The organism is Leifsonia sp. PS1209, from assembly GCF_012317045.1.
Classification (GTDB): Bacteria; Actinomycetota; Actinomycetes; order Actinomycetales; family Microbacteriaceae; genus Leifsonia.
In genome coordinates this window covers 965,780-1,022,663 of the sequence record NZ_CP051154.1, presented here as the reverse complement: position 1 = coordinate 1,022,663, position 56,884 = coordinate 965,780, and the positions used below count along the sequence as shown (strand labels likewise).

At 68.8% G+C, this 56,884-nt stretch carries 55 protein-coding genes and 1 riboswitch (2 of these 56 cut by a window edge); of the genes, 24 read left to right on the top strand and 31 right to left on the bottom strand.

Translation table 11 applies throughout. The annotated features are described in order from the left end of the window. Positions 1–494: the 5' portion of an NAD(P)H-quinone dehydrogenase gene (locus HF024_RS04945; protein WP_168688846.1), read on the bottom strand. It extends 943 nt beyond the left edge of the window; only the first 494 of its 1,437 coding nucleotides appear in the window; it begins with the start codon at positions 492–494; the stop codon falls past the left edge of the window. Positions 495–579: 85 nt separating this feature from the next. Here HF024_RS04945 and HF024_RS04940 point away from each other — a divergent pair, with 85 nt between their 5' ends. Next, the gene (locus HF024_RS04940; protein WP_168688845.1) at positions 580–1,413 is read left to right on the top strand and encodes a purine-nucleoside phosphorylase; all 834 of its coding nucleotides are present in this window, start codon (positions 580–582) and stop codon (positions 1,411–1,413) included. 5 nt (positions 1,414–1,418) lie between these two features. Next, a complete protein-coding gene (locus HF024_RS04935) occupies positions 1,419–3,119 on the top strand; it encodes a phospho-sugar mutase (RefSeq protein ID WP_168690775.1) in 1,701 nt (566 codons plus the stop codon). Here the strand turns inward: HF024_RS04935 and HF024_RS04930 are convergent. Beyond that, positions 3,024–4,325: an MFS transporter gene (locus HF024_RS04930; RefSeq protein ID WP_168688844.1), complete on the bottom strand. Its 1,302-nt coding sequence runs from the start codon at positions 4,323–4,325 to the stop codon at positions 3,024–3,026. The genes HF024_RS04935 and HF024_RS04930 overlap by 96 nt on opposite strands. Before the next feature lie 59 nt (positions 4,326–4,384). On the opposite strand from HF024_RS04930, the gene HF024_RS04925 reads away from it, so the two are divergent. Further along, entirely contained in the window at positions 4,385–4,696 is a 312-nt protein-coding gene (locus HF024_RS04925; RefSeq protein WP_085369167.1) for a helix-turn-helix transcriptional regulator, read from the top strand. A 21-nt stretch (positions 4,697–4,717) separates the two neighbouring features. On the opposite strand, the gene HF024_RS04920 is transcribed toward HF024_RS04925, so the two are convergent. From HF024_RS04920 to HF024_RS04870, 11 genes are all read right to left on the bottom strand, one after another. Continuing rightward, complete coding sequence (locus HF024_RS04920; protein ID WP_085369168.1) at positions 4,718–4,990, bottom strand: PTS sugar transporter subunit IIB; 273 nt, start codon at positions 4,988–4,990, stop codon at positions 4,718–4,720. Then, entirely contained in the window at positions 4,990–5,448 is a 459-nt protein-coding gene (locus HF024_RS04915) for a PTS sugar transporter subunit IIA (RefSeq protein ID WP_085369169.1), read from the bottom strand. Before HF024_RS04915 ends, HF024_RS04920 begins: the two co-directional genes overlap by 1 nt. A 24-nt stretch (positions 5,449–5,472) precedes the next feature. Then, positions 5,473–6,594 carry an adenosine deaminase gene (locus HF024_RS04910; RefSeq protein ID WP_168688843.1) on the bottom strand — a complete coding sequence of 374 codons (1,122 nt, stop codon included), beginning with the start codon at positions 6,592–6,594 and terminating at the stop codon, positions 5,473–5,475. 33 nt (positions 6,595–6,627) lie between these two features. Further along, on the bottom strand, positions 6,628–7,938 hold the full coding sequence (locus HF024_RS04905) for a thymidine phosphorylase (RefSeq protein WP_168688842.1): 1,311 nt from the start codon (positions 7,936–7,938) through the stop codon (positions 6,628–6,630). A 10-nt stretch (positions 7,939–7,948) separates the two neighbouring features. Continuing rightward, positions 7,949–8,371 (bottom strand): cytidine deaminase, encoded by a 423-nt coding sequence (locus HF024_RS04900; protein WP_168688841.1) that lies wholly within the window; start codon positions 8,369–8,371, stop codon positions 7,949–7,951. Continuing rightward, positions 8,368–9,660 (bottom strand): ABC transporter permease, encoded by a 1,293-nt coding sequence (locus HF024_RS04895; protein ID WP_247597409.1) that lies wholly within the window; start codon positions 9,658–9,660, stop codon positions 8,368–8,370. Before HF024_RS04895 ends, HF024_RS04900 begins: the two co-directional genes overlap by 4 nt. Before the next feature lie 26 nt (positions 9,661–9,686). Next, positions 9,687–10,970 carry an ABC transporter permease gene (locus HF024_RS04890; RefSeq protein WP_085369174.1) on the bottom strand — a complete coding sequence of 428 codons (1,284 nt, stop codon included), beginning with the start codon at positions 10,968–10,970 and terminating at the stop codon, positions 9,687–9,689. Next, positions 10,967–12,487 carry an ABC transporter ATP-binding protein gene (locus HF024_RS04885; protein ID WP_168688840.1) on the bottom strand — a complete coding sequence of 507 codons (1,521 nt, stop codon included), beginning with the start codon at positions 12,485–12,487 and terminating at the stop codon, positions 10,967–10,969. Before HF024_RS04885 ends, HF024_RS04890 begins: the two co-directional genes overlap by 4 nt. 190 nt (positions 12,488–12,677) lie before the next feature. Beyond that, on the bottom strand, positions 12,678–13,760 hold the full coding sequence (locus tag HF024_RS04880; RefSeq protein WP_168688839.1) for a BMP family ABC transporter substrate-binding protein: 1,083 nt from the start codon (positions 13,758–13,760) through the stop codon (positions 12,678–12,680). A gap of 179 nt (positions 13,761–13,939) precedes the next feature. Beyond that, on the bottom strand, positions 13,940–15,073 hold the full coding sequence (locus HF024_RS04875) for a magnesium and cobalt transport protein CorA (protein WP_085369176.1): 1,134 nt from the start codon (positions 15,071–15,073) through the stop codon (positions 13,940–13,942). 54 nt (positions 15,074–15,127) lie between these two features. Further along, positions 15,128–16,282 (bottom strand): glycosyltransferase family 1 protein, encoded by a 1,155-nt coding sequence (locus tag HF024_RS04870; protein ID WP_168688838.1) that lies wholly within the window; start codon positions 16,280–16,282, stop codon positions 15,128–15,130. 74 nt (positions 16,283–16,356) lie between these two features. Between HF024_RS04870 and HF024_RS04865 the strand changes: the two genes are divergently transcribed. The 11 genes from HF024_RS04865 (at position 16,357) to HF024_RS04815 (ending at position 27,034) form a co-directional block, all read left to right on the top strand. Continuing rightward, a complete protein-coding gene (locus HF024_RS04865; protein WP_168688837.1) occupies positions 16,357–17,481 on the top strand; it encodes a mannose-1-phosphate guanylyltransferase in 1,125 nt (374 codons plus the stop codon). Positions 17,482–17,567: 86 nt separating this feature from the next. Continuing rightward, positions 17,568–18,860 (top strand): alpha/beta hydrolase-fold protein, encoded by a 1,293-nt coding sequence (locus tag HF024_RS04860; protein ID WP_168688836.1) that lies wholly within the window; start codon positions 17,568–17,570, stop codon positions 18,858–18,860. 132 nt (positions 18,861–18,992) lie between these two features. Continuing rightward, positions 18,993–19,409 carry a succinate dehydrogenase, cytochrome b556 subunit gene (sdhC, locus tag HF024_RS04855; protein WP_085369253.1) on the top strand — a complete coding sequence of 139 codons (417 nt, stop codon included), beginning with the start codon at positions 18,993–18,995 and terminating at the stop codon, positions 19,407–19,409. A gap of 2 nt (positions 19,410–19,411) precedes the next feature. After that, positions 19,412–19,858: a succinate dehydrogenase hydrophobic membrane anchor subunit gene (locus HF024_RS04850; protein WP_085369180.1), complete on the top strand. Its 447-nt coding sequence runs from the start codon at positions 19,412–19,414 to the stop codon at positions 19,856–19,858. A 32-nt stretch (positions 19,859–19,890) separates the two neighbouring features. Continuing rightward, positions 19,891–21,693 (top strand): succinate dehydrogenase flavoprotein subunit, encoded by a 1,803-nt coding sequence (gene sdhA / locus HF024_RS04845; protein WP_085369181.1) that lies wholly within the window; start codon positions 19,891–19,893, stop codon positions 21,691–21,693. Next, entirely contained in the window at positions 21,693–22,454 is a 762-nt protein-coding gene (locus HF024_RS04840; RefSeq protein ID WP_085369182.1) for a succinate dehydrogenase iron-sulfur subunit, read from the top strand. The genes sdhA and HF024_RS04840 overlap by 1 nt, the downstream gene beginning before the upstream one ends. Before the next feature lie 86 nt (positions 22,455–22,540). Then, on the top strand, positions 22,541–23,779 hold the full coding sequence (locus HF024_RS04835; RefSeq protein ID WP_085369183.1) for a YihY/virulence factor BrkB family protein: 1,239 nt from the start codon (positions 22,541–22,543) through the stop codon (positions 23,777–23,779). Positions 23,780–23,788: 9 nt separating this feature from the next. After that, on the top strand, positions 23,789–24,625 hold the full coding sequence (locus tag HF024_RS04830; RefSeq protein ID WP_168688835.1) for an exodeoxyribonuclease III: 837 nt from the start codon (positions 23,789–23,791) through the stop codon (positions 24,623–24,625). A 34-nt stretch (positions 24,626–24,659) separates the two neighbouring features. After that, positions 24,660–25,670, top strand: a complete 1,011-nt coding sequence (gene trpS, locus HF024_RS04825) for a tryptophan--tRNA ligase (RefSeq protein WP_085369185.1) — start codon at positions 24,660–24,662, stop codon at positions 25,668–25,670. A 9-nt stretch (positions 25,671–25,679) separates the two neighbouring features. Continuing rightward, on the top strand, positions 25,680–26,303 hold the full coding sequence (locus tag HF024_RS04820) for a GNAT family N-acetyltransferase (protein WP_085369186.1): 624 nt from the start codon (positions 25,680–25,682) through the stop codon (positions 26,301–26,303). Continuing rightward, positions 26,300–27,034: an HAD family hydrolase gene (locus HF024_RS04815; protein ID WP_085369187.1), complete on the top strand. Its 735-nt coding sequence runs from the start codon at positions 26,300–26,302 to the stop codon at positions 27,032–27,034. The genes HF024_RS04820 and HF024_RS04815 overlap by 4 nt, the downstream gene beginning before the upstream one ends. Positions 27,035–27,102: 68 nt before the next feature. Here HF024_RS04815 and glpK read toward each other — a convergent pair whose 3' ends face one another. The 3 genes from glpK to HF024_RS04800 form a co-directional block, all read right to left on the bottom strand. After that, the gene (gene glpK, locus HF024_RS04810; RefSeq protein ID WP_085369188.1) at positions 27,103–28,623 is read right to left on the bottom strand and encodes a glycerol kinase GlpK; all 1,521 of its coding nucleotides are present in this window, start codon (positions 28,621–28,623) and stop codon (positions 27,103–27,105) included. Positions 28,624–28,692: 69 nt separating this feature from the next. Further along, positions 28,693–29,469 carry an MIP/aquaporin family protein gene (locus tag HF024_RS04805; RefSeq protein ID WP_085369189.1) on the bottom strand — a complete coding sequence of 259 codons (777 nt, stop codon included), beginning with the start codon at positions 29,467–29,469 and terminating at the stop codon, positions 28,693–28,695. 131 nt (positions 29,470–29,600) lie between these two features. Then, positions 29,601–31,340, bottom strand: coding sequence for a glycerol-3-phosphate dehydrogenase/oxidase (locus HF024_RS04800; protein ID WP_247597307.1), 1,740 nt, complete (start codon positions 31,338–31,340; stop codon positions 29,601–29,603). 123 nt (positions 31,341–31,463) lie between these two features. On the opposite strand from HF024_RS04800, the gene HF024_RS04795 reads away from it, so the two are divergent. The 6 genes from HF024_RS04795 to ribH all read left to right on the top strand — a co-directional run bounded on the left by HF024_RS04795 (position 31,464) and on the right by ribH (position 37,005). Then, on the top strand, positions 31,464–32,441 hold the full coding sequence (locus tag HF024_RS04795; protein WP_085369191.1) for a sugar-binding domain-containing protein: 978 nt from the start codon (positions 31,464–31,466) through the stop codon (positions 32,439–32,441). Positions 32,442–32,445: 4 nt separating this feature from the next. After that, positions 32,446–33,297 (top strand): SDR family oxidoreductase, encoded by an 852-nt coding sequence (locus tag HF024_RS04790; RefSeq protein WP_168688833.1) that lies wholly within the window; start codon positions 32,446–32,448, stop codon positions 33,295–33,297. Positions 33,298–33,349: 52 nt separating this feature from the next. Beyond that, positions 33,350–33,510, top strand: a riboswitch (FMN riboswitch). A 90-nt stretch (positions 33,511–33,600) separates the two neighbouring features. Next, a complete protein-coding gene (ribD, locus tag HF024_RS04785; RefSeq protein WP_348770480.1) occupies positions 33,601–34,623 on the top strand; it encodes a bifunctional diaminohydroxyphosphoribosylaminopyrimidine deaminase/5-amino-6-(5-phosphoribosylamino)uracil reductase RibD in 1,023 nt (340 codons plus the stop codon). A 2-nt stretch (positions 34,624–34,625) separates the two neighbouring features. Beyond that, positions 34,626–35,267: a riboflavin synthase gene (locus tag HF024_RS04780; RefSeq protein WP_085369194.1), complete on the top strand. Its 642-nt coding sequence runs from the start codon at positions 34,626–34,628 to the stop codon at positions 35,265–35,267. After that, positions 35,264–36,532, top strand: a complete 1,269-nt coding sequence (gene ribA / locus HF024_RS04775; protein ID WP_168688831.1) for a GTP cyclohydrolase II — start codon at positions 35,264–35,266, stop codon at positions 36,530–36,532. Before HF024_RS04780 ends, ribA begins: the two co-directional genes overlap by 4 nt. Continuing rightward, entirely contained in the window at positions 36,529–37,005 is a 477-nt protein-coding gene (gene ribH / locus HF024_RS04770; protein ID WP_168688830.1) for a 6,7-dimethyl-8-ribityllumazine synthase, read from the top strand. The genes ribA and ribH overlap by 4 nt, the downstream gene beginning before the upstream one ends. Before the next feature lie 118 nt (positions 37,006–37,123). On the opposite strand, the gene HF024_RS04765 is transcribed toward ribH, so the two are convergent. Further along, the gene (locus HF024_RS04765) at positions 37,124–37,618 is read right to left on the bottom strand and encodes a DUF2269 family protein (protein ID WP_085369198.1); all 495 of its coding nucleotides are present in this window, start codon (positions 37,616–37,618) and stop codon (positions 37,124–37,126) included. Positions 37,619–37,805: 187 nt separating this feature from the next. On the opposite strand from HF024_RS04765, the gene HF024_RS04760 reads away from it, so the two are divergent. Continuing rightward, positions 37,806–39,203: an MFS transporter gene (locus tag HF024_RS04760; RefSeq protein WP_168688829.1), complete on the top strand. Its 1,398-nt coding sequence runs from the start codon at positions 37,806–37,808 to the stop codon at positions 39,201–39,203. A 79-nt stretch (positions 39,204–39,282) separates the two neighbouring features. Here the strand turns inward: HF024_RS04760 and HF024_RS04755 are convergent, their stop codons facing one another. Next, positions 39,283–40,071 (bottom strand): SRPBCC domain-containing protein, encoded by a 789-nt coding sequence (locus HF024_RS04755; protein WP_168688828.1) that lies wholly within the window; start codon positions 40,069–40,071, stop codon positions 39,283–39,285. 114 nt (positions 40,072–40,185) lie between these two features. On the opposite strand from HF024_RS04755, the gene HF024_RS04750 reads away from it, so the two are divergent. Continuing rightward, a complete protein-coding gene (locus tag HF024_RS04750; protein ID WP_168688827.1) occupies positions 40,186–40,644 on the top strand; it encodes an SRPBCC domain-containing protein in 459 nt (152 codons plus the stop codon). A 21-nt stretch (positions 40,645–40,665) separates the two neighbouring features. Here the strand turns inward: HF024_RS04750 and HF024_RS04745 are convergent, their stop codons facing one another. The 3 genes from HF024_RS04745 to HF024_RS04735 are packed head-to-tail and all read right to left on the bottom strand — an operon-like array spanning position 40,666 to position 43,276. Beyond that, complete coding sequence (locus HF024_RS04745) at positions 40,666–41,475, bottom strand: ABC transporter permease (protein ID WP_247597406.1); 810 nt, start codon at positions 41,473–41,475, stop codon at positions 40,666–40,668. A 32-nt stretch (positions 41,476–41,507) separates the two neighbouring features. Next, on the bottom strand, positions 41,508–42,353 hold the full coding sequence (locus tag HF024_RS04740) for an ABC transporter permease (RefSeq protein WP_168688825.1): 846 nt from the start codon (positions 42,351–42,353) through the stop codon (positions 41,508–41,510). Next, positions 42,350–43,276, bottom strand: a complete 927-nt coding sequence (locus HF024_RS04735; RefSeq protein WP_168688824.1) for an ATP-binding cassette domain-containing protein — start codon at positions 43,274–43,276, stop codon at positions 42,350–42,352. Before HF024_RS04735 ends, HF024_RS04740 begins: the two co-directional genes overlap by 4 nt. Before the next feature lie 134 nt (positions 43,277–43,410). On the opposite strand from HF024_RS04735, the gene HF024_RS04730 reads away from it, so the two are divergent. Further along, positions 43,411–45,408: an ABC transporter ATP-binding protein gene (locus HF024_RS04730; RefSeq protein WP_168688823.1), complete on the top strand. Its 1,998-nt coding sequence runs from the start codon at positions 43,411–43,413 to the stop codon at positions 45,406–45,408. Positions 45,409–45,534: 126 nt separating this feature from the next. Here the strand turns inward: HF024_RS04730 and HF024_RS04725 are convergent, their stop codons facing one another. Next, complete coding sequence (locus tag HF024_RS04725; RefSeq protein ID WP_168688822.1) at positions 45,535–47,370, bottom strand: phosphoenolpyruvate carboxykinase (GTP); 1,836 nt, start codon at positions 47,368–47,370, stop codon at positions 45,535–45,537. 115 nt (positions 47,371–47,485) lie between these two features. On the opposite strand from HF024_RS04725, the gene HF024_RS04720 reads away from it, so the two are divergent. Next, positions 47,486–48,928: a helix-turn-helix domain-containing protein gene (locus HF024_RS04720; protein WP_168688821.1), complete on the top strand. Its 1,443-nt coding sequence runs from the start codon at positions 47,486–47,488 to the stop codon at positions 48,926–48,928. Positions 48,929–49,022: 94 nt separating this feature from the next. On the opposite strand, the gene HF024_RS04715 is transcribed toward HF024_RS04720, so the two are convergent. The 9 genes from HF024_RS04715 to HF024_RS04675 all read right to left on the bottom strand — a co-directional run. Next, entirely contained in the window at positions 49,023–49,784 is a 762-nt protein-coding gene (locus tag HF024_RS04715) for a 3-hydroxyacyl-CoA dehydrogenase (RefSeq protein ID WP_085369206.1), read from the bottom strand. 26 nt (positions 49,785–49,810) lie between these two features. Continuing rightward, on the bottom strand, positions 49,811–50,998 hold the full coding sequence (locus tag HF024_RS04710) for a thiolase family protein (protein WP_168688820.1): 1,188 nt from the start codon (positions 50,996–50,998) through the stop codon (positions 49,811–49,813). 1 nt (position 50,999) lies between these two features. Continuing rightward, entirely contained in the window at positions 51,000–52,466 is a 1,467-nt protein-coding gene (locus HF024_RS04705) for an NAD-dependent succinate-semialdehyde dehydrogenase (RefSeq protein WP_168688819.1), read from the bottom strand. Continuing rightward, positions 52,463–52,966: an Lrp/AsnC family transcriptional regulator gene (locus HF024_RS04700; RefSeq protein ID WP_085369209.1), complete on the bottom strand. Its 504-nt coding sequence runs from the start codon at positions 52,964–52,966 to the stop codon at positions 52,463–52,465. The genes HF024_RS04705 and HF024_RS04700 overlap by 4 nt, the downstream gene beginning before the upstream one ends. A gap of 49 nt (positions 52,967–53,015) precedes the next feature. Continuing rightward, the gene (locus HF024_RS04695) at positions 53,016–53,786 is read right to left on the bottom strand and encodes an alpha/beta fold hydrolase (protein WP_247597306.1); all 771 of its coding nucleotides are present in this window, start codon (positions 53,784–53,786) and stop codon (positions 53,016–53,018) included. 1 nt (position 53,787) lies between these two features. Continuing rightward, the gene (locus tag HF024_RS04690; protein WP_085369210.1) at positions 53,788–54,111 is read right to left on the bottom strand and encodes a biotin/lipoyl-containing protein; all 324 of its coding nucleotides are present in this window, start codon (positions 54,109–54,111) and stop codon (positions 53,788–53,790) included. Further along, entirely contained in the window at positions 54,104–55,132 is a 1,029-nt protein-coding gene (locus tag HF024_RS04685) for an alpha-ketoacid dehydrogenase subunit beta (protein ID WP_168688818.1), read from the bottom strand. The genes HF024_RS04690 and HF024_RS04685 overlap by 8 nt, the downstream gene beginning before the upstream one ends. Further along, a complete protein-coding gene (locus tag HF024_RS04680) occupies positions 55,125–56,156 on the bottom strand; it encodes a thiamine pyrophosphate-dependent enzyme (protein WP_168688817.1) in 1,032 nt (343 codons plus the stop codon). Before HF024_RS04680 ends, HF024_RS04685 begins: the two co-directional genes overlap by 8 nt. Positions 56,157–56,301: 145 nt before the next feature. Beyond that, on the bottom strand, positions 56,302–56,884 hold the final stretch of the coding sequence (locus tag HF024_RS04675) for an MMPL family transporter (protein ID WP_168688816.1). Its footprint extends 1,649 nt past the window's final position; the window shows 583 of its 2,232 coding nt (coding positions 1,650–2,232); the start codon falls outside the window, past its right edge — the gene reads right to left on this strand; it ends in the stop codon at positions 56,302–56,304.

The following is a 56,884-nucleotide window of genomic DNA, read 5'->3' as shown; positions in this document are numbered from 1 at the left end:
CTCGCACCGACGGAGACGACGAACGTGTCCGCCTCGATCCTGTCGAAATCCGTGCCCGCCGCGCCGCTCGCGGTCGAGACGATGATCGCGCTCGACCCGTCGAGCCTGCCCTGGCCGGAGACGATGCGCACACCGGCGCGCACGAGCTCCGCACGCATGTCCTCCGACTGCTGTCTGGCGAGGCCTACCAGCCGCTTGTTGACGGCGGCGAGGTTCACCGCGACCTCCGGACGCACCGGCTTGCCGGTCTCTCCGCGGGTGAAGAACTGGACGCCGAGGTCGGCGGCCTCTCCGATGGCGTTGGCCGCCTCCGCCGTCGCGATGAGGCTCTTCGACGGGACGACGTCGGTGATGACGGCGGATCCGCCGACGCCTGTGCGCTCCACCAGGGTCACGTCTGCACCGAGCTGGGCACCGGCGAGGGCTGCTTCGTACCCGCCAGGCCCACCCCCGAGTACAGCGATCCTCTGCTTGCGCTCGAATTCATAGGCCATGACCTCTATTCTCTCGTATCCTGGCGCACGGATGCGCACCCGGGCTCTTCCTGTGCGCTCGCGGCCCGCTCAGTAGAGTTGGCTCATGCCTGAATCCATCACGAACCCGCTCGACGACCCGGCCACCGACCCGTTCGAGGTCGCCAGGCTCGCGGCAGAGCAGCTTGCAGAGAAGACCGGCGTCGCACAGCACGACATCGCACTGACACTGGGCAGCGGCTGGGGCAAAGCGGCCGACCTCATCGGTGAGACGACCGCCACCATCCCCGCCACCGAGATCGTCGGCTTCGGCAAGCCGGCGCTGGAAGGCCACGTCGGCACACTGCGTTCCGTCCTGCTGCCGAACGGCAAGCGCGCCCTGGTCATCGGTGCGCGCACGCACTACTACGAGGGCCACGGCGTCCGCAGGGTCGTGCACAGCGTGCGCACCGCAGCTGCTGCCGGTGTGCAGACGATGATCCTGACGAACGGCGCCGGCGGCATCAAGGAGCACTGGAAGCCGGGAACGCCGGTGCTGATCAGCGACCACATCAACCTCACCGCAGACTCGCCGCTCGAGGGCGCGACGTTCATCGACCTCACCGACCTCTACTCCAAGCGGCTGCGCGAGCTCGCGAAGACCATCGACCCGAGCCTCGACGAGGGCGTGTACACCCAGTTCCGCGGCCCGCACTACGAGACCCCGGCCGAGGTGCAGATGGCCAAGACCGTCGGCGGCCACATCGTCGGCATGTCCACCGCGCTCGAAGCCATCGCCGCACGACAGTCCGGGATGGAGATCCTGGGTATGTCGCTCATCACCAACCTGGCCGCCGGCATCCAGAAGACGCCGCTCAGCCACCAGGAGGTCATCGAGGCCGGACGCGAGGCCGAGCCGGTCATCAGCGCCCTCCTCGCCCAGATCGTGGAGGCCCTGTGAGCGAGGTGCAGACGGACGACCTGATCGAGCGGGCGCAGGCCTGGGTCGCGCAAGACCCGGATGCGGAGACCCGCGACGAACTGAACGACCTCATCGTCGCCGCGCAGGCCGGGTCGGCCGACGCCGTCGCCGATCTGCACTCGCGCTTCGACGCGAGGCTCGCCTTCGGCACGGCCGGGCTGCGCGGCGAGATCGCAGCGGGGCCCAACCGGATGAACAGGGTGCTGGTCGCACAGGCCGCCGCCGGTTTCGCCCGCTACCTGCTCGACCACGCGGACGGGCAGACCCCCTCCGTCGTGATCGGCTACGACGGGCGTAAGAACTCCGACGTCTTCGCCCGCGACACCGCGGAGCTGATGGCGGGAGCAGGCGTGCGCGCCGTGCTGCTCCCCCGGCTGCTGCCGACGCCCGTGCTCGCGTTCGCGGTGCGCCACCTCGACATGAGTGCCGGCGTCATGGTCACGGCCAGCCACAACCCGCCGAACGACAACGGATACAAGGTCTACCTGGGCGGCGAGAACCACGGCTCGCAGATCGTCTCCCCCGTGGATGCGGAGATCGAGTCGCGCATCCTGGAGGTCGCCGCCGGCAGCGTGCTCGACCTGCCGCGTTCCGACGCCTACGAGGTGGGAGCCGACGACATCGAGCGCGCGTACATCGACGCCACCGCCTCCGTCGCCTCCACTACTGCTGCCCGGGATGCGGTCTCCTTCGCATACACCGCGATGCACGGCGTCGGCTGGCGCACGGCCCGCGACGTGTTCGCCGCGGCAGGGTTCGCGGAGCCGACCGTGGTGACCGCGCAGATCGACCCGGACCCGGCGTTCCCGACCGTCGCCTTCCCGAACCCGGAGGAGCCGGGCGCGATGGACCTCTCGTTCGAGGCCGCCCGCGCATCCGGTGCCGACCTGGTGATCGCGAACGACCCGGACGCCGACCGCCTCGCCGTGGCGATCCCCGACGCATCGAGCGACGCGGGCTACCGCCGCCTCAGCGGCAACGAGGTCGGCGCGATCCTCGGCTGGCGCGCCGCCCGGCTGGCGGAGGCCGCAGAAGGACCGGACCAGGCCGCCTTCGGCACGCTGGCCTGCTCCATCGTGTCGTCGCCGGCACTCGCCGCCGTCGCGGAGAAGTATCACCTCGACTTCGCCAACACCCTCACGGGCTTCAAGTGGGTCTCCCGCGCCACCGGCCTGGTCTACGGCTACGAGGAGGCGCTCGGCTATCTGGTGAACCCGGAGACCGTGCGCGACAAAGACGGCATCTCCGCCGCGACCGCGTTCCTCGACCTGGCCAACAGTCTCGCCGCCGACGGGAAGACCATCGCGGACCACCTGGACGAGTTCGCCGAGACGTTCGGCTACTTCGCCTCCGACCAGATCTCGATCAGGGTCACCGACCTGTCGCAGATCGGCCGCATCATGGCGGCGCTGCGCGCCACCCCTCCGTCCGCCATCGGCGACGTGACGGTGCAGCAGATCGACGACCTGATCGACGGTTTCGGCGACCTCCCGCCGAGCGACGTGCTGCGCATCCTGCTGGCGGACGGCTCGCGCGTGATGGTGCGGCCGTCCGGCACGGAGCCGAAGCTCAAGATCTACATCGACGCGTCATCGTCCGACGGCACCGTCGCCGAGCGCCGCGCGACCGCGACCGCCCGCGTCGCCGCCCTCGCCGACGGGATGCGGGAGCTCACGGCCCTCTGACGCCGTCTCCGGACGAGCGGCGCCTGCACCGGCGCCGCTCGTCCGCCCGGCGTAGCCGACCAGGAAGAGTCCGAGGGCGAGCACGGTGACCACGGCGCCCGCGACGGGCACGGCGACCGGCCCACCGGCGCTCAGCGCCGCCGTTCCGATCAGGGGTGCGATGGCGATCCCGAAATACATCGCGGTCGAGTACCAGGACAGGGTGAGCGCCGCGGACGCCGGGTCGACGTGCACGAGCCTGTGCTGCACCGGGATCGCGATGGCGAACGCGGCGATCCCCCAGAACGCGAACACGACGATGGATGCGGCGAACGAGGCCTCGACGAACGTCAGCACGATCAGAGCGACCGACTGACCGGCCAGCGCGACGGCAGCGACCACCCGGCTGCCGAAGCGGTCGGTGAGCGGCCCGGCCACCACGTTGCCGAGCACGCCCGCGGCGCCGTACGCGAGCAGGAGCACGGCCAGGAGGGCGCCGGAGCCGCCCGTGGATGCATGGGTGACGGCCGCCGAGAAGATGTAGACGATGTTGAACCCGGCCACCATCAGCAGCGTCGTGCCGAGCGGCGCCAGGATGCGGCGGTCGCCGAGCGGCGCCATCCGGCGTCGCAGAGACACCGGAGGGGGCAGCGGCACCCCGCGGACGACGAACGGGATCGCGATGGAGAGCAGCACCCCCAGCCCCACCAGGCACCAGAGCGGCAGCCGCCAGCCGGCCAGCCCGCCGAGGGCGGTGCCGAGCGGCGAGCCGACCGCTGTCGCCAGGGTGAAGCCCGCCCCGACGATCGCGAGCGCCCGTCCGCGATGCTGCGGGCTGACCAAGGTGGTGGCGGCCGCCGTGGCGGTGGGCACGAGGGCGGCCCCTCCCAGCCCGGAGAGCGTCCGTCCCGTGATGAAGACGGCGAGGTCCGGCGCTGCCGCCGCGATGGCGGCTCCGACCGCGAAGAACGCAAGGCCGCCGGCCATCAGGATGGTGCGCGGGACGCGCGGAAGCAGGATCGACACCGCGGGGGACGCGATGGCGACCACGAGCGAGTAGGAAGTGATCGAGTAGCTCACCTGGGTGGGCGTCGCCCCGAGGGTGTCGGCGATCTGCGGCAGGAGGCCCGCGATCACGAAGGCGTTGGTCGCGACCACGAACAGCGCGAGCGCGAGGATCAGCAGCGCGGGAGTGGATCTGCGATATGATTGTTCGACGAACGTCATACGGTCAAGATACGACTATCGTTCGATGATTGTCAAACTATTTTTCGAAGGGCGGTCTCATGTCGGCGGATTACCCGGCTCCCGCCATCGAGGATGTCGAACTCGTCGACGTGCTGCGCGCCGTCGCCGACCCCATCCGGTTGCAGATCGTGCGCGTGCTCGCCGACGGGCAACCGCACGCCAAGGCCGCGACCGAATGGGGCTTCGACGTGCAGAAGTCCACGCTGTCCCACCACTTCAAGGCGCTGCGCGAGGCGGGCGTCACCCTGACGATCGTCGACGGGCGCACCCACGCCATCCAGCTGCGCAGGGCCGAGCTCGACGCGCGGTTCCCCGGGCTGGTGGACGCGCTGGTCGCCGCGGACGCCTGACCGCCTCGACAGAGACGCAGCTCAGCCGAGCGCTTCGTCGAGCTTCTGTTCGAGCTCGTCCAGGTCGAAGTAGTTGTCGACCACCACGATGTCCGCGTTGGTCTGGCCGATCTTGTCGACCAGCTCCGGCGAGGTCAGGATGACCTGCGCGTTCGACGCGGCGCTCGCGAGCCCGGCGATGTCGGACGCGGTCACGTCCGCGTCGATGTCGAGCCGCTTCAGCACGCGCTCCGCGTTGACCTTGAGGATGCCGGACGTGCCGATGCCCGCCCCGCAGATGGCGACGATCTTCATCAGGCGGCGCCCTGCTCGCTCGCGGCCATGATGCGCTGCACGTCCGCGGCATCCTGAGCCGCCGCGAGGGCGGGGATCGACTCCGGATCGTTGAACACGTTGGCCAGCTGGGCCACGCTCGTCACGTGCGCCTCCGGCGACGACACGGCGAGGCCGATGACCACAGAGACCGGGTCGTTGTGGGGGTGCCCGAAGACGACCGGGTCGGCCAGGGTGACGACCGAGAGGCCGTCCGCCAGCACATCCGGCCCAGGACGGGCGTGCGCGAGAGCGAGCCCCGGCGCGATCACGATGTATGCGCCGAACTCATCGATGACCTGGATCATCCGCTCCGCGTAGCTCTCCTGCGTCGCACCGGAAGCGGCGAGAGCCGCCCCTGCCAGCTCGACCGCCTCACGCCAGTCGGAGGCGTGAGCTCCGATGGTGATGGCGGAATCGGGCAACGGTGGCAGTGGCATGGCTCAAGCGTAGCTTCCCGCGGGTTACGAACCCTCGAAACCCGCTGTGATGATGTCGGCGAGCTCTTCGCGTTCCTCCAGGGGCAGGAAGGCGGAGCCTGCGGCGTTCAGCTGGAACACTTCGAGGTCGGTGCGGTCGTAGGCGAACGCGTCGGCCAGGATGCTCAGCTCGCGGGTCAGCGACGTGCCGCTCATCAGGCGGTTGTCGGTGTTCACCGTCACCCGGAAGCCGAGCTGGTAGAGCAGGTCGAACGGGTGGTCGAGGATGTCGTCGCCCCACGCGGCGATGGCGCCGGTCTGCAGGTTGGAGGTCGGGCTGGTCTCCAGCGCGATCTCGCGGTCCTTCACCCACTGGGCGAGCGATCCGAGGGTGACGTAGGTGTTCTCGTCGTCCTGGCGCTCGATGGTGATGTCCTCCGCGATGCGCACGCCGTGTCCGAGGCGCAGGGCGCGGCCGTCGATCAGAGCGCTCTTGATGCTCTCCAACCCGTCGGCCTCTCCGGCGTGCACGGTGGTCGGGAAGAACTGGGCGGCGAGGTAGTCGAACGCGTCGCGGTGACGCGCGGGAAGGAACCCGGCCTCCGCACCGGCGATGTCGAAGCCGACGACGCCGTTGTCGCGGTGGCGGACGGCCAGCTCGGCGATCTCCAGCCCGCGGTCGGCGTGACGCATCGCAGTGACCAGCTGGCCGACCCGGATGCGCTTGCCGGTCGAGCGGACGTCGTCGATGCCCTGCTCGATGCCGTCCTGCACGGCTTCGACGGTCTCGTCGAGGCTGAGGCCGCGGCCGAGGTGCTGCTCGGGCGCCCAGCGGACCTCCCCGTAGACGACGCCGTCCTCACCGAGATCCTGGACGAACTCGCGCGCGACGCGACTGAGCCCCTCCTTCGTCTGCATGACGGCGGTGGTGAGGTCGAAGGTCTTGAGGTACTCGACGAGGGAACCGGAGTTCGACTTCTCGCCGAACCAGCTCGCCAGGTCGCCCGCGTCGGAGGTCGGCAGCTCGAGGCCGATCTCTGCACCAAGCTCGATCACGGTCGACGGGCGCAGCCCGCCGTCGAGGTGGTCGTGCAACGACACCTTCGGCAACTCCCGGATGCTCGTGCCGTCGCTGAGCCTGTACCCGCCGTCTGCTTCTTTACTCATGTCCTTCAATCTATCTCAGCGATGGTGGCCGGTTCAGGAGATGCGGTCCGCGATGAGCGGGCCGCCGGTGAGCACGGGCTCGCCGGCGTCGCCGATGCGGTACGCGCCGTCGAGAGCTTCGAGCGCGCGCTCGAAGCGGGCCGGCTCGTCGGCGGAGAGCGTGAACAGCGGGTCGCCGGCGCGGACGGTGTCCCCCGGCTTCGCGTGCAGGTCGACGCCCGCGGCGTGCTGCACGGGGTCCTGCTTGCGGGCGCGTCCTGCGCCGAGGCGCCAGGCCGCGATGCCGAACGGCAGCGCCTGCTGCTCGACCAGCACGCCGTCGCGGTCGGCGACGACCGTGTGCGTCTCCTTGGCGACCGGAAGAGGAGCGTCCGGGTCTCCACCCTGCGCGCGGATGGTCTCGCGCCACTTGTCCATCGCGCGGCCGTCCTTGAGGGCTGCCTCGACATCCACGTCGGTCTTGCCTGCGAGTGCGAGCATCTCGCGCGCCAGCTCGATGGTCAGCTCGACGACGTCCGCCGGTCCTCCACCCGCCAGGACCTCGACGGATTCGCGCACCTCGTTGGCGTTGCCGATGGCGAAGCCGAGGGGCACGTTCATGTTGGTGAGCAGCGCAGAGGTCGCGACGCCGGCGTCCCGCCCGAGGTCGACCATCGTGCGCGCCAGCTCGCGCGACTTCTCGATGTCCTTGAGGAACGCACCGGAGCCGAATTTCACGTCCAGCACGAGCGCGCCGGTGCCCTCCGCGATCTTCTTGCTCATGATCGACGACGCGATCAGCGGGATGGCCTCGACTGTGCCGGTGATGTCGCGCAGCGCGTACAGCTTGCCGTCGGCGGGAGCGAGGCCCGAGCCCGCGGCACAGATCACGCCGCCCACATCCCGCAGCTGGTCGAACATCTCCTGATTGGTCAGGTTGGCCCGCCAGCCCGGGATGCTCTCCAGCTTGTCGAGCGTGCCTCCCGTGTGCCCGAGCCCACGCCCGGACAGCTGCGGCACCGCTGCGCCGAACGTCGCGACGAGCGGCATCAGCGGCAGGGTGATCTTGTCCCCGACGCCGCCGGTGGAGTGCTTGTCCGTGGTCGGCTTGCCGAGGCCCTCGAAGCTCATCCGCTCGCCGGAGGCGATCATGGCCATGGTGAGGTCTTTGATCTCGCGGCGGGTCATCCCGTTCAGGAAGATCGCCATCGTCATGGCCGCCATCTGCTCGTCGCCGACGTAGCCGCGGGTGTACGCGTCGATCAGCCAGTCGATCTGCGGCGTCGACAGCTCACCGCTGTCGCGCTTGGTGTGGATGAGGTCGACGGCGTCGAACGCCTCGACCGTGCCTGCGGTCTCGCTCATGTGTGCTCTCTCAGTGGTTGTGCGCTGCGGCGTACTCGGTCAGCTGGCGGGGGCCGAACGCATCCGGCAGCACCTCGTCGATGGTGCGGAAACCGGAGACGGTCTCGAGCACCATGCCCTCCGCCGAGTGCTCGTAGAGCAGCTGGCGGCAGCGCCCGCACGGCATCAGCACGTTCCCGTCGCCGTCCACGCAGGTGAACGCCACCAGGTGGCCTCCGCCGGACATGTGCAGCGCGGAGACGAGTCCGCACTCTGCGCACAGGGTCACGCCGTAGCTGGCGTTCTCGACGTTGCAGCCGGACACGATCCGGCCGTCGTCGACCAGTGCAGCAGCGCCGACCGCGAACTTCGAGTACGGGATGTACGCGTGCGTCATCGCCTCTCTGGCCGCGGCACGGAGCGCGTCCCAGTCGACGGCGTCTTCCGCACTCATGATTTGATGTACGGCTTGCCGTCGGCCGCTGGGGCGCGGGAGATGCCGACGAGGCCGGCGACCGCGAAGATCGTCACCACGTACGGCAGCATCAGCATGAACTCGCTGGGCACCGGAGCTCCGATGATCCCGAGCGTGGTCTGCAGGTACGACGCGAAGCCGAACAGCAGGGCGGCCAGGGTGGCCCGGATGGGGTCCCAGCGCCCGAAGATGACGGCCGCGAGAGCGATGAAGCCCGCGCCGTTCGTCATCTCTTTGCCGAACGCGCCGACGGACGCGAGCGTGAAGTACGCCCCGCCGAGGCCGGCCACGGCTCCCGCGAGCGACACGTTCCAGAACCGGGTGCCGTTGACGTTGATGCCGACGGTGTCCGCCGCCTTCGGGTGCTCGCCGACGGCGCGGACGCGCAGACCCCAGCGGGTCTTGAACAGCCCGAACCAGACCAGGAACACCGCGATGTACATCAGGTAGACGATGATCGTCTGCTTGAACAGCACGGGGCCGATCACCGGGATCTCGCTGAGCAGCGGGATCGGGAGGCGCTCGAACCGCGGAGGGTTGTTCAGAACGGGGATGTCGTTGGACAGCACGGTGGAGAAGAGGAAGCTCGTGAGTCCGGTGACGAGCACGTTCAGCACGACACCCACGATCACCTGCTCCACCAGGTACTTGATCGCGAAGGCCGCGAGCACGAACGACACCAGCACACCGGCGAGCATCGCCGACAGCATCCCGATGATGAGCGCTGCGACGACCGGCAGGTGCCAGACGTGCTGCGCCACGGAGGCGATGAACGCGGAGACGAACGCCCCGGCGAGCAGCTGGCCCTCGATCGCCACGTTCACGACACCGGCGCGCTCGGAGATGACGCCGCCCAGCGCGCCGAACACCAGGGGCACGGAGAGGCTCACGCTGCCGAGCAGCAGGCCGGTGAACGGCACGGTGTGGCCGGCGGCCGCCCAGGTGAGGAACCCGAACATGAACACCAGCGCGAACACGATGGCGTACCAGATCGGCACCTTGCGGCCGGAGGCGATGTAGAAGTACGCGCCGACGGCCAGGATCGCGCACAGGATGGCGCAGACGATGCTCGTCGCCTGCGTCGGCACGGTCAGCAGCGGGATGGCGAAGAAGTCGCCAGGGTCGGCGAACCGGAAGCTGCTCTCCCCCTGCCTGGGCAGGAACACGAAGAGCACGATGGCGAGCAGGGCGAAGACGCCGAGCGCGATCGGCGCCTTCCAGCTCTTGATCTGGGTGCGCTCGAGGACGATCTGGTCACTCGACGGGATGCCTGGCTGGGTCTCGGTGACGGTGCTCACTTCGCTGCCACCTCCTTGCTGACGACGGGAAGGGGGGACTTCTTGGACGCGACGCCCGGGGTGGGCAGGCGGAAGATCGCCCGCACGAGCGGCGGGGCCGCGATGAACAGCACGATGAGCGACTGCACGACGAGCACGATGTCGATCGGGATGTCGTTGGCCGCCTGCATCGCGAAGCTTCCCGCCTTCAGAGCGCCGAACAGCAGTCCCGCGATGAACGTGCCCCACGGCCGGGAGCGGCCGAGCAGCGCGACGGTGATCGCGTCGAAGCCGATGCCGGCATCCAGGTCGGAGGTGATGCCCTGCGGGAAGGTGCCGAGCGCCTGGTTCACACCGGCGAAGCCGACGAGGCCACCTGCGATCAGCATGGCGACGAAGTAGACGTTCTTGACGTCGATGCCGGCGACGCGGGCGGCGTTCGGGTTCTCACCGACCGCCTTGAACCGGAAGCCCATCGCCGAACGGTTGAGCAGCCACCACACGAAGACGGTCAGCGCGATGACGATGACGAAAGCCCAGGTGAGGTTGTACTGGTTGCCGAACAGCGGGGGCAGGATGGCGTTCGGCTTCACCGGAGGCGACTTCGGGTTGCTCGATCCGGCCATCTGGAAGAGGCCGGGTGTGCGGAGGAAGTACGCCAGCAGGTAGAAGGCGATGTAGTTGAGCATGATCGTGACGATCACCTCGTGCGCACCGGTCCGCGCCTTGAGCAGACCGGCGATGCCGCCCCAGATCGCTCCACCGGCGATACCGGCTGCGATGGCCAGCACCAGGTGCAGCACGGGAGGGAGGTTGAACGACCAGCCGACCCAGCCTGCTGCGCCCGCGGCGATCAGCATCTGGCCGCGGCCACCGATGTTGAACATGCCAACGCGGAAGGCGAGGGCGACACCGAGGCCACCGGCGATCAGCGGCGTGGCGAAGGTGAGCGTCTCGGTCAGGGGCCGGATGCCCGCCGCGAACGACGGACGGCGGAAGTTGTAGATCGAGCCCTGGAACAGGGAGACGTAGGCGCTCGACACCGAGTGCCAGATGGCCCCGAAGGTGTCGCCCGGGCGGGCGAAGAAGTAGCCGGACGCCTTCTGCACGTTCGGGTCGGTGACCGCGATCAGGATGGCGCCGATCACCAGGGCGATGACGACGGCGAGGATCGAGATGACCACGCTTCCACCCGCGATGTCGCGCAGAGCGACCTGCCAGCGGGACGGCGGCTCGACGGCCGGGGCCTTCGTCGGCTCCGGACCCTTGGTGGGTTCGGGGGCCTGGGCGGTCTGGCTCATGCTGCGAGCTCCACATCCGCCGGCAGCTCGCCGGCCATCATGAGGCCGAGCACGGCACGCGAGGTGTTGCCCGGCACGATTCCTACGATTCCCCCGCGGTACATCACGGCGATCCGGTCGGCGAGGGCCGCGACCTCGTCGAGCTCGGTCGAGACGACGATGACGGGGATGCCGGCATCCCGTGTCGCGACGATGCGCTTGTGCACGAACTCGATGGATCCGACGTCCAGGCCGCGCGTCGGCTGAGCGGCGACGAACAGGCTGAGGTCGCGGCTCAGCTCGCGGGCGAGGACGACCTTCTGCGCGTTGCCGCCGGAGAGCTTGCCAACCTTGGTGTCGACGCCCTGAGCGCGCACGTCGAACTCCTTGATCTTGTCCTCGGCGAACTCGGTGCGGTAGCCGAGCTGCAGGTTGCCTCCCTTGACGAACGGCTCGCCGTTCGAGCGGTCGAGCATCAGGTTCTCCGCGATGGTGAACTCGCCGACCAGGCCGTCCTCGTTGCGGTCCTCCGGAACGAAGCCGACACCGGCGTCGAGCACCCGGCGGACGCTGTGGCCCTGGATGTGCTTGCCGTCCAGCTCGATCGTGCCCTCGACGCGCGGCTGCAGGCCGAGGATCGCCTCGGTGAGCTCGGTCTGGCCGTTGCCCTGCACTCCGGCGATGGCGAGGATCTCGCCCGCCTTGACGTCGAAGCTGACGTTGTTCACGACGAGTTGCCCGATCGGGTCGATCACCGACAGGTCGCGGACGATGAGGGCGGGAGCGCCCGGCGTCGCCGGCTCCTTGTGGACGGTCAGCTCGACGGCGCGGCCGACCATCATCGACGCCATCTCGGTGTTCGTGGCGGTCGGCTCGGTCTCGCCGACGACCTTGCCGAGGCGGATGACCGTGATCCGGTCCGCGACCTCGCGCACCTCGCGCAGCTTGTGGGTGATGAAGACGATGGCCGTTCCCTGCTCCTTGAGCTGGCGCATGATCGCCATCAGCTCGTCGGTCTCCTGCGGGGTGAGCACGGCGGTCGGCTCGTCGAACACGAGCACCTTCGCGTTCTGGGACAGCGCCTTGATGATCTCGACGCGCTGCTGGACGCCGACGGGCAGGTCCTCGATCAGTGCATCCGGGTCGACGTCGAAGCCGAAGCGGTCCGAGATCTCGCGCACCCGCTTGCGGGCGGCGCTGAGATCGAGGCGCCCGGCGAACCCGGTCTCCTCGTGGCCGAGCATGACGTTCTCGGCGACCGTGAACACGGGGATCAGCATGAAGTGCTGGTGCACCATGCCGATGCCGGCCTTCATCGCGTCGCCCGGTCCGGCGAAGTGCTGGACGACGTCGTCCAGCAGGATCTCGCCTTCGTCGGCCTGGTAGAGGCCGTACAGGACGTTCATCAGGGTGGACTTGCCTGCGCCGTTCTCGCCGAGCAGACAGTGGATCTCGCCTGGTTCGACCGTGAGGTCGATGTGGTCGTTGGCGACCAGGGCACCGAACCGTTTGGTGATGCCGCGAAGTTCGAGCTTCATTCGGGTGGGGTTCCTTCTCTACTCGCCCGGGTGGAGCGATGACGCGCGAAACGGCGGATGGGCCTCGTTGCGCGTCTTCACCCTACCTTTTGCACATATGTCAGTGTGTGCTCAGTTGAGCAGCAGTGACAAGGGCCAAAAGACGGGGAGGCCAGCGCGAGCTGACCTCCCCGATAGTGCGATGTCGCTGTTACGCCTTGGGCGACGACGGCGACTCGACCGTGATCGAGCCGTCGATGATGCCGGCCTTGATCTTGTCCAGCTCGCCCTGCAGGCCCTTGTCCACCTTCGACTCGAAGTTGTGGAAGGGGGCCAGGCCGACGCCGTCGTTCTTCAGCGTTCCGACGTACGGCGTGTTGGTGAAGTTGCCCTTCGCCGCGTCCTTGACGACGGACGCGGTCGCGGTGTCGAGACCCTTCATCACCGAGGTGAGCAGGATGTCCTTGACCGACGGGTCCGAGATGAAGACGTCGGTGTCGACGCCGACCATCGCGATGTCCTTGCCGGAGTCCTTGATCGCCTGCGCTGCCGACTGGTAGATCGGGCCGCCGACGGGCATGATCACGTCAGCGCCCTGGTCGATGATGCCCTGAGCCGTGGTCTTGGCGGTGTCGTTGGCGTCGAAGCCACCGGTGAAGGCACCGTTCTGAGCCTTGACGTCCCAGCCGACGACCTTGACGGACTTGCCCTTCTGCTGGTTGTAGTACGCGACGCCGTCCGCGAAGCCGTCCATGAAGATCGTGACGGTCGGGAACTGCATGCCACCGAACGTGCCGACGATGCCGGACTTCGAGTAGCTGGCCGCCGCGTATCCGCCGAGGAAGGCGGCCTGAGCGGTGTCGAAGATGATCGGGCGCACGTTGTCCGCCGTGATCTCGTTGTCGTCGACCGTGGCGAAGTCGATGTCCGAGTTGGCCTTGGCGGCCTTCTCGGTGGCGTCCTTCAGGTTGAACCCGACCGAGATGATCAGGTTGCAGTTCTGGTCGACCATGCTCTGGATGTTCGGGCTGTAGTCGTTCGCGTTCTTCGACTCGGCCTTCTTGTAGCTGATGCCGAGGCTCTTCGTCGCGCTGACCATGCCGTTGTAGCTGGTCTCGTTGAACGACTTGTCGTCGAATCCGCCGGCGTCGGAGACCATGCAGGGCAGGAAGTCGCTCTTCGCTGCTCCGGTGGTCGAGGTGTCCGACGGGGCAGCCGAACACGCGGCCAGCATCGACATGACGCCGACCGCTACCAGGCCGAGCACTCCGGCCTTACGGGCTGTGATTGTCAAGGTGGTGTCCTCCAAGATGCAGGCCTCCGCGGGTGAAGGAGGCCATTTGCTGTTCACGTTACCGAATGTGACGAACTGCTCCGTTCGAATATCCGGCTTCTTCATGCAAGCGTTACAAACGCACGCCTGTTTGGCACCTGCTCATTTGAGCATCCTGGCCCCCATCGCGTGTCCCCCGTCTACAGCCACCCGCGCTTCTTGAACACGAAGTAGAGGAGTCCGCTCAGCCCGAGCATGGCCAGGATCGCCAGCGGGTAGCCGAACGTCCAGTCGAGTTCGGGCATATGCGTGAAGTTCATCCCGTACACGCCGGCGACCAGCGACGGCGCGAAGAGGATCGCCGCCCAGGACGAGATGCGCTTGACCTCCTCACCCTGCCGGTGCGTGGAGTGCGCGAGTCTCGTCATTTCCTCGTTCTGCCGTTCGGAGACGAGGGTCGAGTTCACGGTGAGGATGTCGCGCAGCAGTTGCCGGAAGCCGTCGACCCGCTCGTTGACCACCGTGAGGTGGTCTGCAACGTCGCGCAGCCCGCGCTGCAGCTCCTGGGTGACGCCGTACTTCGACGACCCGTGCTCCAGCGCATCCATCACCGCCGTCAGTGGATGCGTGGCCCTCTGGAAGTCGATGACCTCGCGCGACAGCTCGTAGATGCGCCGGGACACCAGTGCGTCCCGCCCGAACACCTGCGTCTCGATCTCGTCGATGTCGTTGGCGAGGCCGGCGACGACCGGGCTGTACGCATCCACCACCGCGTCGATGATCGCGTAGAGGATGGCCTGCGTGCCGAGGGCGAGCAGTTCCGGCTCCCTCTCCATGCGCTGGCGCACGTGCGAGAGGTCGGGCGACTCGCTGTGGCGCACCGTGATGACGAAGTTCGGGCCGACGAAGAGGTGCAGCTCGCCGAAGTCGACCTCCTCCGGCACGTCCAGGTAGTTGGCCGCCTTGAGCACGACGAACAGCACGGTGTCGTAGCGCTCCAGCTTGGGACGCTGGTGGGCGACGATCGCGTCCTCGATGGCCAGCTGGTGCAGGCCGAACTCGTCGGCGAGCGACATCAGCTCCTCGGCGGTCGGCCGGTAGAGACCGATCCAGGCCACGCCGTCCTCCGTCGCGTCGAGCGCGCGGTACGTCTCGGCCAGGCTCTGCGGAGAGGCCACCCGGTGGCCGTTCGAGTAGATCGCGCTGTCGACCATGCTCGGGCGCGGCTGCCGGGGCGGATTCTGCTCCACCGACTCGTCGGAGGGAGGGTCGACCCGGCGGGAGCGAGAGACGAAGGGCATCGGGATGCCGCGTCGATTGGTGTTCGAGGCCATGAGTCACCTCCGGAGTGGAGCGTACGGGTGGACCGGTCCTGCTCGCAGGGCCACCTAACTGTACGCGCGCTGTCTGCCGCCACGCTGGACGCGCGTGCGCGCCCCTGAGATGACGCTTCCGTAGTGCGCGACGAGCTCGCTGCAGACGGCGTCCCAGCTCCGTCCGAGCACGGCCCGCCTGCCTGCCTCGCCCATCCGGAACCGCAACGGTGCGTCGGCGGCGAGCATGCCGACCGCCGCGCGCAGCGCCCTGTCGTCCGATGGCTGCACGAGCAGGCCGTCGACGCCGTGCTCGACCAGATCGATCGGCCCTCCCGCCCGCGGCGCCACCACCGGGACGCCGGAGGCGTGCGCCTCCTGGATCGTCTGCCCGAACGTCTCCTCCGTCCCGGTGTGCGCGAAGATGTCGAAACTCGCATACGCCGCGGAGAGGTCGGCGCCGCCGAGCCTGCCCAGCCAGGTCACGGGCATCCCGCGCAGTTCGCGGGACACCGCCGCTCGGGCGGGGCCGTCGCCGACGATCGCGAGGTGCAGGCCCGGGATGCCGCGAAGCGCCCTCAGCCGCTCCACCTGCTTCTCCGGTGCGATGCGGCCGACGTAGCCGACGACGAGCTCGCCGTCCGGGGACAGCTGGTCGCGCAGTGCGATGGCGGCCGGCGTCCTCCTGTTGTTGGGGTGGTATCGCTCCAGGTCGACGCCGCGCCCCCAGCGTGCGAGCGTCCGCACGCCCGCGGTGCGCAGGTCGTACTCGGACGCCGCGGACGGCACGAGGGTGAGGTCCGCCCCGTCGTGCACCCAGCGCACGTACTTCCAGGCGATGGCCGAGGTCATCCCGAGCCCGTTGCGGCGGGCGAACCCGGCGACGTCGGTCTGGTAGACGGCGACGGACGGCACGGCCAGCCTGTTCGCCGCCGCGATGGCCTGCGCGCCGAGCAGGAACGGGGATGCCGCGTGCAGCACATCCGGCTCGAACCTGGCCAGGATGCGTTGCACCTGCGGGCTCGGCAGCCCGACGGGGAACTGGCGGTACGCCACGGACGGCACCTGGTGGATGCGGAACCCGGCGTACTCGGCCGGCGCTCCCGCATCCGGGCACACCACGATCGCCTCGTGCCCGGCGTCCGCCAGATGGTCGAGCACCCGGAGGACGCTCGTGGTCACCCCGTTCACTGTGGGGAGGAAGCTCTCGCTGACCACCGCTACGCGCATGCCGCCAGGCTAGGCAGGGCGGGTGACCCCGGCGTGAACGGCTCGTGTCCGGGAGGGCTCGGTATCCTTTCGATATGGCACATACCTCCAGCGCGCTCGATCGCTTCTACGCAGTGATCCCGGCGGGCGGCATCGGCTCCAGGCTCTGGCCGCTCTCCCGGGCGGACGCGCCGAAGTTCCTGCACGACCTCACAGGCTCGGGACAGACCCTGCTGCGCGACACCTGGGACCGGCTCTCCCCGCTCTCCGGCGAGCAGCGGATCATGGTGGTCACCGGGCGCGCGCACCGCGCGGCCGTCGAGGCGCAGCTGCCCACCCTGGCCGACCACAACGTGGTGCTCGAGTCCGAGCCGCGCGACTCCACCGCGGCCATCGGCCTCGCCGCCGCCATCCTGGAGCGGCGGGAGCCCGGCGTGATCATCGGCTCGTTCGCGGCCGACCACGTCATCAAGAACCAGCCGCTGTTCGGCGCTGCCGTCCGCGAGGCCATCGCCTCCGCGGACGCGGGGTACATCACCACCATCGGCATCCGGCCCACCGAGCCTGCCGTCGGCTTCGGCTACATCCGCACCGGGGACGGCCTCGCCATCGACGGGGCGCCGAGCGCCATCTCGGTGACCGAGTTCGTGGAGAAGCCCGACCTGGAGACGGCGGAGGGCTACCTCGCGAGCGGCGCGTACCTCTGGAACGCCAGCATGTTCATCTCCCGCGCCGACCGCCTGCTCGAGGAGATCGGCCGCTCCAAGCCCGAACTGCTCGCCGGGTTGCTCGAGCTCGCAGAGGCCTGGGACGACCCTGCCACCCGCGGGCCGGCCGTCGACCGCATCTGGCCCGGTCTCGAGAAGATCGCCATCGACTACGCGGTGGCGGAGCCGGCGGCCAGCCGCGGCGTGCTCTCGGTGATCCCCGGCTACTTCGACTGGGACGACGTCGGAGACTTCGCATCTCTCGCCAAACTCAACTCGGGCGGTCGCAAGTCCGACCTCGCGATCCTCGGAGAGAACGCCCGCGTGCTCTCCGACGCGTCGAGCGGCATCGTGGTCAGCCAGTCCGGCCGGGTGATCAGCCTCATCGGCGTGAAGGACATCGTGGTCGTCGACACCCCGGATGCACTGCTCGTCACCACGAGCGAGAACGCCCAGCGCGTGAAGGCCGTCGTGGACGCGCTGAAGCTCACCGGTTCCAGCGACGTGTTGTAAGGGCGCAGCCATCCGGATGCGCTAGCGTTCCGTCCGGCACCTGTCGCGCACCCGAAGATCCCGACAGGCAGCCGGGGGTGGATTCAATGTTCGACGCGCTGCTGACGACCGATGTCGTCGATGGCCCTGTCATCGTCGCCGTGCTCGCGCTCGCGGGCGTCGCCGTCACGTTCCTGCTGGTGCGCCGTCCGACGGCGCGCTGGCTGGTCACCGCCCTCTCCGCCGTCGCGGCCGGACTCGTGGTCTCCGTGGGCATCTGGCTGGTCGCCGTGCGCTGGCTCGACCTCTTCGGCACATCGCTCGGCCTGGTGAACTACGCGTGGATCACCGCGACCTGCTGTGCGGTGGCGCTGGCCGTGGCGAACCTGTGGCGGTCGCCCCGGTGGCGGAAGATCGTGGCGGTGGCGTGCATCCCGGTGTTCATCGCGGCGGGGACGCTAGCGGTCAACGCGACATACGGGATCAATCGCACGCTCGGCAACCTGCTCTCCATCTCGACGGACAAGCCCATCCGGCTCACTCCTCCGACGGCGGCATCCGGGTACGACACGCAGCTCTGGAAGCACTGGACGCCCCCTGCCGACCTTCCCGAGCACGGCAAGACCGGGAGCCAGGTCATCCCGAACACCGGATCGGGCTTCCCCTCCCGTCCCGCCGGCATCTACCTCCCGCCGGCGGCGCTCGTGAAGAACCCGCCTCCGCTCCCCCTCGTCGTGATGCTGATGGGCCAGCCGGGCAACCCGGACCCGTACCAGGCGGCGGCGGTGCTCGACCCGATCGCGGCGAAGCACGGCGGGCTCGCGCCCATCGTGATCGTCGCCGACCAGCTCGGCGACCCCCTCAAGGATCCGCTGTGCCTCGACACGAAGCGGTTCGGCAAGGCGCAGACCTTCCTCACCCAGGATGTCGTCGACTGGGCGCAGAAGCACCTGAACATCACCCACGACCGCCGGTTCTGGACCATCGCCGGCTATTCCAACGGCGGGCAGTGCGCCCTCTCGATCGCGGTCAAGCGTCCGGACCTGTTCAGCAACCTGATCGACATCTCCGGCGAAGAGTTCCCCGGCTCCGACCACGAGGCGGCCGTGCTGCACGACGTCTTCGGCGGCGACAGGGACGCCTACGAGGACCAGAAGCCGCTGCGGCTCATGCGCGGCAAGGACTTCCGGCACACCACCGCCGTCTTCACGGTGGGCTCGGACGACGCGATGTACCGGCCCGTCGCCCTCCGGGTCGCCGCAGCGGCCAGGCAGGTCGGGATGAACGTCGACTACCACGAGGTGCACAACGGCGGCCACGTGCAGAAGGCGCTCACCGGAGGCCTGCAAGAGGGCTTCCGGGTGCTCTATCCGGTTCTCGGACTCGCCGCACCCTCCTGAGCCGATGCGAGCCGATTTGTCTCGACGTCGAGACACTTAGGCACGCCTAAGCAGCGTGGAACAGCCGTGCGGCATAGACTGGTGCAGCGCTCCAGCGCGTCAGCAAGCGACCACAACCAGGGAGGGTTGTTCGTGCCAGATCAAGCGGCAGGAACCCTGCAGCCGACCAAGAACAGGCCGGGCGGGACACTGTACCGGGGCCGAGAGGGAATGTGGTCGTGGGTGCTGCACCGCATCACGGGCGTCGCCATCTTCTTCTTCCTCCTCGTGCACATCCTCGACACCTCGCTCATCCGGGTCAGCCCCGAGGCGTACAACGCGGTGATCGGGACGTACAAGAACCCCATCATGGGACTCGGTGAGATCGCCCTGGTCGCGGCCATCGTCTTCCACGCCTTCAACGGCATCCGGATCATCCTCATCGACTTCTGGAGCAAGGGCGTCAAGTACCAGAAGGTCATGTTCTGGACCGTCATCGTGCTCTGGGTGGTGCTGATGGCCGGCTTCGTCCCGGTGCAGCTCATCCACATCTTCGGAGAGGGGCACTGACCATGACGACCATCGAAGCTCCCCGCACCCCGTCCCGTCCCGCCCGCAAGAAGGGCGTCAACTGGGAGAAGTGGGGCTGGATCTACATGCGCGCGTCCGGCGTGCTGCTGATCGTCCTCATCTTCGGGCACCTGTTCGTGAACCTCGTCATGGGCGAGGGCGTCAAGCAGATCGACTTCGCCTTCATCGGCGGCAAGTACGCCACCCCGTTCTGGCAGGTCTGGGACCTGCTGATGCTCTGGCTCGCGATGATCCACGGCGGCAACGGGATGCGCACCCTGGTCAACGACTACTCGCACAACCGTGTGGTCAACCGCATCCTGAAGGGCGCCATCCTGGCAGCCGTCGTGGTGCTGGTCGTCCTCGGAACCCTCGTGATCTTCACCTTCGAACCGTGCCCTGCAGGCGCTCCGGCCGATCTTCTGCCGTCGTTCTGCCCGGTCAAGTAATCACCTAGTAGCCAACGACTACGGAAAACGCTGTGACAACTGAAACCTCTGAATCGACCGTCATCGACGGCGTCCACTATCACGAGTTCGACATCGTCATCGTCGGAGCAGGCGGGGCGGGGATGCGCGCCGCCATCGAAGCCGGACCGCACGCCAGGACCGCGGTGATCTCGAAGCTCTACCCCACCCGCTCCCACACGGGAGCCGCGCAGGGCGGCATGGCCGCTGCGCTGGCGAACGTGGAGGAGGACAGCTGGGAGTGGCACACCTTCGACACCGTCAAGGGCGGCGACTACCTCGTCGACCAGGACGCGGCGGAGATCCTCGCCAAGGAGGCCATCGACGCGGTCATCGACCTCGAGAACATGGGCCTGCCGTTCAACAGGACACCAGAGGGCAAGATCGACCAGCGCCGCTTCGGCGGTCACACCCGCGACCACGGCAAGGCCCCTGTGCGCCGCGCCTGCTACGCGGCGGACCGCACCGGCCACATGATCCTGCAGACGCTGTTCCAGAACTGCGTCAAGCTCGGCATCAACTTCTTCAACGAGTTCTACGTCCTCGACGTGATCATGAACGAGGTGGACGGGGTCGACCAGCCCGCCGGCGTCGTCGCGTACGAGCTGGCCACCGGTGAGCTGCACGTCTTCCACTCGAAGGCGATCATCTTCGCGACCGGCGGATTCGGCAAGATCTACAAGACCACCTCCAACGCCCACACCCTCACGGGTGACGGCGTCGGCATCATCTGGCGCAAGAAGCTCCCGCTGGAAGACATGGAGTTCTTCCAGTTCCACCCGACCGGCCTTGCCGGGCTCGGCATCCTCCTCACCGAGGGTGCGCGCGGTGAGGGCGCGATCCTCCGCAACGCCAGCGGTGAGCGCTTCATGGAGCGCTACGCCCCCACCATCAAAGACCTCGCGCCGCGCGACATCGTCGCCCGCTGCATGGTCCAGGAGGTGGCGGAGGGCCGCGGCGCCGGTCCGCACAAGGACTACGTGCTCCTCGACTGCACCCACCTGGGCGCAGAGGTCCTGGAGACCAAGCTCCCGGACATCACCGAGTTCGCCCGCACATACCTGGGCGTCGACCCCGTCGTCGAGCCGGTCCCCGTGATGCCGACGGCGCACTACGCGATGGGCGGCATCCCGACCAACACGGCGGCCGAGGTCCTCCGCGACAACACCACCGTCGTCCCCGGCCTCTACGCCGCCGGCGAGTGCGCCTGCGTGTCCGTGCACGGCTCCAACCGTCTGGGCACCAACTCGCTCCTCGACATCAACGTGTTCGGCAAGCGCGCGGGCAACAACGCGGTCGAGTACGTCAAGACCGCCACCGCCGTCCCGCTCCCCGCCGACCCGGCCAAGGCCGTCCGCGACATGATCGACGGTCTCCGCAACGGAACCGGCACCGAGCGCATCGCAGCCATCCGCAAGGAGCTGCAGGACGAGATGGACAAGAACGCTCAGGTGTTCCGCACCGATGAGTCCCTCGCGAAGGTCACCCAGACCATCCACGAGCTGCGCGACCGGTACCGCAATATCGTCGTGCAGGACAAGGGCAAGCGGTTCAACACCGACCTGCTCGAGGCCGTCGAGCTGGGCTTCCTGCTCGACCTCGCCGAGGTCGTCGTCTTCTCGGCCCGCAACCGCCAGGAGAGCCGCGGCGGCCACATGCGCGACGACTACCCGAAGCGCGACGACGAGAACTACATGAAGCACACCATGGCCTACCTGTCGGGCGACCCCCACTCGTCCGACGCCGCCGACCACATTCGTCTCGACTGGAAGCCGGTCGTCGTGACCAACTACCAGCCGATGGAGAGGAAGTACTGATGTCGAACGCCGTGCTCGAGACTCCGCCCGCACCTGAGGCGCCGATCCAGTCGTTCACCGTGACCCTGATCATCCGGCGTTTCGACCCGGATGTGGACACGGAGCCGCGCTGGCAGGACTTCGACGTCGAGATGTTCCCGACCGACCGCATCCTGGACGCGCTGCACAAGATCAAGTGGGAGCAGGACGGGTCGCTGACCTTCCGCCGCTCCTGCGCGCACGGCATCTGCGGGTCGGACGCCATGCGCATCAACGGCCGCAACCGCCTCGCCTGCAAGACGCTGATCAAAGACCTCGACATCTCGAAGCCGATCTACGTCGAGGCGATCAAGGGCCTGCCGCTCGAGAAGGACCTCATCGTCGACATGGAGCCGTTCTTCGCCTCCTACCGCGAGGTGCAGCCCTTCCTCGTCGCGAACAGCACTCCCCCGAAGGACAAGGAGCGCATCCAGTCCGTCGCGGACCGCGCGCGCTTCGACGACACGACCAAGTGCATCCTGTGCGCGGCGTGCACCTCGTCCTGCCCGGTGTTCTGGACCGACGGCCAGTACTTCGGCCCCGCCGCGATCGTCAACGCGCACCGCTTCATCTTCGACTCCCGCGACGACAACGCGCAGGTGCGTCTCGACATCCTCAACGACAAGGAAGGCGTGTGGCGCTGCCGCACCACCTTCAACTGCACCGACGCCTGCCCGCGTGGCATCCAGGTGACGCAGGCCATCGCCGAGGTCAAGCAGGCCATCATGCGAGGCAAGCCCTAAGCACCAGCACGAAACACCACGAACTGCGCGATTTCCACCCGGAGATCGCGCAGTTCTTGGTATCTGGCGGTCGATAAGCTGACACCGTGGCCAAGAAGTCGAAGCGGGACGTCGCGCCTGTGCGTCCCGACCGGGCACTGCAGCGCGCGGAGGGCACGATCGAGCCGGAGTCCGAGTCGCTGAAGGACCGGATCACCGAGGCGACCGAACCGCTCCGCGAGCGGCTCGAACGGCCGGTCGCGCGGGTCACCATCTGGGCCAAGTGGGTGAAGGCGCTGCGGCCGTACCGGGTCTACATGAACTTCTCGTACAGCGATGGCAACCTGCGCGCCGCCGGGATGGGCTACCAGTCCCTGTTCGCAGTGTTCGCCGCGATCTGGGTGGCGTTCTCGGTGGCAGGCATCTGGCTGACAAGCAACCCGGATGTTCTGAAAGCGCTGACCGACGTGATCAACCGCGCCATCCCCGGCCTCATCGCGGTGAACGGCCATCCCGGCGCCATCCAGCTGTCGCAGCTGGAGGGCGCGACCTCGTTCGGCTGGACGGGCATCATCGCCGCCATCGGCCTGATCTGGACCGCCATCGGCTGGCTGTACTACACCAGGCAGGCCGTCCGCGCGGTATTCGGTCTCTCCCGTGACACCACCAACTATGTGCTGCAGAAGATCCGCGACCTCGGCCTCGCGCTGATGTTCGGCGTCGTGCTGCTGATCTCGGCGGTGCTCACCATCGTCAGCACCGAGGCACTTACCTTCGTGCTCGACCTGGTCGGACTGAGCGACACGTTCTGGACCAACTTCGTGGCCAGGGTCTCCGGGCTGTTCGTCTCCGTGCTGCTCAACATCGTCACGCTCGGGGCGATGTTCCGGGTGCTCGCCCGGGTGGCCGTGCCGTGGCGCAACCTCTTCTTCGGCACCCTGCTCGGCAGCCTGACGCTGGCCGGCCTGAGCACCCTCGCCGGGGTGTTCTTCAACGGCGCCACAAAGAACCCGCTGCTGGCGACCTTCGCCGTGTTCATCGGTCTGCTGATCTGGTTCAACTTCGTCTCGCGGGTGATGCTGCTGTCCGCATCCTGGATCGCCGTCGGGATGTTCGACAGGGGCCTCTCCCCGCGCATGGTCACCCCCGAGCAGGCGGCGGCGGAGAAGGCGGCGGAGGAGCACAGCGCGCGCGTCGTCGTCGCCAAGGCGGAGCTGGAGCAGGCGAAGCGGGAGCTCGCCTCCGCGAAATGGCTCGGGCGGCTGCGAGCGCAGCGGGCGGTCGAACGCGCCCAGAACGAGCTCAACGACGTGCTCGACGAGGGGACCGTCGGTCGTCCCCGGTAGGCTTGATCCATGCCTTCGAAGCCCGTGCGTATCGCCACGATCAACACCAACGGCATCCGCGCCGCCTTCCGCAAGGGCATGGGAGCGTGGCTCGACACGCGCGACGTCGACATCCTCGCCATCCAGGAGGTGCGCGCCTCCACGGAAGACATCCAGGCGCTGCTCGGCGAGGAGTGGGACATCCTGCACGACCCTGCGACGGCCAAGGGCAGGGCCGGGGTCGCGATCGCGAGCAGGCACCGCGCATCCATCCACCGGGTGGAGCTCGGAGCAGAAGACTTCGACAGCGCTGGGCGCTGGCTCGAAGCGGACTACGAGGTGGGCGGCACGATCATCACGGTGGTGAGCACCTACGTCCACTCCGGTGAGGCGGACTCCCCCAAGCAGGTCGAGAAGTACAAATTCCTGGATGCGATGGAGGCCCGCCTCCCCGAGCTGCAGAAGCACAGCGAGTACGCGGTCGTGCTCGGCGACCTCAACGTCGGGCACCGCACGCTCGACATCCGCAATTGGAAGGGCAACGTCAAGCGCGCCGGCTTCCTCCCCGAGGAGCGCGCGTACTTCGACCGCTTCATCGGCGCGGAGGGCGACGACGCCTACAACGCGGGCGGCGGCCTCGGCTGGGTCGACGTCGGGCGCAAGTGGGCAGGAGAGGTCGACGGACCGTACACCTGGTGGTCGTGGCGCGGGCAGGCGTTCGACAACGACACTGGCTGGCGCATCGACTACCAGCTGGCGACCCCGGCGCTGGCGGCCACGGTGAAGCACTACGCGGTCGACCGCGCAGAGGCGTACGACGAGCGATGGTCCGACCACACTCCCGTGGTCGTCGACTACGCCATCTGACCCGCCTCCCATACTGAGCTTTCAAGGACACACCATGACAACACTCCCCCGCCTCTATTCGGGCATGCAGCCGTCTGCAGACTCCCTGCAGCTCGGCAACTACATCGGCGCTCTGCTGCAGTGGAAAGAACTGCAGACCACACACGACGCCTTCTTCTCCGTCGTCGACATGCACGCCATCACGGTGTCGCAGGAGCCGGCGGAACTGCGCGAGAAGACCCGCAGGACGGCCGCGCAGTACATCGCGGCCGGCATCGACCCGTCCGCATCCACCCTGTACGTGCAGTCGCACGTCCCCGCCCACGCGGAGCTCGCCTGGGTGCTCAACACGATCACCGGCTTCGGTGAGGCGTCGCGGATGACCCAGTTCAAGGACAAGTCGGCCAAGCAGGGCGCGGAGGCCACCTCGGTCGGGCTGTTCGCCTACCCGGTGCTGATGGCCGCGGACATCCTGCTCTACGGTGCAGAGGTCGTGCCGGTCGGCGACGACCAGCGCCAGCACGTCGAGCTCACCCGCGATCTGGCCGAGCGCTTCAACAGCCGGTTCGGGGAGACGTTCGTCGTGCCGCAGGCGATGATCCTCAAGGAGAGCGCCCGCATCTACGACCTGCAGAACCCGACGGCCAAGATGTCGAAGTCCGCGGAGTCGCACGCCGGGGTGGTGTGGCTGCTCGACGAGCCGAAGGTCACGCAGAAGAAGATCATGCGCGCTGTGACGGACACCGACGGCGTCGTGTCCTTCGACCGCGACGGCAAGCCGGGCATCTCCAACCTGCTGACGATCTACTCCTCGCTCTCCGGCCGGAGCATCGAGTCCATCGAGGTGGAGTACGACGGCAAGGGCTACGGAGACTTCAAGAAGGGGCTGGCCGAGGTGGTCGTCGAGACGTTCTCGCCGATCCGCGAGCGCGCTCTCGACCTGCTCGCCGACCCGGCAGAGCTCGACCGCATCCTGGCCAGGAACGCCGAGCGGGCGGAAGAGATCGCCGAGGCCACCCTGGCGACCGTCTACGACCGCGTCGGCTTCCTGCGCCGAGCACGCTGAGGGATCCCCGTGACGAGCGCAGAGACGAACTCGCGTGAGCCCGTCGTCCTGACGGGCTCACGCGTCGTGCTCTCCGTGCCCGGCGCCTCCGACATCGACCGGGTGGCCGAGCTGTGCTCCGACCCGGCGATCGCGCACTGGACGACGGTGCCCTCTCCGTACACGCGGGGCGACGCGGAGACGTTCGTGCTCGACATCGTCCCTGGGGGGTGGACAGCGGGCAGCTCGTGCACCTGGGCGATCCGCGAAACGGCGGACGGCCCACTGATGGGCATGATCGGGGTGGACGACATCCACCACGGTGAGGGCGAGATCGGCTTCTGGCTGGCGCCGGAGGCCAGGGGGCGCGGCCTCATGAGCGCCGCCGTCTCGCTCGTGGTCGATCACGCGCTCGCGGCGGCCCCCGGCGGCCTCGGCCTCGCGCGGCTGGTGTGGCGGGCGTTCGTCGGCAACGCCGCCAGCGCATCCGTCGCCCGGCGCGCCGGGTTCCGGTTCGAGGGCACTCGACGTGCGGGAGGCATCCAGCGCGGCGCCAGGCTCGACGACTGGCAGGCCGCCCTGCTGCCGGACGACCCGCGCGAGCAGGCGGGCGACTGGCCGGACGCCACCTACGTTCACGCGGACGGCTCGTGACCGCTCCGTCCGTCGTGCTGTTCGACCTGGACGACACACTGTTCGCCCACCGGGCTGCCGTCGCCCGCGGCATCCAGCGGCACGTCGCCGCGCTCGGAGAGCCGTACGGCGCCCTGGATGCGGCCACGACGGTCGCGTACTGGCACCAGCTGGAGGAGACGCACTACCACTCCTACCTCGCCGGGCAGCTCGACTTCGAGGGGCAGCGTCAGGCGCGCGCCCGCGACTTCGCCGCCCGCCACGGCGTCGCCCTCGACGACGCCGCGGCGAGCGTGTGGTTCGCGACGTACTTCGAGCACTACGTGGAGAGCTGGGCGCTGCACGACGACGCGCTCCCGTGCCTGGATGCGCTGACCGGGCGCATCCCCGGCGTGCGGTTCGGGCTCATCACCAACGGCGACCTGGCGTTCCAGACGCGCAAGGTGACGACCGTGGCCCTCGACCAGCGGGTCGAGCACGTGATCGCGTCCGGGGAACTCGGCGTCGTGAAACCGGACCCGGCCATCTTCCTGCACGCCTGCGAGGTCTTCGGTGTCGTGCCGTCCGACGCCGCGTACATCGGCGACCGCCTGCGCACCGACGCGATCGGCGCCGCCCGCGCCGGCCTCACCGGGGTCTGGCTCGACCGCACCGGCGATGCGCAGACGCTGGAGGACGCTGCGGATGCTACGGCGGCCGGTGTGCTGCGCATCCGGTCGCTCGCCGAGCTGCCGGCGCTGCTCGCCCCCTGAACTGAACGCCCCTGAACGCGAGAACGCCGCCCGGCTGAGCCGGGCGGCGTTCGTCGTGGTGGTGCTGACTAGGCGTTCTGCACGTCTTCGTCGACCCAGTCGAAGGTCTTCGTGACGGCCTTCTTCCAGAGGCGGAGCTGACGGTCGCGCTCGTCCGCATCCATCTTCGGCTCCCAGCGGCTGTCCTCCTGCCAGTTCTTGCGCAGGTCGTCCAGGTTCTCCCAGAAGCCCGTCGCGAGACCGGCGGCGTACGCGGCACCCAGCGCGGTCGTCTCCGCGACGACCGGGCGGATGACGGGGACGCCGAGGATGTCGGCCTGGAACTGCATCAGGGTGTTGTTGGCGATCATGCCGCCGTCCACCTTGAGCTCGGTGAGGTCCACGCCGGAGTCCGCGTTGACCGCATCCAGCACCTCGCGGGTCTGGAAGGCCGTGGCCTCCAGGGCGGCGCGGGCGATGTGTCCCTTGTTGACGTACCGGGTGAGGCCGACGAGCGCACCACGCGCATCCGACCGCCAGTACGGCGCGAACAGACCGGAGAACGCCGGAACGAAGTACGCTCCGCCGTTGTCCTCGACCGTCTTCGCCAGCTCCTCGATCTCCGGGGCGCTCGAGATGATGCCCAGGTTGTCGCGCAGCCACTGCACCAGCGAACCGGTGACGGCGATGGAACCCTCGAGGGCGTAGTGCGGCTTCGCGTCGCCGAGCTTGTAGCCCAGCGTCGTCAGCAGACCGTTCTTCGAGTGGACGATCTCCTCACCCGTGTTGAAGATGAGGAAGTTGCCCGTGCCGTAGGTGTTCTTGGACTCGCCGGTGTCGAACGCGGCCTGGCCGAACGTGGCCGCCTGCTGGTCGCCGAGGATGCCGGCGACCGGCACCTCGCGGAGCAGGCTGGACGGCTCGACCTGGCCGTAGACCTCGGACGAGCTCTTAATCTCCGGGAGCATCGACTTCGGGACGCCGAACACCTCGAGGATGTCGTCGCGCCAGCTGAGCGTCTCGAGGTCCATGAACAGGGTGCGGGAGGCGTTCGTCACGTCGGTGGCGTGCACACCGCCGTCCGGGCCGCCGGTCAGGTTCCAGAGCACCCACGAGTCCGTGGTGCCGAAGAGCAGGTCCCCGGCCTCCGCGCGCTCGCGTGCGCCTTCGACGTTCTCCAGGATCCAGACGATCTTGGTGCCGGAGAAGTAGGTCGCCAGCGGAAGGCCGACGATCGGCTTGAAGCGCTCGACGCCGCCGTCGGCCGCCAGGCGGTCCACGATCGGCTGCGTGCGGGTGTCCTGCCAGACGATGGCGTTGTAGACGGGCTCGCCGGTGTTCTTGTCCCAGACCACCGCGGTCTCGCGCTGGTTGGTGATGCCGACAGCAGCGATGTCGTGACGGGTGAGGTCCGCCTTCGACAGAGCCTGGCCGATCACCTCGCGGGTGTTGTTCCAGATCTCGACGGGGTTGTGCTCGACCCAGCCGGCCTTCGGGAAGATCTGCTCGTGCTCCAGCTGACCGGTCGAGACGATCGACCCGGACTTGTCGAAGATGATCGCACGGGTACTGGTCGTGCCCTGATCGATGGCGACAACGTACTCGGCCATAGGTAACTCCTTTGTTTTGGGGGGTGGGACTGACGCGGGCCGATCCGTTTCCGGATCGGCCCGCGGGTATTACTTGAGGATGGGGAGCAGGATGATGCCGAGCCAGCCGGCGAGGAGACCGCCGATGATCGGGCCGACGACGGGAACCCAGGAGTACGACCAGTCGCTCGAGCCCTTGCCCTTGATCGGCAGGATCGCGTGCGCGATGCGCGGACCGAGGTCACGGGCAGGGTTGATGGCGTATCCGGTCGGGCCACCGAGGCTGGCGCCGATGCCGATCACCAGGAGGGCGACGGGCAGAGCACCGAGGGCGGCGAGACCGGCGGCCTGGCCGGGCTGGTGACCGAACGCGATCACCACGAACACCAGCACGAAGGTGCCGATGATCTCCGTCACGAGGTTCCACGCGTAGCTGCGGATCGCCGGGCCGGTCGAGAAGACGCCGAGCTTGTTGGCGGGCTCAGGCTCCTCGTCGAAGTGCTTCTTGTACGCCAGCCAGGTCAGGACGGCGCCGATGATGGCACCGATCAGCTGAGCCAGGATGTACAAGGCCACGACACCGAAGTTCACCGGAACCAGCGTGTGCGCGGCGGCGGAGCCGAAGGCCTTGGCGCCGTTGGCGACAAGTCCGAGCGTCACAGCGGGGTTCAGATGGGCGCCGGAGTTGTAGGAAACGATCACACCAGCGAAGACCGCGAGGCCCCAGCCGATGTTCACCATCAGGAACCCGCCGTTGAAGCCCTTGTTCTTGATGAGTGCGACGTTCGCCACGACGCCGGTACCGAGGAGGACGAGCATCGCCGTGCCCACCAACTCCGACAGGAAATCTACACCGATATTGTCCACGTTGACCTTCCAGTTGTTCAGTTGACCCGCACCCTGTTGTGCGATGTGGTGTGGTTCTCGTCAGGGTGGGCAATTGAACGCTATTAGCGCCAGCCCACCGTGACAAGAACCGTGCTATGCACGTTCGTGCATCATCGGAGCGCCGCGGCTTCGCTGCCGTCCTCCGACTCGAGGTGCACCCGGTGGGCGTCGGCGAGTTCCGCTATGAATGCATCTTCCTCCTCAGACCGCCGAATTGGCGACCATCCGAGTGCGTTCGCCACGATTTCGCCCACCTCGCGCACGAGACCGCCGCTGATTCCGCCGACGAACGCGATGCTGGTGCGGCGCAGGAAGACGTCGGAGAGGTGCGCGACGTGCTCGGTGCGCACCAGGTAGTCGATCTCTGCGCGCGAGTAGTCCGGCGCCCCGGCGAGGCGGGTGTCGTCGTCGCTGCCCGCGATGGCGTCGATCACGTACGTCGCCTTGGTGCCGTAGCGGTGAAGCAACTGGGATGCGCGCTCGGCACCCACGTCTGCGCCGTACCTGGCCACCCAGTCGCGCTCCGCCGCGGGCGTCGACGGGAAGCCGGCGCCTCCACCGATGGCGAGACCGGCGGTGGACACCCTGCGGGACGCGCCGAGCGCATCCAGGGTCTCGTTGGCCAGGTGCTCGCTCAGCGCTCGGAACGTCGTCCACTTGCCGCCCACCAGGCTGAGGACCGCGGTCGAGCCGAGGCCGTCGATGGTGCCGGGGACGATGCGGTAGTCACGCGAGACGAAACCGGGGGCGGTGTCGTCGTGGTGCGGCAGCGGGCGGACGCCGGAGAAGCTGTAGACGATCTGCGAACGGGTCACCGGGATCGTTGGGAAAACGTGCGAGACCAGCTCGATGAAGTAGTCGATCTCGTCCTCGGTGCACACGGCGCGCTCGGACATGTCCGCTTCGAGGTCGGTGGTGCCGACCATGACGCGGCCCTTGAGCGGGTAGATCAGCACGATGCGGCCGTCGTTGTTCTCGAAGAACATCTCGCGGCCCTTGCACGCCTCGAGCAGCTCCTGGTTGTCGAGGACGATGTGCGAGCCCTTCGTGCCTCCCATGAACTCCGTGCTGCGGCCGAGCGCTGCGTTGGTGAGGTCGGTCCACGGACCGGACGCGTTCACGACCACGTCGGCGACGATGCTGAACTCCTCGCCGGTCTCGCGGTCGCGGACGAGCACTCCCCCGTCGCGCGTGCCGATGGCCTCGACGTAGTTGGCCGCGCGGGCGTGCGGGCCGGCCGCGAGACCGTCGGCCAGCACATCCAGGGCCAGGCGCTCCGGGTCGTGGACGCTGGCGTCGAAGTACGTCGCGGTGTACTTGATGCCGGGGTTCAGCTCCGGCTGGGTCTCCAGCGACTTCTTCTTGCCGGAGAACTGGTGACGGGGCACGCTGCCTCCGTCGCGCGAGAACGAGTCGTAGATCGTCAGGCCGGTCTTGATGAGGAACGCGCCGCGCTCCTTCGGCTTGCCCTGCTTGTGGGTGAGGAAGCGCAGCGGGGCGGCCAGGATGCCCGAGAAGGTGGAGAAGATCGGGATGGTGGTCTGCAGCGGCTTGACGTAGTGCGGCGCGATCTTGAGCAGGCCGTTGCGCTCGGTCACCGACTCCTTGACCAGCCGGAACTCGCCGTTCTCCAGGTAGCGGACGCCGCCGTGGATCATGTGGCTCGACGCTGCGGACGCTCCGGAGACGAAGTCGTTGCGCTCGACGAGGATCACGTCGACGCCCTGCAGGGCCAGGTCGCGGAAGGTGCCGAGGCCGTTGATGCCACCGCCGATGACGAGCACCCTGGCGTTCGGGCGTTCGCGAAGTCGTTCGACCTCGGTGCGGGTTGCGTTCGACTTCGTTGCCACGGCTACTCCTGTTTTTCCTCGGGGCGGATTTCTGCCAGCTATAGTTTTCGATGCCCGGACACTTTGTTCAAGCTGGCTGCACATACGTGCAACCGCAGCTCGACGAGAGAAGACGACACCCGAATGCCCACCAACGACACCGAGAACCTGCCGGAGAAGACCCGCGACGCTCTCAAAGCAGGCCACCTCTACTACATGCAGGACCTGACGATGGAAGCCATCGCCCACGAGATGCACACCTCGCGGTCCAGCGTTTCCCGCCTGCTCAGCTACGCCCGCGCCTCCGGGCTGGTCACCATCCAGATCGCCACCCCGCACGAGGGGGCGACGCGCATCCAGCAGGACATCCACGAGCGCTACGGCATCGCGGCTCACATCGTGCCGATGCCGAGCGCCATCAGCGACGTGGACAGGCTGGAGCGCGTCGCCATCTCGGCTGCACGGATTCTCGACAGGTTCATCGACTCCAACCAGACCGTCGGGATCGCCTGGGGGTCCACGATGAGCGCCCTCAGCAGGCACCTCATCCCGAAAGACCTGCACAACCTCGAATTCGTGCAGCTGAACGGGGCGGGCAACACGTACACGACCGGTGTGCTCTACGCGTCGGAGATCCTGCGCCGTTTCGGCGACACCTTCTCCGGCACGATCCAGGAGTTCCCCGTGCCTGCCCTGTTCGACGACCCGCAGACCAAGACGGCGATGTGGCGCGAGCGCAGCACCCGGCGCATCCTGGACATCCAGGAGCGGATGGATGTGGCGATCTTCGGCCTCGGCTCCCCGTTCTCCGAGGTGCGCTCGCACGTCTACGCCGGCGGCTACCTCGACCAGGCCGACTACGCATCCCTCGACGAGTCCGGCGTGGTCGGCGACGTGGCAACCGTGTTCTTCCGCGAAGACGGAAGCCACCACGGCATCCCGCTGAACGAACGGGCGAGCGGGCCGGACATCGACCTGATCAAGCGCGTGCCGCGCCGCGTCTGCGTCGTGTCGGGGCCGTCCAAGGTGCACAGCCTCCGCGGTGCGCTCTCCGCCGAGCTCATCACCGACCTGATCGTGGACGAAGGGACTGCCCGCGCACTGGTTTCGCTGCGAGACTGAGCACATGACCGCATCCGTCCTGCTCATCACCGGCACTTCCACCGGCATCGGCCGCTCCTCCGCCATCGCGGCGGCCCGCGCCGGCCACACCGTCGTCGCCACCATGCGCGACCTCGCCAAGCGCGGACCACTGGACGCCGCCGCAGCAGAAGCAGGGGTGACGCTCGACGTGCACGCCCTGGATGTGACGGACCCCGCATCCATCGACGCCTGCTTCGCGCACATCCGGTCGGAGCACGGACGACTGGATGCGCTGCTCAACAACGCAGGCTCCGGCCACGTCGGCACGATCGAGGACGAGTCCGTCCAGGAGGTGCGCGACGTGATGGAGGTCAACTTCTTCGGCGTCGTCGCCGTGACGAAGGCGGCCTTGCCGATGCTGCGCGAGACGGGAGGCCGGGTGCTGACCGTGTCGAGCGTCGGCGGAGTGGTCGGCCAGCCGTTCAACGAGGCGTACTGCGCCGCGAAGTTCGCCGTCGAGGGGTTCATGGAGTCGCTGACCCCGGTGGCCGGAGCGCTCGGCGTGCGCGTGACCGTCATCGAGCCTGGCGCCGTCACGACCGAGTTCGTCGCGAACGTCGGTGCAGGCAGCTCCGCGCCGGCCGCCGACTCCCCGTACCGTCCCCTGTTCGACGCGTACCTCGCGAGGACGGCCGCGGCGTTCGACCCGGCGAACGCGCAGACTCCGGAAGGCGTCGCCGACGTGATCGTCGCGCTGCTCTCCGGCGAGCATCCAGCGGCCAGGGTGCAGCCCTCCGAGGCGGCGAAGCGCTTCGCGGGCGTGAAGCTCGCCGACCTCGACGGGTCGGCCGTGCAGACGCTCACGGCCGGCTGGATCGCGCAGCAGCCCGCGTAACAGTGCGACGGGAATAGTCCGCACACCGAGGCGTTGACTAGACTCAGAACACAAACGTGCTCCGGGGTCGGTGAAAGTCCGAACCGGCGGTGATAGTCCGCGAGCGGGGCTGCGTGAGAGCGCAGCACTGTTGAGCCGGTGAAACTCCGGCACCGACGGTAATGGGGTCAGGCAACGCCTGGCCACTCAGTCCGGATGGGAGGCAGCACGGGTGGCGGCCGCATGCGGTCGCCGGCCACGCGACCCCGGCACACGTCTCGCTACAAGAGACAGGACCGATCTGGGATGACGTGGGACGCGGCGATGAGAACCGCCATCGAACTCGCTCACAACGGGCCGGCCACGGGCGTGAACCCGCGGGTCGGCTGCGTGATCCTCGACGCAGCAGGCGCGACCATCGCCGAAGGCTGGCACCGCGGCGTCGGCACCCCGCACGCAGAAGTGGATGCGCTCTCCAAGCTCGGCGAAGGAGAAGCCGCCGGCGCGACGGCCGTCGTCACCCTCGAACCGTGCAACCACTGGGGCCACACCGGTCCGTGCTCCGAGGCCCTCATCGAGGCGGGCGTCGCACGGGTCGTCTACGCGGCCACCGACCCCGGCCACTCCTCCAGCGGAGGAGCCGCGCGGCTGCGCGAGGCCGGCGTCGAGGTGATCGGCGGTGTGCTCGCCGACGAGGTCGAGGCGTTCCTCGGCGACTGGCTCACGGCCGCGCGCCTCGGCCGTCCGTACATCACGGTCAAATGGGCGAGCAGCCTCGACGGCCGCGCGGCGGCCGACGACGGCACGAGCACCTGGATCACCGGTGCCGCTGCCCGGCAGCGCGTGCACGAGCAGCGCGAGGCGTCGGACGCCATCGTGGTCGGCACGGGCACTGTGCTCGCCGACGACCCCAGCCTCACCGCCCGCGGAGACGCCGGAGAACTCCTGCGCACCCAGCCCACCCCCGTCGTCGTCGGGATGCGCGCCGTCCCCAAGGATGCGGCGGTCTTCCGTCACCCCAACCCGGTGATCTTCGAGGGGACGCACGACGTGCACGACGTGGTCGCCGACCTGCACCAGCGCGGCTTCCGCCGCGTGTACGTCGAGGGAGGGCCGACCCTCGCGAGCGCGTTCATCGAGGCCGGACTCGTCGACGAGTACGCCATCTACCTCGCGCCCACCCTGCTCGGCGGCAGCAAGGTCGCCATCGGGGACATCGGCGTGGGGACGATCTCCGAGCAGCGGCTGCTGCGCATCCACTCGATCGAGCAGCTGGGGGCCGACCTGTTCATCCAGGCCGTGCCGGAACGGCAGCATCCAGAGCAGTCACAGAGAGAAGGCAACTGAGCATGTTCACCGGAATCATCGAAGAGCTGGGCGAGATCGTCGCCGTCGACCTCGGCGACGACGCGGCACGGATCACCGTGCGCGGACCCATCGCCGTCAGCGACGCGAAGCACGGCGACTCGATCTCGGTCAGCGGCGTCTGCCTCACCGTCATCGACCAGGATGCGGAGACGTTCACGGCGGACGTCATGGCGGAGACCCTCGCGATGAGCACCCTGGACGGCGTCCAGCCCGGCCGCACGGTCAACCTCGAGCGCGCAGCCCAGGTGGGCGACCGCCTCGGCGGCCACATCGTGCAGGGCCACATCGACGGAACGGCGGAGGTCATCGCCATCACGGACGGCAGCGCCTGGCGCGTCGTGCGGCTCAGCCTCGACCCGGAGCACGCGCCGCTCGTCGCCCGCAAGGGCTCGATCGCCATCGACGGGGTCTCGCTCACGGTGAGCGAGGTCGGAGGGACCATCGACGACGGCTGGTTCGAGGTGTCCCTCATCCCGGAGACTCTCGCGGCCACCACCCTCGGCGAGCGCGTCGTCGGCGACCGCGTCAACATCGAGACCGACATCCTGGCCAGGCACGTCGAGCGGATGCTCGGCCTCGGCTACGGACCACTGACAGCAGAACCCGAACGGAGCGCATCATGAGCCTCGCCACCATCCCCCAGGCCCTCAGCGAACTGCGCGCCGGCCGACCGGTCATCGTCGCGGACAACGAGAGCCGCGAGAACGAGGGCGACGTCATCCTCGCCGCGGAGCTGGCCAGCCAGGAGTGGATCGCCTGGACGGTCAAGAACTCGTCCGGCTTCATCTGCGCACCGATGACCAACGAGATCGCCGACCGGCTCGACCTGCCGGTGATGGTCGCCACCAACGAGGACTCGCGCGGCACCAACTACACGGTGAGCGTGGATGCGGCCGACCGGCTCAGCACCGGCATCAGCGCCGCGGACCGCGCCCACACGCTGCGCGTGCTCGCCGACCTCGACTCCGTGCCGGCCAGCCTGCACCGGCCGGGCCACATCCTGCCCCTGCGCGCCGTCGACGGCGGCGTGCGGGAGCGCGACGGCCACACCGAGGCTGCGGTCGACCTGCTGAAGCTCGCCGGCCTCACCCCGGTGGGAGCCATCGCCGAGATCGTCGCGGACGACGGCGAGATGATGCGCCTGCCCGGGCTGATCGAGCTGGGCGAGCGCGAGGGCGTGCTCGTCATCACCATCGAAGCGCTGATCGCCTACCTGCAGGAGTTCCACTGCGACCAGCAGCTCGAGACGGTCGCCCCGATCCCCGAGACCTCGCGGGTGATCTTCGAGGTCGAGACGACGGTGCCGACCACGCACGGCTCGTTCAAGATGCGCGCATACCGCGACAGGATGACCGGCGCCGACCACGTGGCCATCGTGTCCGGCCAGCCCAGCGCATCCGGAACACTGGTGCGGGTGCACTCCGAGTGCCTCACCGGCGAGGCGTTCGGCTCGCTCAAGTGCGAGTGCGGTCCGCAGCTCGACGCTGCGCTCGACACGATCCAGCGGGAGGGCGGCGTGGTCGTCTACCTGCGCGGTCACGAGGGCAGGGGCATCGGGCTCATCAACAAGCTGCGCGCGTACAAGCTGCAGGAGGAGGGTCTCGACACCCTGGATGCGAACCTCGCCCTCGGCCTGCCGATCGACGCCCGCGACTACGGGGCGGCCACGGCCATCCTGCAGGAGCTCGGCATCCAGTCGGTGCGCCTCCTCACCAACAACCCGGAGAAGGTGCGCCAGCTCGAAGAGCACGGCATCGCCGTCGAGGAGCGCGTTCCGCTCGTCGTGGGCGTCGGCACCTTCAACGAGGGATACCTCGAAACCAAGCGTGACCGCATGGGTCACCTCTTCACCCCTGCAGAGCAGACAGCCGAAAGGACAGCACGATGAGCGGAGCGGGAGCCCCGAACGCCGAGGAGACCGTCGACGGAACCGGCCTGAACGTGGTCATCGTGGCCGGGACCTGGCACGACCAGATCACCGACGGCCTGATCGCGGGAGCCCAGCGCACGCTGGAGGCGTCGGGAGCGACGTTCTCGCTGGTGCGCGTGCCCGGCAGCTTCGAGCTGCCCGTGGCGAGCAAGGCCGCGCTGGAGTCGGGCGCGGATGCCGTGGTCGCCCTCGGTGTCATCATCCGGGGCGGCACGCCGCACTTCGAGTACGTGTCCTCCGCCGCGACGGACGGGCTCACGCGTGTCGCCATCGACACCGGCAAGCCGGTCGGTTTCGGCGTGCTGACGCTCGACGACGAGGCGCAGGGCATCGACAGGGCCGGCCTGCCCGGCTCGCGCGAGGACAAGGGCGCGGAGGCGGCGCACGCCGCGCTCAGCACGGCGCTGACCCTGCGGGCGCTGCGGGCCTGACCCTCATCCACAGGGTCGCCCCCTCCGGCAGCGAGATACCAGTAACTGCGGCGAAACGCCCGGGATGCTCGACAGATAGTGGCATCTCGCCAACGGGCGGGGGCGGGGGCAGGTCGGCCTACGGCTTCCAGACCATGAGCACGACGACGAGCACGAGCAGCAGCGAGGCGACGCCGGAACCCGCCGCGATCGCCGGGTAGCCGCGGGAAGACAGGTCGGCGGCCTCGGCCGCCGGGGTCTGCCCGGCCGCGACGGCGGCTGGTGCACCGGATGTCGCACGAACCTCGAGCGCTTCGGCCGCGCGCTTCATGGCGGGCACGACCACGAACAGCGTCAGGCCGAGGGCGATGACGTAGGCGATGATCGACCACAGGATCCAGGGCGTCGTGACCGAGGTCTTGTACTTCGGGTCGGACATCCCCATCACGCCGAAGCCGAAGACGACCACGAGCAGCGACAGCAGCGAGAAGATGTTGGTCGACTTCGCCAGGGTGGTCACCTGTCCCGCGTTTCCGGCGCGGACGGCGCGCATGGCGGTCATCGGGAGGATGGCCATCGGGCCGACGATGAAGACGGCAGACACGACGTGCAGAACAGCGAACAGAGTATCCATGCCTCCAGCGTAGCGATCCGGTCCGTCGCCCGGTTTCTGGCCTGCCGCGGCTCCGACGTATGGTGGAGGGGCGCCACAAGCGCCGTACCCACCGATTTTCTGCTCACGAGTTCGCGAGACGCCCGACCGACGCCCGCATCCACAGCATCGTTCACTGTTCGTCACGCACCCCGGAAGTAGCACCCCCATGTCTTCGACGGCCTCCGTCACCCCACCAGCCGCACCAGCGAACACGCGCGGCCGCGTCATCCTCGCCAGCCTCATCGGCACGTCGATCGAGTTCTACGACTTCTACGTCTATGCGACCGCCGCCGTCCTGGTGTTCCCCGCCCTGTTCTTCACGAACGAAGACCCGACCACCGCGTTGCTCGCATCGTTCGCCGTCTTCGGCGTCGCCTTCATCGCGCGCCCGGTCGGCTCCATCCTGTTCGGGCACTTCGGCGACAGGATCGGCCGCAAGGGCACCCTCGTCGGCTCGCTGCTGACGATGGGCATCGCGACCGTCCTCATCGGCTGCCTGCCCACCGCTCAGGTGCCGGGCTGGGAGTTCTGGGCGCCGTTCCTCCTCGTGATCATGCGCTTCTGCCAGGGGCTCGGCCTCGGCGGCGAGTGGAGCGGAGCCGCCCTGCTGGCGACCGAGAACGCACCGGCGGGCAAGCGCGCGATCTACGGCACGTTCCCGCAGCTCGGCGCCCCGATCGGCTTCATCATCGCCAACCTGCTGTTCCTGGTCCTCAACCTCTCGATGAGCGCGGAGGCGTTCAGCGCGTGGGGCTGGCGTGTGCCGTTCCTGCTCAGCGCCATCCTGGTGATCGTCGGCCTGTACGTGCGGCTCAAGCTCGTCGAGACCCCCGCGTTCCAGAAGGTCGTCGACACGGGCGAGGTCGCCAAGCTGCCGCTCGCCCGCGTGTTCAAGACCAGCTGGTACCAGATCATCCTCGGCACGTTCATCATGCTGGCCACCTACGTGCTGTTCTACCTGATGACCGCGTTCACCCTCACATACGGCACGACGGCCGCCACCGAGGCGTCCGCCCGCGCGGCGGCGGAGAAGGCGGGCAAGGCGTTCGATCCCGCCGCCTTCGTCCCCGGCCTCGGCTACACCCGCAACGAGTTCCTCATCATGCTCATCGTCGGTGTCGTGTTCTTCGGAATCTTCACCCTGGTGGCCGGACCGCTCGCCGAACGCTACGGCCGCCGCAAGACGCTGATCTGGGTGACGCTCGGGATCATCGTCTTCGGCCTGCTGTTCGTCCCGCTGTTCGGAGGAGGCTTCGTCGGCACGATGGCCCTGCTCATCGTCGGCTTCACCCTGATGGGCCTCACCTTCGGCCCGATGGGCGCCCAGCTGCCCGAACTGTTCCCCACCAACGTGCGCTACACCGGCTCGGCCATCGCGTACAACCTGGCCAGCGTGCTCGGCGCGGCCGTCGCACCGACCATCGCCGTCTGGCTGTGGACGATGGCGCACGGCTCGACGGTCTGGGTCGGCGTCTACCTGTCCCTCGCCGGAGTGCTGACGCTGATCGCGCTGTTCCTCAGCAAGGAGACGAAGGACGTGGACTTCACCGAGAACGTCTCGTAGCGGGAGGCTTCCCGCGAGAAGGCGCGGTCCGGACATCCCGGGCCGCGCCTTTTCCCGTGCGAGGGCCGTTGTCCGGCCCTCACTGTGCTGGGGCCGACAACAGGTCCTGCAGTCTGTCCAGTTGCTGCGACCACCCCAGTTCGAGGCCGGCGCGCATCGCCGCGGTCCCCGCATCCGGTCCGTCGGCCCGGATCGTCAGGCGCAGCGCCGTGTCCGCGCCGCCCTCCAGCGTGACGTCCACGACCACCGTGAAGAGGCGCCGGCCCTCACCGTCCACCGGGGAGAGTTCGAACACGAGCCGCCTCGATGGCTCGACAGAGAGAACGGAGCCGGCCGACGCGTACTCGGTGCCGTCGCCCTCCCTGATGACCAATTGCACGCGGCCGCAAGGCACGGCGTCGATCGCACAGCGCACGACCTCGAAATGGCGAGGCGCCCACCACTGCGACGCGCTCGCGGCCTCTGTCCACGCCCGCCACACCGACTCCGGGGATGCGTCGAGCCGCCGTTCCATGCTGATCTCGGTTTCGAACGTCGCGCCAGAGGCGCCTCGCTCTGCGGCGTCGACCGCGTGCGCGTATTCCTCGAGCGCACGGTCGTCAGGAGTCTGTGCGGCCATGCTGCCGAACCACTCGGCAAGCTGCGCCAGGGCATCGCGGTTGAGACTCGCGAGCTTCCGCCGGCCGAGGCGCTGGACCCGGAGCACACCGACCGCCTCGAGGGCCTGCACGTGCTTGGTCGTCTGAGGTTGCAGCCCTCCCACCGCGGCGGCCACCTCTCCCACGGTGCGCGGACCATCGGCGAGCACCGTCAGGATGTGGAACCGGGTCGGCTCTCCGATCGCCGCGAGCGCTTGCTGCACATCCATCTGTCCTCCGCAGGTGCTTGACACATTCGTCGTGACGAATATATCGTGTGGGGCAGTTCAGCACCAGCTGACACGCCGCCGGAACGCACCGGCACACGGACAAGGGAGATCGACATGAAGACCATCGAGCGCACCGTTTCCGCCTCGCCGGAAACGGTCTGGGAACTGTGGACCACCCCGGAGGGTATCTCCCGGTGGTGGGCACCCGACGGATTCCGCACGGACGTGCTGACCCTCGACCTCCGGCAGGGCGGCGAACTCGTCTACACGATGACCGCCGAAGCGCCGGAGCAGGTGGCCTTCATGGAGCAGAATGGGCTGCCCCTCAGCACCGAATCGCGCAAAGTCTTCGTCGACCTCGATCGCCCCGGCCACATCTCCTATCGCTCGATCATCGACTTCGTCCCGGAGCACGAGCCGTACGAGCAGCTCACCGTCGTGGACCTGGAACCGGCAGCCGATGGCACGCGGATCGTCATGCAGGTCGAGGATATGCACGACGATGTGTGGACCGAACGGCTCCTCGCCGGCCGGGCCAACGAACTGGACAACCTCGGACGGCTGGTCGGCTGACCCGTAGCGGGAGCGCGGCGGCTAGTCCAGGAACAGCGCGCGCAGCCGCCGCGTGGTCAGGATGAGCCCGAGCACGATCATCACCACGAAGTAGAGCACGTGCCAGAGCAGGCCGGCGTCGACGGCGCCGGTGGTCAGGCTGCGGACCAGTTCGACGCCGTGCCAGAGCGGGAGAGCCTGGATGATCACCTGGATCGCGGGCGGGTACACCGTGATCGGGTAGAACGTGGCCGAGAGCAGGAACATCGGCAGCATGACGAAGTTGATCCAGTCCATCTGCTGGAAGGTCTTCATGTAGCTGGTGATGCCCATCCCGAAGCTGGCGAAGCCGAACGCGATCAGCAGCACGGCGGGGAGCGCGAGGATCGCCCACCACGACAGGTTGAGCCCGAGCGCCTGCATCACCAGCATGAAGCCGAGAGCGTAGAGCGCCCCGCGCGCGAGCGCGAGCAGGATCTCGCCGAGAGCCACGTCGAGCGGGCCGAGCGAGGTGGAGAGCATCCCCTCGTAGAGCTTCGCGAAGTGCATCTTGAAGAACACGTTCCAGGTGGAGTCGTAGACCGCGCCGTTCATCGCCGCCGTCGCCAGGAGCGCCGGGGCGATGAACGCCGCGTACCCGACCTCCTGCCCGGACGACGTCGTCACCTGACCGACCATCGCCCCGAGGCCGACGCCGAGCGACAGCAGGTAGAAGATCGGCTCGAAGAACCCGGAGACGATCACGAGCCAGTTGGTGCTGCGGGTGGCGAGCCAACCGCGCTGCATGACACTGGATGCGTTCCCCGCGTAGAGCGCGCTCAGCGGCCTGGTGTGCGCCACGGTCGCGATCAGCGGCTCGTCGGCGGTGGTCTGCCTCTGCCCGCTCACTTGTTCAGCCTCCTCGCTGCGATCCGGCGGGTCCACATCCAGAACACGACGAACAGGGCGACCAGATAGAGCACGTGCGTGATCGTGAGCCAGAGCGGCTCCGCCATGCCGTAGGTGAACACCCTGGCGAGCTCCGAGGCGTGCCAGAGCGGGGACAGCCAGCCGATCCACTGCAGGAACCACGGCATCGCGGTCAGCGGGAAGAAGGTGCCGGAGAACAGGGTCATCGGCAGCAGCACGAAGCGCATCACCAGTGCGAGCTGCCCCGTGTCCTGTTCGAGCGTTGCCACGTACGTCATCACCGGAACGCCGAACGCCACCCCCGCGAGCACGGCGACCGGGATGGCGAGGAACCCGGCGGCGGACGGGACGGCGCCGAACAGCACCATGACGACGTAGTAGATGATGCTGGCGGTGAACAGGCGAGCGACCACCGAGATCACCAGCCCGTCGATGATCTGGCCGGCGCCGATCGGGGCGGCGTTCATGCCGTAGAACGTCGGGTTCCACTTGAAGCCGAGCATCACCGGGTATGTGAACTCCTCGCTCGCGATCGTGACAGCGGCCGTGCAGAGCAGGGCCGGCGCCACGAACGCGAGATAGCTGACGCCGTCGACGCCCTGCTCCCCCAGGTTCTTGCTGACCAGGCTGCCGAGCCCGACGCCCATCGCGAAGAGGTAGAGCAGCGGGTAGCCGATGGCGGTCATCAGCACCGTCTGCAGGTAGGAGCGCATCACGCGGAAGCGGTGCTCCGCGACGTACCACGCCCCGAATCTGCGCGGCTTGACGGCGGCCGCGATGGCGAGCTGCGCATCCGGGGCGGTGCCTGCTGTCGTCGTCATTCGATCAGGCTCCTGCCGGTGAGCCGGAGGAACACGTCCTCGAGGCTGGACCTCCGCACCAGGCTGGTGATGGGATGCAGGCCGCGCTCGGTGATGCGCACCAGCTCCGCCTCGCCGTCGTCGCTGTAGACCAGGATGCGGTCGGGCAGCACCTCGATGCGCTCCCCGATGCCGTCGAGCCGCTCGGCCACCTCGCTGTTGCGATCGGATCCGAATCGCACCTCCAGCACCTCGCGCGAGGAGTACTCGCGGATGAGCGACGCCGGAGAGCCCTCCGCCATGATGCTGCCCTTGTCCACGACCACCAGCCGGTCGCAGAGCTGCTCGGCCTCATCCATGTAGTGCGTGGTGAGCACGAGCGTCGTTCCCTGCTCCTTGAGCCGGAACAGGCGGTCCCAGAGGATGTGCCGCGCCTGCGGGTCGAGGCCGGTGGTCGGCTCGTCCAGCAACAGGATGCGCGGGTCGTTGATGAGCGCGCGTGCGATGGTGAGGCGCCGCTTCATGCCGCCGGAGAGGTCGTCGACCTTGGCCTTCGCCTTGTCCTCCAGCTGCGCGAACGCCAGCAGTTCGTCCGCCCGCTTCCGCACGCGGGTGCCCGGCAGACCGAAGTACCTGCCGTAGACGATGAGGTTGTCGCGCACCCGGAGCTCGGTGTCGAGGTTGTCCGCCTGCGGGACGACCCCCAGCTGCGACCGGATCTCCGGCCCGTGGCTGTTCGGGTCGAGGCCCAGGATGCTCAGCTCACCGCCCGTGCGCGTTGAGACCGCCCCGACCATCCGCATCGTGGTCGACTTGCCAGCGCCGTTCGGGCCGAGCAGCCCGAACGACTCCCCGGGCGCGACCTCGAAGCTGATGCCGTTGACGGCGGCGAACTCCTTGTACTTCTTGACGAGGTTGTTCGCGGTGATGACAGGCGTTGGCATAGTTCATCACGATAGACCGATCCCCGGACATCTGAGCAAACAAGCAGTCGGCAGGAAGTACGGTCGAAGTAGCACTCGGTTCCCGGCGCATCCCGAACCTCCCCACGAATCCCGAAAAGACGAACGAGACAGTCATGACCACCGAACAGACCAGCCAACCGCGGCGACGCCTCGGCCGACCAGGCAAGGGCGACGACGAAGGCCCCCGCGCGAAGTTCAGCCAACTCCTTCCCTACCTGTTCGAGCACAAGGCCGTGCTGAGCGTCGTCATCGTGCTCAGCGTGCTCGGCGCTGCCGCGAGCCTCGCCCAGCCGCTGCTGGTCAGCCAGGTGATCGACATCGTCGGCAAGCAGCAGCCGCTCGGCGGCCTGGTCTGGCTGCTGGTGATCCTCGTGGTGGTCTCCGCCCTGATCTCCGGCTACCAGCACTACCTGCTGCAGCGCACGGGCGAGGGCGTCGTGCTCTCCTCCCGCCGCAGGCTGGTCGCCAGGATGCTCAACCTCCCGATCAGCGAGTTCGACACCCGCCGCACCGGCGATCTGGTGTCGCGGGTCGGCTCGGACACCACGCTGCTGCGCGCCGTGCTCACGCAGGGCCTGGTGGAGGCCATCGGCGGCGCCCTCACCTTCATCGGCGCTCTGATCGCGATGCTCATCATCGACCCGGTGCTGCTCGGGCTGACCGTGCTCGTCATCGCGGTGTCGATCGTGGTCGTCACCCTGCTCTCCGGGCGCATCCGGGTGGCCAGCCAGCGGGCTCAGGCGAAGGTCGGGGATCTCGCCGCCTCCGTCGAGCGGGCGATCAGCTCTGTGCGCACCATCCGCGCCGCCAACGCGACAGACCGCGAGATCGCGGCGATCGACGCCGACGCGACCGGCGCCTGGAAGATGGGCATCCAGGTCGCGAAGATCTCGGCGCTCGTCGTCCCTGTGGCCGGCATCGCGATGCAGGTGTCGTTCCTGGTCGTGCTCGGCGTCGGCGGTTTCCGCGTGGCGAGCGGCGCCATCACGGTGGCGAACCTGGTGGCGTTCATCCTGTTCCTGTTCATGATGATCCTGCCGCTCGGCCAGGCGTTCGGTGCGGTCACGGCGGTGAACTCCGCGCTCGGTGCTCTCGGGCGCATCCAGGAGATCATCGACCTGCCTGCCGAGGACCAGCACGACAGGGACATCGCCCCGCTCGCCCTCAGCATCGGCGCCGCCAACGAAGGGCTCGCACCGGATGCGCCGGCGATCGAGTTCGCGGACGTGCACTTCTCCTACCCGGACTCCTCGGTGAAGGCGGAGCCGACGCCGGCCGGAACGGCGCAGGAAGCAACCGCGGCCGACGGCGCCGCCAGCATGGAGCGGCTCGCGTTCGAGGCGATGGGCGGCACGGACATCGTCGCCGAGGCCGAGGTCGCCGCCGGGCGAGGCGACGGCGAAGCGGACGGGGCAGGAAAGCACCGGCTGGCCGGTGTGCTGCACGGCGTGAGCTTCTCCGCCCCGCGCGGCAAGCGCACCGCGCTCGTCGGGCCGTCCGGTGCAGGCAAGTCGACCATCCTGGCGCTGATCGAGCGCTTCTACGACCCGACCGCCGGCGAGGTGCGCTTCGGCGGCCTCGACGTGCGCACCCTCGACCGCGCAGCACTGCGCGGCCAGATCGGCTACGTCGAGCAGGACGCCCCCGTGCTGGCCGGCTCGCTGCGCGACAACCTCAAGCTCGCGGCTCCGGATGCGACGGACGAGGAGTGCATCCAGGTGCTGCACGCCGTCAACCTCACCGAGGTGCTCGAACGCGACGACAAGGGCCTGGATGCTCCGGTCGGCGAAGACGGCATCATGCTGTCCGGAGGTGAGCGCCAGCGTCTCGCCATCGGCCGCGCGCTGCTCGCCGCCCCTCCCGTGCTGCTGCTCGACGAGTCGACGTCGAGCCTCGACGGACGCAACGAGCAACTGATGCGCGAGGCGATCGACGCCGTGGCAGAGGACAGGACGCTCATCGTCATCGCGCACAGGCTCTCGACGGTCGTCGACTCCGACCAGATCGTCGTGCTCGATCACGGCCGCGTGCTCAACACCGGAACGCACTCCGAGTTGGTCGCCTCCACGCCGCTCTACCGCGACCTAGCCAAGCACCAGCTGCTCGTCTAGCACGAAGATCGAGTCCGAACCTCTTCACGAGACACGCCGGGGAGCGGAGCGAAGAGGTTCGGACTCGATTGTGTACCCGCGGTCAGGCGCGGGGGTCGGGGCGGCGCGGACGCGGCGCGGCTGCGGCTAGGCGCGCAGGTGGTAGCGCAGCGACGCGAGTTCGGCGCGCAGCGCGGCGGGCACCCGGTCGCCGAACCGGGAGAAGAACTCCTCGGTGAGGTCGCACTCGGCCAGCCAGGAGTCCCTGTCCACGTCGAACAGCGCATCCACGTCGGCGTCCGGCAGGTCGAGCCCGTCGAGGTCGAGCTCGGCGGGGAGCGGCAGGCGGCCGATCGGAGCATCCACTGCCCCTGCGCTGCCCTCTACGCGACGGACGATCCACTCGATCACGCGGGCGTTCTCGCTGAATCCCGGCCAGAGGAACCGGCCGCCCTCCCCCTTGCGGAACCAGTTGACCTGGAAGATCGCCGGGGCGTTCGAGCCGAGCTTCTCCCCCATGCGGAGCCAGTGGCCCCAGTAGTCGGCCATGTTGTATCCGCAGAACGGCAGCATCGCGAACGGGTCGCGGCGCAGCTCTCCGACGGTGCCCTCCGCGGCGGCCGTCTGCTCGGACGAGATGGTCGCACCGAGGAAGACGCCGTGCTTCCAGTCACGGGACTGCGCGACGAGCGGCACGTTGGTGGCCCGGCGCCCTCCGAACAGGATCGCGTCGATCGGCACCCCGTCGAACGCGTCCCAGTCGTCGGAGATCGCCGGGCACTGTGCGGCCGACACCGTGAACCGGGAGTTGGGATGCGCGGCGGGACGGCCGCTCGCCGGCGTCCAGTCCTCCCCGCGCCAGTCGATGAGGTGCGCAGGCGGCTCGTCGGTAAGGCCCTCCCACCAGACGTCGCCGTCGTCGCGCAGCGCGACGTTCGTGAAGATCGTGTTGCCCCACAGCGTGTCGACCGCTGTGGCGTTGGTGGCCGGCCCCGTGCCGGGAGCGACACCGAAGAAGCCCGCCTCCGGGTTGATCGCGCGCAGCCGGCCGTCCGGCCCCTGACGCAGCCAGGCGATGTCGTCTCCGACCGTCTCCACCGTCCAGCCCGGGATGCTCGGACGGAGCATCGCGAGGTTCGTCTTGCCGCACGCGGACGGGAACGCCGCAGCGATGTGGAACGCGCGCCCTTCCGGCGACGTCACCTTGACGATCAGCATGTGCTCGGCCAGCCAGCCCTCGTCCCGCGCCATCACCGAGGCGATGCGCAGCGCGAAGCACTTCTTGGCGAGGATCGCGTTCCCGCCGTAGCCGGAGCCGTACGACCAGATCTCCCTGGTCTCCGGGAACTGCACGATGTACTTGGTCTCGTTGCACGGCCAGGCGACGTCGTCGTGGCGCGCGCCGTCCGCATCCACCAGGGGCGCTCCGACGCTGTGCACCGTCGCGACCCACGGCTGCCCCGCCTCGATGAGGGTGAGGACCGTCGAGGTGACGCGGGTCATCATCCCGAGGCTGACGGCGACGTACGCGGAGTCGGTGAGCTGCACGCCGACCTGCGAGATCGGGCCGCCGACCGGCCCCATCGAGAACGGGACGACGTACATGGTGCGGCCGCGCATGCTGCCGGTGAAGACCTCGCGCAGCTCTGCGCGCATCCCTTCCGGTTCGCGCCAGTTGTTGGTGGGGCCTGCATCGGTCTCGTCGACGGAGCAGATGAAGGTGCGGTCCTCGACCCTGGCCACGTCGCCGGGGTCCGTGCGGGCGAGGAAGCTGTTCGGCCGCCACTCCGGGTTCAGGCGGATGAGCTTGCCTTCCGCGACGAGCTGCTTGGTGAGCCTGTCTGCTTCGGCGAGCGAGCCGTCGCACCAGACGACATCGTCCGGCTGCGTGATGGCGGCGATGTCGGCGACCCAGGCGCGCAGGGCGTCCAGGCCGTCCGGCTGGTCATCGAGGTCGGAGAGCGGGAGCTCGGCGAGTGTCATTCCGGAGTCCTCTCGGATTGAAAGTTTGGCTGTGAACCAAGCATCCGTGAGTTTTCCGGCTTAATCTGCGTCGAAAGCCTGGAAAGAATCCCGTTTCTTTCGCTATCGTGAAGGCATGGAGCAGTCCACCGCCGACGTTGCGACGCTCGGCCACCGCATCAGGCACTTCCGCACCCAGCGCGGCCTCACCCTCGACGAGCTGAGCGCGGCCACCGGGGTCGCGGCGAGCCAGCTGTCGCTCATCGAGAACGGCAAGCGCGAGCCGCGCGTCACGCTGCTCACCACCCTGGCGACGGCGCTCGGGGTCCAGCTCGCCGATCTGCTGTCCGCCGAGCCACCGGATGCGAGGGCCGCCCTCGAGATCGAGCTCGCCAGGGCGCAGCGGGGCCCGCTCTACAACTCCCTCGGGCTCCCGTCGGTCAAGCCGACCAAGGGCACGCCGACGGAGACGCTGGAAGCGCTCGTCGGGATGCACAGGGAGCTCAGCAGGCGCGCATCGGAGGCCATCGCCACCCCGGAGGAGGCCCGCAGGGCCAACACCGAGCTGCGCGAGCGGATGCGGGCGCAGAACAACTACATCGCGGAGATCGAGGAGCTGGCCGAGGAGCGCGTGCGTGCCTCCGGGCACACCCACGGCGCGCTCACCCACCGCGAGGTCAGCATCATGGCCGAGCAGCTCGGCTTCGACCTGATCTACGTCAACGACCTGCCGCACTCCGCCCGCTCGATCACCGACCTCGCCAACGGGCGCATCTACCTGCCGCCCGCGAGCATCCCGGGCGGTCACGGCCTGCGGTCGATGGCGCTGCAGGCGATGGCGCACAGGCTGCTCGGCCACGAACGCCCGCAGAGCTACGCGGACTTCCTGCGGCAGCGGCTCGAGATCAACTACTTCGCGGCGTCGTGCCTGATGCCCAGGGAGGCGGCCGTCGGGTTCCTGAAGCAGGCCAAGGACGACAAGGATATCGCGGTCGAGGACTTCCGGGATGCGTTCGGCGTCACCCACGAAGCCGCCGCGCTCCGGTTGACCAACCTGGCGACCACGCACCTCGACATGACGCTGCACTTCCTGCGCGTCGGCGACGACGGGGCGCTCTACAAGGGCTACGAGAACGACGGCCTTCCGCTGCCGACCGATGTGACCGGATCCATCGAGGGCCAGATCGTCTGCCGCAAGTGGGGAGCGCGGTCGGCGTTCACACACACCAACCGAACCACGGAGATGTACCAGTACACCGACACCCCGGCCGGCACGTACTGGTGCGCCACCCAGACCGGCACGACCTCGGCCGGCGGGTTCTCGATCAGCGTCGGCGTGCCGTTCGACCAGGCCAAGTGGTTCCGCGGGAGGGAGACGACGGCGCGGGCGGAGTCGCACTGCCCGGACGAGTCGTGCTGCAAGCGCCCGCCTGCCGGGCTCGCGAGCCGCTGGGCCGGCCAGGCGTGGCCGAGCGCGCGCCTCCACGCGCACATCCTCTCTCCGCTGCCCTCCGGCTCGTTCCCCGGCGTCGACGACTCCGACGTCTACACCTTCCTCGAGGCCCACTCCGCCTCCTGACCGCCGTCCCCAAGCAATCGAGCCGGGACTTATGCACGCCTGATCCCGGCGTGTCGCGTGCATAAGTCCCGGCTCGATTGCTGCGGGGCCCGGGTCAGCGGGGCTGCATCCGGATGGCTCCGTCGAGGCGGATTGTCTCGCCGTTGAGCATGGGGTTGGCGATGATGTGGAGGGCGAGGGCGGCGTATTCGGCCGGCTTGCCGAGGCGGGAGGGGTGCGGCACCTGAGCGGCGAGCGAGTCCTGGGCAGGCTGCGGGAGGCCCGCCATCATGGGCGTCTCGAAGATGCCGGGCGCGATCGTGACCACCCGGATGAGGTCTCTGGCGAACTCGCGGGCCAGCGGCAGCGTCATGGCCGCCACTCCGCCCTTCGACGCCGAGTACGCCGACTGCCCGATCTGGCCGTCGAAGGCGGCGACGGATGCGGTGTTCACGATCACACCGCGCTCCTCCCCCAGCGCCTCGGTCTGCACCATCGCAGCTCCGGCCAGGCGCACGACGTTGAACGTCCCGATGAGGTTCACCCTGATCACCCTCTCGAACTGTTCGAGGGGAAGGACGCCGTCCCTGCCGAGCACCTTCGCCGCCGTCGCGATCCCCGCGCAGTTGACCACCACCCGCAGCGGGCCGAGCGTCGACGCGACCTCCACCGCCGCCCGCACCTGATCCTCGTTGGCCACGTCGGCGGCCACGAACCGCGCGGTCGGGCCGAGGGCCGTCGCCGCCTTCTCGCCCTCCGAGCCCGGCAGGTCGAGCACCACCACGTGCGCGCCTGCCTCGGTGAGGGCACGGGCCGTGGCGTTGCCGAGCCCGCTGGCGCCGCCGGTGACGATGGCCGAGCATCCGTCGATCTGCATGGTGTTCCCTTTCGCGTGTGCCGCGTTCAGCGGAGGACTTCGATGATGGTGGCGTTGGCGGTGCCTCCGCCTTCGCACATGGTCTGCAGGCCATAACGGCCACCGGATGCTTCGAGTTCGCTCAGCAGGGTGGCCAGCAGCCGTGTGCCGGACGAGCCGAGCGCGTGCCCGAGCGCGATGGCGCCACCGTGCGGGTTCAGCTTCGCCGGATCGGTGTCGAACTCGCGCTGCCACAGCAACGGGATGGGCGCGAACGCCTCGTTCACCTCGTACGCGTCGATCTCGTCCAACCGCAGGCCGCTGCGGTCGAGCACCTTCCGCGTCGCAGGGAGCACGCCGGTGAGCATCAGCAGCGGGTCGCTCCCGGCCACCGCGAAGCTGTGGAAGCGCGCCCGCGGCCGCAGCCCGAGCCGCTCGGCGGCCTCAGCGCTCATGATGAGCGCCGCAGACGCCCCGTCGGTGAGCGGGGAGGAGTTGCCCGGCGTGATCCGCCAGTCCAGCTGCGGGAAGCGCTCGGCGAGGGCCTCGGTGCGGAACGACGGCTTCAGCGCGGCCAGCGCATCCGGTGTGGTGCCCGGCCGGATGGTTTCGTCGGCCATGACGCTGCCGCTGTCCGGCGTCGGCACGGGCACCAGCTCGCCGTCGAACGCTCCCGATGACGCGGCCGATGCGGCGAGCGCGTGCGAGCGGGCGGCGAAGTCGTCGAGCTCGGTGCGCGGGAACCCCCACTGCTCGGCGATCAGCTCGGCGGAGACACCCTGGTTGACCAGCCCGTCCGGGTAGCGGTGCGTCAGCAGCGCCCCTCCGATGGATGCGCCGCCCACGTTCGATCCCATCGGCGCGCGGCTCATAGACTCCACCCCGCACGCGATCACGATGTCGTACGCGCCCGCGATCACGCCCTGCGCCGCGAATGCCGCCGCCTGCTGGCTCGACCCGCACTGCCGGTCGATGGTGACGCCGGGGACGCTCTCCGGGAAGCCGGCGCTGAGCACGGCCGTCCTGGTGATGTTGCCGGCCTGCTCGCCCGCCTGGGTGACGCATCCGCCGATCACGTCGTCGACGAGCGCGGGGTCGAGCCCGTTGCGGTGCAGCAGTTCGACCAGCACCCCGGCGAGCAGGTCGGCCGGGTGGATGTCCGAGAGCGCCCCTCCCGGCTTGCCACGCCCGGAGGGGGTGCGGATCACGTCGACGATGACCGCTTCGGCTGCCATCTCAGGCTCCGAACGGGTCGGGGGTGAGCGTGTACTTCGTGGACAGGTATTCGCGGATGCCCTCCAGGCCGCCCTCGCGGCCGAGCCCGGACTGCTTCACCCCGCCGAACGGTGCTGCCGCGTTGGAGACGACGCCGACGTTGAGGCCCATCATCCCGGTCTGCAGCCGCTCGATCATCCGCTGTCCGCGCGCCAGGTCTTTCGTGAACACGTAGGAGACCAGCCCGAATTCGGTGTCGTTGGCGATCCGCACGGCCTCGTCTTCGTCGGCGAAGCGCACGATCGAGAGCACGGGCCCGAAGATCTCCTCGCGGAGGATGTCACTCCCCGCCGCAACGTCGGTGACCACGGTCGGCTCGAAGAACGTGCCGGTGCCCGGGATGCGCGACCCGCCCGCCAGCACGGTCGCGCCGCGGGAGACGGCATCCTGGAGGAGCGTCGCCGCCTTGTCGACCGCATCCTGATCGATCAGGGGGCCGATGGTGACGCCCTCCTCCGTTCCGCGGCCGACGCGCATCCCGCGCACCCGTTCGGCGACGCGTGCGGCGAACTCGTCGGCGACCGACTCGTGCACGATGAACCGGTTGGCCGCGGTGCACGCCTCCCCGATGTTGCGGAACTTGGCGAGCATGGCGCCCTCGACCGCCTTGTCGAGGTCTGCGTCCTCGAACACGACGAACGGTGCGTTTCCGCCGAGCTCCATCGAGGTGCGCAGCACGTTCTGCGCGGACTGCTTCAGGAGCGAACGCCCCACCTCCGTCGAGCCGGTGAACGACAGCTTCCGGAGGCGCGGATCGGCGATGATCGGTCCGGACACCTTCCCGGACGTGGAGGTGGTGATCACGTTCACCACGCCGGCCGGCAGCCCGGCGTCCTCCAGCAGCTTGGCGAAGTAGAGGGTGGTGAGCGGGGTGAGGGCGGCGGGCTTGACGACCACCGTGCATCCGGCCGCCAGGGCTGGCGCGATCTTGCGGGTGGCCATCGCCAGCGGGAAGTTCCACGGCGTGATCAGGAAGCACGGGCCGACGGGATGCTGCGAGACGATCATCCGGCCCGTCCCCTCCGGGCTGGTGGCGTAGCGACCGGCGATGCGCACGGCTTCCTCGCCGAACCAGCGCAGGAACTCGCCGCCGTACGTCACCTCGCCGTTGGCTTCGGCGAGGGGCTTGCCCATTTCGAGCGTCATCAGCAGGGCGAACTCGTCGCGGCGCTCCTGCAGCAGGTCGAACGCCCTGCGCAGGATCTCACCGCGCACCCGCGGCGCCGTGGCGGCCCAGTCGTCGGCAGCGGCGACGGCAGCATCCAGAGCGGCAGCACCGTCCGCCTCCGACGCGTCCGCGATGGTCTTGATGGGCTCCCCCGTCGCCGGGTCGAAGACGTCGATGCTGCGGCCCGACGTGCCGTCGACCCACGCACCGCCGATGTACAGCCGGTCGGGGACCTTCGCCAGCAGTTCCTGCTCGTTCATCTCTCTTCTCCCATGTCTTCTGCGCCTGCGCGCTCCTCCACTGCAGCGGCCACCAGCGGCACGGCGCGGTGGTCGATCTTCGTCGCCAGCGCGATCACCGTCGAGGTGCGCGTGATGCCCGGGTCGCTGACGATGCGGTCGATCACCCGTTGCAGGTCGGCGTTCGAGCGCGCGACGGCGCGGATCATCAGGTCGCCGGCGCCGGTGATCGTGTGCACCTCGAGCACCTCGGGGATCTCGCTCAGGTGCGAGACGACCGTCACGTCCCTGTCGCCCTGCGCGATCTCCGCCGTCACGAACGCCGTCACCGGATAGCCGAGCCGTTCACTGTCGATGGTCGGTGCGAAATCCTTGACGATGCCGGAGCGCTGCAAGCGGTCGAGTCTCGCCTGAACGGTGCCCCGCGCGACGCCGAGCCTGCGGGATGCCTCGAACACGCCGAGCCTCGGCTCAGCGGTGAGCAGCGCGATCAGCTCGGCGTCCAGCTTGTCGATCGGCATGCGGCCTCCTTCGGTCCTCGCACATCGTACGACTCGAAAGTGCGAACGCCTACACGCTGACGACGGCTCCCAGGAACGGCAGAGCAGCCTGCTTGAACGCTCGCGCGCTCAGCGACGTCACGTGGTTGCGACGGGGCAGTACGACCAGTTCGGCGCCGAGCGCGGCTGCCGCTTCCTCCCGCCCATCGGTCACCGGATCCACCTCGCCGACCACGAGCATCGTCGGCGCGCTGGACTGCAGCGGCAGTGGATGCGCGGCCATCCCGGACACGCACGCGGCGAGCGCAGCCGTGTCGACGCCCGGCGCCTGCCGCAGCGACGACAGCAACGGGGCGAGCGGAGACTCCGGAGGAACGGTGTCCGTGCCGTCGAGCAGGGCGGAGCGCACAGCATCCACCCCCCAGTGGGCGAACTGCTCGACCGTTCCGATGCCGCCGACGACCACCCGGTGGATGCGATCGGGCGCGAGCCCGACCAGCGCCAGCGTCACCCACGACCCCATCGAGTACCCGACGACGTCCACGCGGTCAAGACCCTCCGCATCCAGCACGGCGAGGAGGTCGCCGGCGAGAAGCTCCGGGGAGTACGCGGCCGGGTCGTGCGGCGCCGAGCTGGCGCCGTGGCCGCGCAGGTCGGGCACGATGGCGCCGCGGCCGGCCTCGGCGAGCGCGCGGACCCAGCCAGTCGCCTCCCAGGTGAGCGCTCCGGTGGTGGCGAAGCCGTGCACGAGGAGCACGGGGTCGTCGCCCGGGTGGCGGACGTATGCGATGCGCATCCCGTCGCCGGTGGTCGCGACGCCCTCGTGTCCGGAGTCGGTCATGTCAGTCCTCCGGCAGCTGGAGGCGCACCCGGCGCGCAGGCGCCTCGTCGACGGGCACGGTGCCGACGATCCCGGCGGTGTCGTCGTCGACGGTGAAGGTGATGAGCGACGCCCCGACCTCGAGCGTCTGTCCCTCCTCCGCGTGGAACCGCGCGACGGTCCCGGACTGCGGCGACGGCAGCTCGACGGCCGACTTCGTCGTCTCCACCTCGACGAGCGGCGCGTTCCGCTCGACGAAGTCCCCCTCGGCGACCAGCCATTCCAGCACGGTCGCCTCCTGCAGGCCCTCGCCGAGGTCTGGCAGGGCGAACGTGATCTCAGCCACGGCGATACTCCAACGTCTTCTGTACGGCTTCCAGGATGCGGTCGATGCTCGGCAGGTACTCGTCTTCGAGCACCGGGGACGGGTACGGCACATCCCACCCTGTCACGCGCTGCACGGGTGCGCGCAGGTCGCCGAAGCAGCGCTCGGTGATGAGCGTGCTCACCTCGGCGCCGAGTCCGGCGGTGAGCGGCGCCTCGTGCACGACGACGGCGCGCTTGGTCTTCGCGACGGACGCGGCGAGCCCGTCGGCGTCGATCGGCTTCAGCCAGCGCAGGTCGACCACCTCGATCTCCACGCCGTCCTCCGCGCCGAGCTCGGCGGCCTGCAGGCAGCGGGCGACCATCGCGCCCCAGGCGACCAGCGTGACGTGCTTGCCCTGCCTGACGACCCGGGATGCGCCCACCGGCAGCCGCTCGGACAGCTCGGCCTCGTCCACGGCGGCCTTGTGCCAGTACCGCGACTTGGGTTCGAGGAAGATCACGGGGTCCGGGTCGTCGATCGCCTGCCGGAGCAGCGTGTACGCCTCCGCCGGGGTCGACGGCGACACCACCTTGAGCCCAGGAACGTGCGCGAACAGCGCCTCCAGGCTCTCTCCGTGGTGCTCCGGCGCGCGGATGCCGCCGAAGCTGGGCAGCCGCAGCGTGATCGGCATCGTGAACGCCCCACGGCTGCGGTAGTGCATCCTGGCGACCTGGTTCACGATCTGGTCGATGGCCGGATAGGAGAACCCGTCGAACTGGATCTCCGGCACCGGACGCCATCCGGCCATCGCGAGGCCGACCGCCATGCCCATGATCCCCGACTCGGCAAGCGTGGTGTCGAACACGCGGTCGTCGCCGTACTTGGCGTTCAGCCCGTCCGTGACGCGGAACACTCCGCCGAGCGTGCCGACGTCCTCCCCGAACACGAGGGTGCGGTCGTCGGCGGCGAGGGCGTCGTCGAGCGCGCGGTTCAGCGCGCGCTGCATCGTGGTGACCTCGGCCGCTGCTGGTCGCTCACGCTCCCTGGTGATCTCAGCCATGTCGTGACTCCTCCCACGCGCGCTTCTGCCCGAGCAGCGCAGCAGGCGCTTCGGCGAACACGAAATCGAACATCTCCTCACCCGGCCGTCCGCCGAGCGCTGCGACGTCGGCGCGCACCCGCTCGGTGAGAGCGTTCGCGGTGTCGGACACCTCGGCGAAGAAGTCGTCGCCGACGGTCCCTGTGGCCCGCAGCCGCTCCTCGCACAGCGACAGCGGGTCGCGCGCGAGCCAGCTCTGCTCCTCGTCCAGGCTGCGGTAGCGCCCGGGGTCGTCGGAGGTCGAGTGCGGGCCGAGACGGTAGGTCATCGCCTCGATCACGGTCGGGCCGCCCCCGTCGCGGGCGCGGTCGAGGGCGTCGCGGGTCGCTTCGTACACGGCGACGACGTCGTTCCCGTCGATCCGCACCCCGGGCATCCCGTACCCGGCGGCGCGCGCGGCGACCGAGCCGCCCGCGACCTGCCTGCTGGTGGGGACCGAGATGGCCCAGCCGTTGTTCTGGCAGAAGAACACGACGGGCAGCTGCGAGACGCCTGCGGTGTTCATGGCCTCGTGGATGTCGCCCTGCGAGCTGGCGCCGTCGCCGAAGTACGCGATCGCGCATCCTCCGTTGCGGTCCAGCTTGGCGCCGAGCGCCCACCCGACGGCGTGCGTGACGGCTCCGCCGACGACGGCGTTGATCGGGGCGAGCCTGGCGGCGGCCGCATCCCACAACCCGCCGTGCCACGCACCCTGGTGCGAGGCGAGATAGGCGACGGGGTCGACCCCCATCGCCACGGCGACGCCCAGCTCCCGGTAGGTCGGGAAGGCGAAGTCGCGCGCCAGGTCGAGGGCGGCGGCGCTGCCCACCTGGGCGGCCTCCTGCCCGCGCATCGGCGCATAGCCGGGCACGATGCCCTGCCGCTGCATGGCGACACCATCGAGGTCGAGCCGCCGCACGGTCACCATCGTGCGATACAGCCGCCGGAGAAGCGCAGCATCGTCGCCACGCTCGCCAACGGCGCTCTCGGGAGTGGTCAGGGTCATGCCGCCATGCTCGCAGGGGTGGATGCGGTGGGCAACACGCTCAGCGTGCGCTGCTCATCCTGTCTATTCCGGATATGGATGCGTCGCCGACACTGCACAATGTGCACAGTCGGCCTCGGGCACGGCAGGCGGATTGCGCTACCGCCTACTCGGCGGTCGTCACCGCTTCCGCCCCGCGCTTCTCGTCGTGCGTGGTCTCCTTCCACAGCTTCGACGGCCACCAGATCGCGCGGCCGATGTCGTAGGAGACGGCGGGCACCAGCAGCGAGCGCACGATGACCGTGTCGAGCAGGACGCCGAAGGCGACGATGAAGGCGATCTGCGCCAGGAACAGGATCGGGATGACGCCGAGGGCCGCGAACGTCGCCGCCAGGACGACGCCGGCCGACGTGATGACGCTGCCCGTCACGCCGAGGCCGCGCAGGATGCCGGGGCGCGTCCCGATGCGGAGGGACTCCTCCCTCACCCGCGTCATCAGGAAGATGTTGTAGTCCACGCCGAGCGCCACCAGGAACACGAAGCCGAACAGCGGCACCGCGGCGTCCGCTCCGGGGAAGTGGAACAGGTGGTTGAACACCAGGGCCGAGACACCGAGCGCTGCCGCGTACGAGAGCACGACGCTCGCGATGAGCAGCACGGGGGCGAGGATCGAGCGGAGCAGCAGCATCAGGATCACCAGGATGACCGCGAGCACGATCGGGATGATCTTGATCAGGTCGCTCTGCGCA

Coding starts and splice junctions, on each gene's coding strand:
- HF024_RS04940 (WP_168688845.1), top strand. CDS start 580: ATGCCTGAATCCATCACGAACCCGCTCGACGACCCGGCCACCGACCCG.
- trpS (WP_085369185.1), top strand. CDS start 24,660: ATGACAACACTCCCCCGCCTCTATTCGGGCATGCAGCCGTCTGCAGAC.
- HF024_RS04725 (WP_168688822.1), bottom strand. CDS start 47,370: ATGACACTCGCCGAGCTCCCGCTCTCCGACCTCGATGACCAGCCGGAC.
- ribD (WP_348770480.1), top strand. CDS start 33,601: ATGAGAACCGCCATCGAACTCGCTCACAACGGGCCGGCCACGGGCGTG.
- HF024_RS04905 (WP_168688842.1), bottom strand. CDS start 7,938: ATGAGCGAGACCGCAGGCACGGTCGAGGCGTTCGACGCCGTCGACCTC.
- HF024_RS04680 (WP_168688817.1), bottom strand. CDS start 56,156: ATGACCCTGACCACTCCCGAGAGCGCCGTTGGCGAGCGTGGCGACGAT.
- HF024_RS04890 (WP_085369174.1), bottom strand. CDS start 10,970: ATGAGCCAGACCGCCCAGGCCCCCGAACCCACCAAGGGTCCGGAGCCG.
- HF024_RS04765 (WP_085369198.1), bottom strand. CDS start 37,618: ATGGATACTCTGTTCGCTGTTCTGCACGTCGTGTCTGCCGTCTTCATC.
- HF024_RS04740 (WP_168688825.1), bottom strand. CDS start 42,353: ATGACGACGACAGCAGGCACCGCCCCGGATGCGCAGCTCGCCATCGCG.
- HF024_RS04920 (WP_085369168.1), bottom strand. CDS start 4,990: ATGAAGATCGTCGCCATCTGCGGGGCGGGCATCGGCACGTCCGGCATC.
- HF024_RS04700 (WP_085369209.1), bottom strand. CDS start 52,966: ATGCCGATCGACAAGCTGGACGCCGAGCTGATCGCGCTGCTCACCGCT.
- HF024_RS04685 (WP_168688818.1), bottom strand. CDS start 55,132: ATGGCTGAGATCACCAGGGAGCGTGAGCGACCAGCAGCGGCCGAGGTC.
- HF024_RS04900 (WP_168688841.1), bottom strand. CDS start 8,371: ATGAGTGCGGAAGACGCCGTCGACTGGGACGCGCTCCGTGCCGCGGCC.
- HF024_RS04790 (WP_168688833.1), top strand. CDS start 32,446: ATGACCGCATCCGTCCTGCTCATCACCGGCACTTCCACCGGCATCGGC.
- HF024_RS04730 (WP_168688823.1), top strand. CDS start 43,411: ATGACCACCGAACAGACCAGCCAACCGCGGCGACGCCTCGGCCGACCA.
- HF024_RS04720 (WP_168688821.1), top strand. CDS start 47,486: ATGGAGCAGTCCACCGCCGACGTTGCGACGCTCGGCCACCGCATCAGG.
- HF024_RS04830 (WP_168688835.1), top strand. CDS start 23,789: ATGCCTTCGAAGCCCGTGCGTATCGCCACGATCAACACCAACGGCATC.
- HF024_RS04735 (WP_168688824.1), bottom strand. CDS start 43,276: ATGCCAACGCCTGTCATCACCGCGAACAACCTCGTCAAGAAGTACAAG.
- HF024_RS04910 (WP_168688843.1), bottom strand. CDS start 6,594: ATGAGTAAAGAAGCAGACGGCGGGTACAGGCTCAGCGACGGCACGAGC.
- HF024_RS04780 (WP_085369194.1), top strand. CDS start 34,626: ATGTTCACCGGAATCATCGAAGAGCTGGGCGAGATCGTCGCCGTCGAC.
- HF024_RS04705 (WP_168688819.1), bottom strand. CDS start 52,466: ATGAACGAGCAGGAACTGCTGGCGAAGGTCCCCGACCGGCTGTACATC.
- HF024_RS04850 (WP_085369180.1), top strand. CDS start 19,412: ATGACGACCATCGAAGCTCCCCGCACCCCGTCCCGTCCCGCCCGCAAG.
- HF024_RS04755 (WP_168688828.1), bottom strand. CDS start 40,071: ATGGATGTGCAGCAAGCGCTCGCGGCGATCGGAGAGCCGACCCGGTTC.
- glpK (WP_085369188.1), bottom strand. CDS start 28,623: ATGGCCGAGTACGTTGTCGCCATCGATCAGGGCACGACCAGTACCCGT.
- HF024_RS04885 (WP_168688840.1), bottom strand. CDS start 12,487: ATGAAGCTCGAACTTCGCGGCATCACCAAACGGTTCGGTGCCCTGGTC.
- HF024_RS04915 (WP_085369169.1), bottom strand. CDS start 5,448: ATGCCACTGCCACCGTTGCCCGATTCCGCCATCACCATCGGAGCTCAC.
- ribH (WP_168688830.1), top strand. CDS start 36,529: ATGAGCGGAGCGGGAGCCCCGAACGCCGAGGAGACCGTCGACGGAACC.
- HF024_RS04750 (WP_168688827.1), top strand. CDS start 40,186: ATGAAGACCATCGAGCGCACCGTTTCCGCCTCGCCGGAAACGGTCTGG.
- HF024_RS04840 (WP_085369182.1), top strand. CDS start 21,693: ATGTCGAACGCCGTGCTCGAGACTCCGCCCGCACCTGAGGCGCCGATC.
- HF024_RS04795 (WP_085369191.1), top strand. CDS start 31,464: ATGCCCACCAACGACACCGAGAACCTGCCGGAGAAGACCCGCGACGCT.
- HF024_RS04760 (WP_168688829.1), top strand. CDS start 37,806: ATGTCTTCGACGGCCTCCGTCACCCCACCAGCCGCACCAGCGAACACG.
- HF024_RS04875 (WP_085369176.1), bottom strand. CDS start 15,073: ATGGCCTCGAACACCAATCGACGCGGCATCCCGATGCCCTTCGTCTCT.
- HF024_RS04860 (WP_168688836.1), top strand. CDS start 17,568: ATGTTCGACGCGCTGCTGACGACCGATGTCGTCGATGGCCCTGTCATC.
- HF024_RS04865 (WP_168688837.1), top strand. CDS start 16,357: ATGGCACATACCTCCAGCGCGCTCGATCGCTTCTACGCAGTGATCCCG.
- HF024_RS04925 (WP_085369167.1), top strand. CDS start 4,385: ATGTCGGCGGATTACCCGGCTCCCGCCATCGAGGATGTCGAACTCGTC.
- HF024_RS04695 (WP_247597306.1), bottom strand. CDS start 53,786: ATGACCGACTCCGGACACGAGGGCGTCGCGACCACCGGCGACGGGATG.
- HF024_RS04870 (WP_168688838.1), bottom strand. CDS start 16,282: ATGCGCGTAGCGGTGGTCAGCGAGAGCTTCCTCCCCACAGTGAACGGG.
- HF024_RS04710 (WP_168688820.1), bottom strand. CDS start 50,998: ATGGCAGCCGAAGCGGTCATCGTCGACGTGATCCGCACCCCCTCCGGG.
- HF024_RS04715 (WP_085369206.1), bottom strand. CDS start 49,784: ATGCAGATCGACGGATGCTCGGCCATCGTCACCGGCGGCGCCAGCGGG.
- HF024_RS04930 (WP_168688844.1), bottom strand. CDS start 4,325: ATGACGTTCGTCGAACAATCATATCGCAGATCCACTCCCGCGCTGCTG.
- ribA (WP_168688831.1), top strand. CDS start 35,264: ATGAGCCTCGCCACCATCCCCCAGGCCCTCAGCGAACTGCGCGCCGGC.